Here is a 57,225-nt window from a genome sequence, read left to right as displayed (position 1 = left end):
CAAGCGCCAGAAGCTGCCCTACCACACCAACGGCATGCGCTTCACCGCGTACAACGCCGACGACGAAGTGCTCGCCACCCGCGATTACTACTCGGTCGGTGGCGGCTTCGTGGTCAACCAGGACGACGCGGCCGATGACCGCATCGTGCCCGACGAGACCCCGCTGCCCTACCCGTTCAAGAGCGGCGACGAGCTGCTGGCGCAGACCGCGCGCAGTGGCCTGAGCATCGCCCAGCTGATGTTCGAGAACGAGAAGTGCTGGCGCAGCGAAGACGAGATCCGCGCCAACCTGCGCGAGATCTGGAGCGCGATGCAGTCGTGCGTGAGCCGCGGGATCCGTGAAGAAGGCGTGCTGCCGGGCGGCTTGAAGGTGGGCCGTCGTGCACCGGCGCTGTACCGCGAGCTGTCGTCGAAGCCTGAAGCGGCGATGCGCGATCCGCTGACCACGCTGGACTGGGTCAATCTGTACGCGCTGGCGGTGAACGAGGAAAACGCGGCCGGTGGCCGAGTGGTGACCGCGCCGACCAACGGTGCGGCCGGCGTGCTGCCCGCCGTGCTGCATTACTTCGACCGTTTCTGCCCGGGTGCGAACGAGCAGCGCGTGTTCGACTTCCTGCTGACCTCGGCGGCGATCGGCATCCTGTACAAGGAAAACGCCTCGATCTCCGGCGCCGAAGTGGGCTGCCAGGGCGAAGTGGGCGTGGCCTGTTCGATGGCGGCGGGCGGTCTGGTTGCCGCACTGGGTGGCAACCCCAGCCAGATCGAGAACGCCGCGGAAATCGGCATGGAGCACAACCTCGGCCTGACCTGCGACCCGATCGGCGGCCTAGTGCAGATTCCGTGCATCGAGCGCAACGCGATGGGTGCGGTGAAGGCGATCAATGCCTCGCGCATGGCAATGCGTGGCGATGGCAAGCACAAGGTGTCGCTGGACAAGGTGATCAAGACCATGCGCGATACCGGCCGCGACATGCAGGACAAGTACAAGGAAACCAGCCGCGGTGGTCTGGCGGTGAACGTCATCGAGTGCTGAACGCCCGGGGTAGAGTCGACCGTTGGTCGACTATCGCGCGCAGCGCGGGCTTTTCGCTGGTTGTCGGGAAGGCAGTCGACTAACAGTCGACTCTACCCGGTCGCCTATAACCGGTCGAATCTGCCCTGCCGGACGACACCGTCACCGCGTTCCGGTTAGGCTCGGGGCTCCCTCGCCCCGGATTGCCCCATGCGCGTAACCGCCGCCGCACTGCTTGCCTGCCTGCCGCTATCCGTCGCTGCCGCACCGACCTATGGTCCGCGGCTGGAGGGTTTCGACTACGGCTATCCAGTCAAGACGTTCGCGCTGGAATCACAGCGGCAGCCCGTGGAGATGGCCTATCTGGATGTCCTTCCCAAGCGCCGCGCCATCGGTGTGGTGGTACTGCTGCACGGCAAGAATTTCTGCGCAGCCACCTGGCAGCAGACCATCGCGCCGCTGCTGAACGCCGGTTACCGGGTCATCGCGCCCGACCAGGTGGGCTTCTGCAAGTCCAGCAAGCCCGAGCGCTACCAGTACTCGTTCGCGCAGCTGGCGGCCAACACCCATGCGCTGCTGCAGCAGTTGCAACTGGAGGACATGCCGGTGCATCTGGTCGGCCATTCGATGGGCGGCATGCTGGCGGTGCGCTATGCGCTGATGTACCCGCAGGACCTGCGCAGTCTGTCACTGGTCAACCCGATCGGACTGGAAGACTGGAAGGCGCTGGGCGTGCCATGGCGCAGCGTGGATACGTGGTACGCCGGCGAAATGAAAACCAGCTACGACAGTATCCGCCGCTACCAGCTGGACGTGTACTACGACGGCCAATGGAAGCCGGCCTATGAAACCTGGGCGAGGATGCAGTCGGGCATGTACGAAGGCCCGGGCAGGCAGGCCGTCGCGTGGAGCCAGGCCCTGGCCTCGGACATGGTGTTCAACCAGCCGGTGGTCTACGAGCTGAAGAACCTGCAGGTGCCGACCACTCTGTTCATCGGCCAGAAGGACCGCACGGCGATCGGCCGTGACCTGGCGCCGCCGGAACTGAAGACGACGCTGGGCAACTATCCGGTGCTGGGCAAGACGGCGGCCGAGGCGATTCCGGGCGCGACGCTGGTCGAGTTCTCCGAGCTTGGGCATTCACCGCAGGTGCAGGACCCGAAGCAGTTCAATGCGGCGTTGCTGAAGGCGTTGGAGTCGCGTTGAGATTGCGGGTCCGCCGGGCATGGCCCGGCGCTACCTGCGAGCGGAGTTGGTAACGCCGGGCCATGCCCGACGAGCGCAGCAACAGGGACGTCAACCCACGATCCGCAGCACGTCATCCAGCAGCGCGGCCGCAGTGACTTCCGCGCCCGCGCCCGGCCCCTGGATCAACAACGGCTGGCGCTGATAGCGATCGCTGTGGATCGCTACCCGGTTGTCGGTGCCCGCACCCTGTGCCAGCGGATGATCGGCCGGCAGCTCGCGCAGGCCCACCTGGGCACCATTGCCGTCAACCCGGCCGACAAACCGCAGCACGCGTCCGTTGTCGCGTGCCTGCTGCCAGCGCGCCTGCAGCGGCGCATCCAGCTGTTCCAGCGCAGCCACCGCATCATCCAGCGGCAACGCTGCCAGTGTTTCCGGCACCAGCGAATCCACCTGCACCTGCGAAGCATCCAGCGCCAGCCCGCTGCTGCGGGCCAGGATCAGCAGCTTGCGGCGCACATCCTCGCCGGACAGGTCCAGGCGTGGGTCGGGTTCGGTGTAGCCCGCCGCCAGCGCTTCGCGCACCGCCGCCGAGAACGGCGCTTGGCCGTCATAGCGATGGAACAGCCAAGCCAGCGAACCGGACAGCACGCCCTCGATGGCATGAATGTGGTCACCACCGGCCACCAGCGCGCGCAGGCTGCTGAGCAACGGCAGGCCCGCGCCCACCGTGGCGCTGTCGCCGTAGCGCGCACCGCTGTCGGCACAGCTATCGGCAATGGCCTGTGCGCGTGCCAGCTGCGCGCCACGGCCCAGCTTGTTGGCAGTCACCACGTGCACACCGCGCGCCAACCACTGCACGTGGCGCGCGGCGACGTCTTCACTGGCGGTGGCATCGACCACCACGTCGCCACGCTCCAGCCCTTCGGCACTGGCCCATGGCGGCGAGCTCTGGCCATCACGCGGCGCACGCCGCGCCAGTTCCAGCGGCAGCGCCAGATCACGGTCGATCGCCAGCGCGGTGCGCGAATTGGCCAGCCACTGCACGCTGGGCAGCTCAAGCCCGCGCGCCTGCAATGCCTGGTAGCGCTGCACGAAGGCCGAACCAACCGTGCCAGTGCCGAGCAGTGCCAGGCGTCCCGCGCCCAGCGCAGGAATGTCAGCGGCGAGTGCGCTCATGCATCCACCACCTGTTTGCGGCGTGCAGCCGCGTCGATCACCGCCTCGGCACGCTGCAGAGCAGCGCTCAGATCGGCCAGCAGGTCGCGTTCTGCTTCGATACCGACTGACAGCCGCAGCAGGCCTTCGCTGATGCCGGCCGCCGCACGCGCTTCGGCGGTCATCGCCGCATGGGTCATGGTCGCCGGGTGCGCGATCAGGCTTTCGACACCGCCCAGCGATTCGGCCAGGGTGAAGCAACGCAGGCCGTCAACGAAGGCGCGCACAGCGGCATGCGGATCGTCACCGGCACAGTCTGCCAGTTCGAACGAAAGCATCGCGCCGAAACCAGTCTGCTGGCGCGCGGCAATGGCATGGCCCGGATGATCTGCCAGGCCCGGGTAGTAGACCGCGCCGACCGCAGGATGCTGATCCAGCAGGGCCACGATCGAGGCGGTGTTCTCCTGGTGCACGCGCAGGCGCGCATCCAGCGTGCGCAGGCCACGCAGGGTCAGGAAAGCATCGAACGGCGAACCGGTCAGGCCCAGCGCATTGCCCCACCACACCAGCTGCTCATGCAGTGCCGGATCACGCGCGATCACCGCACCGCCGACCACGTCACTGTGGCCGTTGATGTACTTGGTGGTCGAATGCAGCACCAGGTCCGCGCCGAACGACAGCGGTTGTTGCAGCGCCGGCGACAGGAAGGTGTTGTCGACCACTACCAGCGCACCAGCCTTGTGTGCCGCCTCGATGACGAAGCGCAGGTCGGTGATGCGCAGCAGCGGGTTGGACGGCGTTTCCACCAGCACCAGCTTCGGCTGGGTGGCCAACGCCTGCGCCAGCGCGCGCGGATCGGTCAGGTCAGCGGTGACCAGTTCGAAGTGGCCCTTCTTCGCCAGCGCATTGAACAGGCGCCAGCTGCCACCGTACGCATCGTGCGGCACCACCAGGGTATCGCCCGGCTGCAGCAGCGCGTTCAACACCAGGTTGATCGCGCCCATGCCGGTGGCAGTGATGACGCCACCGGCGCCGCCCTCCAGTTCCGCAAGCGCCTCACCCAGCAGGTCGCGGGTCGGGTTGCCACTGCGCGTGTAGTCGTACTGGCGCTTGTTGCCGAAACCTTCAAAGCTGAAATTCGATGACAGCACGATCGGCGGCGTGACCGCGCCATGCGCAGTATCCCGATCGATGCCCGCACGGACGGCGGCAGTGGTGCGACTACAGGACGGCTCGTTTGCGTACAGGCTCATGCGGACTCTCCAGAAGTGCGGAAGGCGGTGGCGAGGATCGCGTCGATGCGATCGGTTTCTTTGAGGAAGGCGTCGTGGCCATAGGGCGAGCGCAATACGCGCAGGCTGCCGCGTGGGCCCAGTCCTTCGACCAGGCCGACCAGGTCGGCAAGCGGCACCAGGCGGTCGCCCTCCACGGCCACCACCACGGTCGGCGGCAGAATCGCGGTGGGGTCGACGCGATGCAGGTCGATCGATTCGGACAGGCGCAGGTAGGCGGTCACCGGCGTGCGCGCGACGTACTGCGCACCAGCGGCATCGAGATAGTCCTCGGCGGCAACACGCACGCGGCCATTGATCACTTCCGGTGCTGCGTCGAAGCGCTCGCCGAATTCTTCCGGCGTGCGGTAGCTGAGCATGGCGAACTGCCGCGCCAAGGCCAGGCCGTGGTCTTCACCGCACTGCAGCTGGCCAAGGGCAACCGCACGACGCTGCAGTGCGCGCCAGGCGGCGGCATAGGGATGCGGGCGATGTGCGCCGCTGGCCAGCACCAGTTGGCGCACACGGGCACGATGGCGGATCGCGAACTGCTGGCCGACCAGCGCGCCATAGGAATAGCCGACGAACGCCTTCAGCGCACGGATGCCGAGATGGTCCAGCAGCAGCGCCAGTGCATCAGCCTGGTCGGCGGTATCGATCGGCACGTCCAGCGCGCCGTCGGCACCGATGAAATCGAAGGCCAGTACACGCAGCTGCTGCGGATCCAGCGCGCGCCCGCTGCCGACCAGATCTTCGGCCCAGCCCTTCTCGCTGAACTGTGCATTGGACGCCACGTGGCGATGGGCGGAAATGCCGCCTGCCAGCACCACCACCGGTGCGTTGGCCGGGCCGACCCACTCGTAGCGCAGGCGCACCGGGCTGGGGCCGGCGTGACGCATCGACAGCACCGCGGCGAACTCACCGCGCTCGGCATGCACACGGTCTTCGACCGGCACGCTGACGGGGACAAAGGGTTCGGGGCGAATGGCGGTACTGGCGGCGAAGCTCATGGCGGGATCCGGTTGGGGAATCGGCCATCGAGCCTTCGCGGGGCCCGCGTTCGAGATGCACGTGCGGTGCATGGTTCGAACCATCTTCCGGTGGACACCACGGTCCCCGCAGGATTTGGCACCTACGCAGTCGCTTGCGCGCCTGCGGGCTGCCCCGGCTTCAAAGGGCCTGTCCCTCTGCCGGTCTCGATGGTGGAGCTACGATGCCAGCCTCTTTCGGGACTGTCAATCCCTTCATGCGGATAGAGCGATAAATGTTTTCAGCCCAGCTGTGCGAAGGCGGTCGCGGTCGTCCCGTTCAGGATCGGCTACAGTCCCGGCGGTCCCTACCCGCTGGAACCGCTGATGCCGCGCCTGCCCCTGACTTGCCTGTTGTTGTCCCTGCTGGCGAGCGCGACGGTAAGCGCCGGCGACTGGCGCCAGGGTTGGGGACTGGTGCCCAAGCCCGCCCCGGTCGCTCCGCCCCCCCGTGGCGAGACCGCCCAGAGCGCCGCGCCGATGGCCCAGCTGCGCCTGCAGCCGATCGGCCAGCAGTGGCAAGCCCGGATCGACAACGCCCTGGCCGGGCCACTACAGATCGAGCTGCGCGCCGCGCCCGGACACCCTGTCGAGGGCCTGCCGGTACAGTCGCTTATCCAGGGCGACAGCAGCCTGGTGGTCGGCCACCTGCCCGCGCCGGTCAACGGCCGCACACTGGACCTGCGCCTGCAGTCGGTGCCGGGCAACCCGGCCGCACAGGCCGAGGACGTGGCCTATCGCCTGCCCTTCGATGACGCCCGCCCGCGCGTGGACCAGGCACCACAGGGCCGTTTCAGCCACGATGACGAGGAAAACCGTGACGCGGTCGACTTCGCACTGCCCGAGGCAACATTGGTGCTGGCCGCGCGCGAGGGCACGGTGATGCAGATCCAGGATGGCTTCCAGGGCAACGGCCAGGACCGCGAACGCGATGGTGCACGCGCCAACTTCATCCGCGTGCTGCACAGCGACGGCAGCATGGCGCTGTACGGCCACCTGCAGGCCGGTGGCATGCGTGTGCGTCGCGGCCAGGCAGTGCAGGCCGGGCAACCGATCGGCCTGTCCGGCAACAGCGGCTACAGCAGCGCCCCGCACCTGCACTTCGTGGTGCAGGTCAACCGCGGCATGGGCCTGCGCTCGGTGCCGGCGCGGATCTTCGCCGAGCAGGGCCAGCTGCAGTTCGCCCGCGAGGGCGAGGCCGACGGCGGCACCGGGCGCTGACCGGCCCCGGCCGGTATAATCGGGCGCTTATCTCTTTGAAAAGCGCCCCGGGCGGGCGCCACTGCCATGTCCGAAGTCGCCAACGAAGCGTCGCGTCGCCGCACCTTCGCCATCATTTCCCATCCTGACGCCGGCAAGACCACGCTGACCGAAAAGCTGCTGCTGTTCGGAGGCGCGATCCAGATGGCCGGTTCGGTCAAGGGCCGCAAGGCCGCCCGCCATGCCACCTCCGACTGGATGGCACTGGAGAAAGAGCGCGGCATCTCCGTCACCTCCTCGGTGATGCAGTTCCCGTATGAAGGCAAGATCGTCAACCTGCTCGACACCCCCGGCCACGCCGACTTCGGCGAGGACACCTACCGCGTGCTGACCGCGGTGGACTCGGCGCTGATGGTGATCGACGTGGCCAAGGGCGTGGAAGAGCGCACCATCAAGCTGATGGAAGTGTGCCGCCTGCGCGACACCCCGATCATGACCTTCATCAACAAGCTCGACCGCGAGGGCAAGGACCCGATCGAGCTGCTGGATGAAGTAGAGACCGTACTCGGCATCCAGTGCGCACCGGTGACCTGGCCGATCGGCATGGGCCAGCGCCTGAAGGGCGTGGTGCACCTGCTGACCGGCGAGGTGCATCTGTACGAACCGGGCCGCAACTTCACCCGCCAGGACTCCACCATCTTCCCGTCCATCGATGCGCCCGGCCTGGCCGAGAAGATCGGTACACAGATGCTGGCCGAGCTGCGCGACGAGCTTGACCTGGTGCAGGGCGCCAGCCATCCGTTCGACCTCGACGCTTACCGTGCCGGCAAGCAGACCCCGGTGTTTTTCGGCTCGGGCGTGAACAACTTCGGCGTGCAGCCGCTGCTGGACTTCTTCGTCGAGCATGCACCACCGCCGCAGGCGCGCACCACCACCGGCCGGGTGATCGCCCCGGAAGAGAACAAGCTGACCGGCTTCGTGTTCAAGATCCAGGCCAACATGGACCCGCAGCACCGTGACCGCGTGGCGTTCATGCGCATCTGCTCGGGCCGTTTCAGCGCCGGCATGAAGACCTTCCACGTGCGCACCGGCAAGGACATGAAGCTGGCCAACGCGCTGACCTTCATGGCCAGCGACCGCGAGATCGCCGCCGAGGCGTGGCCGGGCGATGTGATCGGCATCCACAACCACGGCACCATCTCGATCGGCGACACCTTCACCGAAGGCGAAGCGGTCACCTTCACCGGCATCCCCAACTTCGCCCCGGAACTGTTCCGCCGCGCCCGCCTGCGTGATCCGCTCAAGCTCAAGCAGCTGCAGAAGGGCCTGGCCCAGCTGTCCGAGGAAGGCGCGACCCAGTTCTTCCGCCCGTTGACCAGCAACGACCTGATCCTGGGTGCGGTGGGTGTGCTGCAGTTCGACGTGGCCGCCTACCGCCTGAAGGACGAATATGGCGTGGAAGCCACCTTCGAGCAGGTCAGCGTCAGCACCGCACGCTGGGTCCACTGCAGCAACGAAAAGAAGCTGGAAGAGTTCCGCGAGAAGAACGCGTTGAACCTGGCACTGGATGCAGCCGGCCATCTGGTCTACCTGGCACCAACCCGGGTCAATCTGCAGCTGGCCCAGGAGCGCTCGTCCGACGTGCGCTTCTCGGCCACCCGTGAAGCGGCGCATACCGTTTCGGTAGGCTGAGCCGTGGGGTCGGATCCCTTTCCGCCAGGAAAGGGCTCTGACCCCGGCAGTCGCGGGCGGTTCATCCACGCAACACAGGGATTCCAACACAGGGATTCACCGACCATACGGTGACGGGCGTGCACGCGCCGGCCATCGCGGCGATGATAGGGGGACGCGGGTCCCCCTCCCCGCGACCGATGCCCATGCCCATGTCCACGACGTCCATTGCTTCGATCCGTGAAGAAATCGCCAGCGCCTTGACCCACGGGTTGGGTGCGGTATTCGCCCTGGCCGCCAGTGCGGTGTTGATCACCCTGGCCGCGATCTACGGTGACGGCTGGCAGCTGGCCAGTGCGATCGTGTTCGGTATCGCCCTGTTGCTGCTGTATACCGCCTCCACGCTGTACCACGCCATCCAGCATCCGGTTGCCAAGGGTCGCCTGAAGGTCTTCGACCATTGCGCGATCTACGTGCTGATCGCCGGCACCTATACGCCATTCACCCTGATCGGCCTGCGCGGCCCCTGGGGCTGGGGCCTGTTCACCGCGATCTGGGCGCTGGCGCTGGGCGGCGTGGTTTTCAAACTGTTCTACACCGGCCGTTTCAAGGTGCTCTCAACCGTGATCTATATCGCCATGGGCTGGTTGGTGGTGGTGGCGATCAAGCCGATGTGGGCCTCCATCGATGGCGGCACCCTGGCCTGGCTGTTCGGTGGCGGCCTGTCGTACACGCTGGGCACGTATTTCTACCACCGCGAGTCGATCCCCTATTCGCACGCGATCTGGCACCTGTTCGTGATCGGCGGCAGCGTCTGCCACTTCGTCGCAGTCACCATGCAGGTGCTGTAAGCGCACACGCGCGCGGCTTGTGCACACCACGCACATGGACGCTTCGCGCCCCCTCCACGATCAGGGGGCAACCATGGCAGCGTGAATGCTGCCCCCTCCCCTGCCGCGCCACGCGCATCCCGCTGGCGTTTCCGCCGCCCAGGCCCGCGCGGCCAGCGCTGGTTGGCCGTGCTGGTCTTCGTGCTGGCCGCGATCCTGCTGCTGATCGCGCTGTGGGACTGGAACTGGTTCAAGGGCCCGGTCGAGCGCGCCGTGCAGGCGCGCACCGGCCGTGTGCTGCACATCGGCCACCTGGATGTCGACCTCGGCCGCACCAGCACGATCCGCGCCGATGCGATCACCTTCGCCAATGCAAGCTGGTCGAAGCAGCCGGAGATGGCCACGGCCGACCGCATCGAGATCGATGTGCGGGTGTGGCCCCTGCTGCGCGGCAGCGTGCAACTGCCCGAGGTGCGCCTGACCCGGCCGGATGTACTGCTGGAAACCGCCCCGCGCAAGGATGAGCCAGGCAACTGGGATTTCCTCGGGGACCGCTCCGGCGGGACCAGCCCGCAGCTCAAGCGCCTGCGCATCGATGACGGGCGCCTGCAGTTCCTCGACGCTCTGGGCCGCACCGACATCCGTGTGGATGTGCGCAGCGGCCAGCCGAAGCAGGCCGACGCCGCACCACCGCTGCTGGTGCAGGGTAAGGGTCGCTGGCGGGGCAATCCATTCACCCTGCGTGGCGGTACCGAGTCGCCACTGCAGCTGACCGACAGCGATCATCCGTTCCGCATCCACCTCGATGGCCGCGCCGGCGCCACCCATGCGGTGGCCACCGGTACGCTGACCAATCCCTTCCAGCTGCGCGTATTCGACCTGCAGTTTGCGCTCAGCGGCGAGGATCTGGCTGATCTCTACCCACTGCTGGGTATCGCCATTCCACCGTCGCCACCGTATGCACTGGACGGTCGCCTCAAGCGCGATCACAACGTCTGGCGCTATGAGCAGTTCACCGGCAAGGTCGGCGACAGCGACCTCGGCGGCAACCTGCAGTTCGAGGTGGGCGGCGCACGGCCGCGGCTGACTGCCACACTGGAATCCAAGCGCCTGGACTTCGACGACCTGGCCGGTTTCGTCGGTGCGCCACCGAAGACCGGCGGCGGTGAAACCGCGAACGCGCAGCAGAAGGCCGAGGCCGCACGCGTTGCGGCCAGCGCGCGGGTGCTGCCGGATACTCCGTACAACCTGGGCAAGCTGCGCGCGATGGATGCCGACGTCCGCTGGAAGGCCCACCGCATCAATGCACCGTCACTGCCGCTGGATGACATGGATGCGCACCTGTTGCTGGATGATGGCGTGCTGCGGCTGGACCCGCTGAACTTCGGCGTGGCCGGCGGCGATATCCGCAGCACCATCCGCATGGACGCACGCCAGCCACAGATCGCCACCGCACTCAAGGCCAGCGTGCGCGGCGTACAGCTGGGCCAGCTGTTCCCTGATGCCAAGCTGACCGAGCAGGCCAAGGGCGGCATCGGAGGTAACGTGGACCTGAGCGGCCACGGCAATTCGATCGCTGCAATGCTGGGTAGCAGCAGCGGCAAGGTCGGGCTGGCGATGGGGCGCGGCCATGTCGGCAACCTGGTGATGGAACTGGCCGGCCTGGACATCACCGAGTCGCTGAAATTCCTGGTGACCGGCGACAAGCAGATCCCGCTGCGCTGCGCCTTCGCCGACTTCGGCGTACGCAACGGACTGATGACCAGCCAGGCGCTGGCGGTGGACACCACCGACACCATTCTCATCGGCGAAGGCACAGTCAGCCTGCGCGACGAGAGCCTGGATCTGCTGTTGAAGCCGCGTCCGAAAGACAAGAGCATCCTGGTACTGCGCTCGCCGCTGCACATCAGTGGCACGTTCAAGGACCCGTCATTCCGCCCGGACTTCAAGGCGTTGGGGATTCGTGGTGCGGTGGCCCTGGCGCTGGGCAGCATCGCCCCGCCAGCGGCGTTGCTGGCGACCATTGAACTGGGGCCGGGGAAGGATGCCGACTGCGGTGGGCAGTATGCGAAGTAGAAGCGTTGTTCGCGGCGCCTCGTTTTTCCGCGCGTAGAGCCGGAGCAAGGCGACAGGCAGGACACGCCGTAAATACGTCCCTGTAGGCTCGGTCGGCGCATCCATGCGCCTCACGGTCCTGCCTGCCGCCTTGCTCCGACTCCGGACAGTTTCCAGCGCGCGGAACGAGAGCGGAAATTCAAAGTCAAAAGAAAAAAGCAAATTCAAAAGCTGTTGCCAACCAAGGTTGGCAGCTACCAAAAGCAGATCGCCTGCGACAAAGCTCACCGCGCTCGCGGCAATGTATCCAGAGGCTGAGGGCATGGGCGTGTAGGACCGTTGGCGCCATGGATGGCGCCATCGAGCCTACAGGGACGTACTTGCGGCGTGTCCTGCACGCCCATGCCCTCAGCCTCCCCCGCATCAGGAAAGCGCTGCTTTGGATTTGAGCTTCGAGAAGCGGGCCGGCGGGCCGCAGGCCCGCCAGCGAACACCTCACCCCGCCACGATGTACTGCTGCAGCTGATCCAGCTCCCTGCGCTGCGCATCGATCACCGACTTCACCAGGTCGCCGATGGAGATCACCCCCAGTACCTGCGCGCCCTCCACCACCGGCAGGTGGCGGATGCGGTAATCGGTCACCAGTTGCAGGCAGTGCTCCACCTGCTCGCCCGGTGACACCGTCACCACCTTGGCCGTCATGATCTCAGCCACCGCTGTATCGCGCGACGAACGATCGCGCAGCACGATCTTGCGCGCGTAATCGCGCTCGGACAGGATGCCGACCAGCCGCGGCCCGTCCATCACCAGCACCGCACCGATGCCCTTCTCCGCCATCAACCGGATCGCATCGATCACCGCCGCATCGGGCGTGACCGCATGTACTTCAGGAGACTTGCCGTCCAACAGTTGCCGTACCGTCGTCATCCGCCTGCCCTCCGAGGGTGGGTTGCAGGGCCGAGTCTGCCACGGCGGATGCTAGCCAGGCGTCAACCAGGTACAACGGCCGCTGCTTGGACTCCTCGTACAGCCGCCCCAGGTACTCCCCGATCAGTCCGAGTGCGATCAGCTGCACGCCGCCCAGGAACAGGATCACCGCCATCATCGTCGGCCAGCCGGCAACCCGGTCGCCGTACAGGGCCGCCTTGGCAATCACCCAGACGCCGAACACGAAGGCCACCGCCGCCGTCACCAGGCCCATATAGGTTGCCGCCCGCAGCGGAACGGTCGAGAACCCGGTGATGCCCTCCAGGGCGAAATTCCACAGCCGCCACAGGCTGAACTTGCTGGATCCGGCCACGCGCGCATGGCGGTGATAGGGCACGGCGATCCGCTTGAATCCGACCCAGCTGAAAAGGCCTTTCATGAAGCGATGGCGCTCACGCATTTCGCGTAGTGCACTCAGCGCGCGCGCCGAGAGCAGGCGAAAATCACCGGTATCGGCGGGGATCGGTGTGCGCGAGAGGCGGCCGATCACCCGGTAGAACATCGCAGCTGTGGCGCGTTTGATCCAGTTCTCGCCATCACGCACCAAGCGTGTGCCATAGATGTTGTCGTAGCCTTCGCGCCAGCGCTCAACAAACTGCGGCACCAGTTCCGGCGGATCCTGTCCATCAGCATCGAGAATCATCGCCGCACCTTCGCGCACCAGGTCCAGGCCCGCAGTCAGTGCCGCTTCCTTGCCGAAGTTGCGCGACAGCTTCAACGCCGACACGCGCCCATCGGCCTGTGCCAAGCCCGCGATCACCTCCCAGGTGCCATCATGGCTGCCATCGTCCACGTACAGGATGTGGCCGTCGATGTCGGGCATTGCGTCCAGCACCGCACACAAGCGCGGATGCAGGCAAGGCAGGGCCTGGGCTTCGTTGTAGGCGGCGATGACGAAAGTAAGGCGTTCACGTGTCATGCCTGGATTGTACGTTGGCAGCAGGCGCCCGGCCTGCCAATCCGCCCGCGGGCGCCTCAATCCTCCGAAAGGTATGACGCTCCACCCAACTGACGCGCCTGGCGCTGGATCCACGCCGCGCGCCGCTGCACATACGGCCCCGGCGCCGCTGCGTTGTAGCGTCGCGGCGCCGGCAGTACCGCCGCCAACCGCGCACTCTCGGCGGGGCTCAGCCGCGCTGCATCCTTGCCCCAGAATTTCTGCGCTGCCGCCTGCGCGCCGTACACGCCATCACCGAACTCGGCGATGTTGGCGTACATCTCCAGGATCCGCTCCTTCGGCCAGAGCGCCTCAATCAGCACCGTGTACCAGACCTCCAGGCCCTTGCGGATCCAGCTGCGGCCCTGCCACAGGAACAGGTTCTTGGCCACCTGCTGGCTGATCGTACTGGCACCGCGCAGGCGCCCGCCCTTGGCATTGTGGTCACGGGCCTTCTCGATGGCCTGCAGATCGAAGCCACTGTGCTCGGGAAAGCGCTGGTCCTCGGCCGCCACCAGCGAAATCGGCAGGCTCGGCGCCATCTGCTCCATATCCCGCCATTGGTAGTGCAGGCGATAGGACCAGTCACCCTCGCCCAGCGCCTCGCCATAGCGCCACAGCATGACCGTGGACAGTGGCGGGTCGATGAAGCGCAGCACCAGCACCTGCAGGCAGCTGAAGGCGGCCAGCAGCACCGGCAGCCACAGCAGGCGCTTCCAGTGCCAGCGACGACGGCGTGGCGGAGCCGCAACCGCCTCTACCTTGTGCTGCTCTCCCGCTGCCCCCATTACTGGTGCATCCTTCTTCTGTCTGGTTGTCGGCACATTATCCGGCAACCGCCCCTGTTTACGCGCGATGTGAGCCGATGACCGCCAACCCCGATTCCCTGATCCGCTTCCTGCTGCCCGACGCCGGCGTCCGCGGCGTCCATGTGCGCCTGCAGGCGACCTGGCAGGAGATCCTGTCCCACGCCCAGTACCCGGATACCGCCGCCGAGTTGCTCGGCGAGGCCTGCGTGGCCTCGGCACTGTTCACCGGCCACACCAAGATCGATGGCCGCCTGTCGATCCAGCTGCGTAGCAGCACTGCGCTGCGCACCCTGTTCGCCGAATGCACGGCGGCCGGCACCCTGCGTGGCATCGCCCAGCTCAGCGAGGGCGCCGACGCGCCGCGCGACCTGTCCAGCCTCGGCGATGACGCCCTGCTCGCCATCACCATTGAAAACCCGGGACTGGACCCGCGCGAGCCGCAGCGCTACCAGAGCCTGGTCGGGCTGACCGCGCCGGAACTGGACGAGGCCTTCGAGGACTACTTCCGCCAGTCCGAACAGCTGCCGACCCGCCTGCTGCTGGTCGCCGACCGCGACGGCGCCGCCGGCCTGCTGCTGCAGAAGCTGCCCGGTGACGAGGGCGACGAGGATGGCTGGGCACGCGCCAGCGCCCTGTTCGAGACCCTGGGCAAGGCCGAACTGCTGGCCACCCCGGCCGAGCAGCTGCTGCACCGGCTGTTCCACGAGGAGCAGCCGGCGCTGCTGGGCGAAAAGCCGCTGTCCTTCGCCTGTTCCTGCTCCCGTGACCGGGTGGCCTCGATGCTGCAGTCGCTGGGCGAGGACGAGGCCCGTGCTGCCGCCGAAGCCAGTGGCGCGGTCGAGGTCCGTTGCGAATTCTGCGGGCGGGAGTATCACTTTCCGTTGACGGAGTTCGGCATACTGTTCCACGGTGCCGAGGGGACTGTACCGGCGCCTGAACGGCTTCAGTAAACGGCTTGTCTTGCATCTGGGGGGATCAAGGCTTGTTAAGAATTCATAAACACCCTAGGATCAAGTTCCCGTATTCGCGGGAACTTCCGTTGTCCGTCCCTGTCTGAACTGGTCCGATGCGTACCTTCCTGCGTCTACCGCTGGCCCTGCTGATCGCCCTTGGCGCGATCACGGGCGTGCATGCGCAGAGCAAGGACACCCGCACCGTTCTACCGGTGTGGAACAAGGGCAGCGGCAAGGTCGAGGCCCTGCTGTACCTTGAACCGACCGGCGAACAGGCCGCCGGCGCGCGCTGGCACTTCGGCCGCAACTCGCTGGATGCCGCCTTCGGGCTGTCGTCCGGCGACTCGCTGGGCCTGCTCTGCAGCAACAGCAGCGGAACCAGCATGAGCGGCCTCGCCAGCCACTGCATGCTGGCCAGCCTCGGCGATGACGATGACCTCAACAGCCGTCGCTTCACCGGCACCGCAGCGCTGAACCGTGGCAACAGCCGACTGGGCATCACCGCCGGCACCAGCCGTGAAACCCTGCCCGCCTGGCTGTCAGGACCGAACAAGACGCCTTCGCTGCGCGCCGAGCAGAACGACCTGACTGTATTCGCGCAGAAGAACATCGGCCGCGAGGGGTTCGTCTCCATCGCCGGTACCTACGCCAAGGCGCGTCTGGTGCCATTGGCCGATGCCTCACCGGCCCTCGTCGACCGCTGGGACAGCAAAAGCCTGAGCATCGGCGCCGGCTATGGCAACTTCACCGGCAGCATCATCGGCCGCGTCATCGACGTACCGGGCAAGCCCGGCAAGTGGGAAGGCCTGGGTATCGGCCTGACCTGGCGCACCCCATGGTCCGGCCAGCTCACCGTCGGCGCCGAGAATGTGATCAGCCGCGGCAAGAACCCGTTCTCGCCCCGCAACGAGAGCAACGACGACGGCACCGTGCCGTACGTGCGTTACGAACAGGATCTCTGATCCCGCTACGCGGATACCGCAGTGACTTTCCCCCGGGCGCCGAAAGGCGCCCGTTGTGCGTGTGCGTCTGGAATCTTCTGCAGAAACCCCGCAGCGGCAGAGATACTGCGGAAAACATATTGATACGTATCGACACATATAAAAAGAAACTTTTTTCGTCATTCTGCGTTAACAAACGAGGCATCTCGTCACTTCATACAGTGCAAGCGTTTGATTTTTATGAAAACAGTGCGTTTTTACCAAAATCACAGGTTTGATTAACACAGCTTTAATTCTTGGCGAACGCCCGCTACTATCGGCTCAGCCTCGCGATTTGGGAGCGCTTTTCGCTCCCCCGCCGGGCATTAACCCAGCCAAGATTTCTTGGAGAGAGAGAGCCAATGAAACTCAAGTCCAGCCAGCTGCGTGACGCAGTTGTGATCGCGCTTGTCGCCGGTGCCACCACCGCGACGGCACATGCCCAGGAAGCCACCAACCTCGACCGTATCGAGGTCACCGGTTCGCGCATCCGTCAGGTCGATACCGAAACCGCCCAGCCTGTTCTGAGCATCAGCCGCGCTTCGATCGAGAAGAGCGGTTTCAAGACCGTTGCCGACGTCCTGCAGAACATCTCTGCCGCCGGCAGCCCGGCCATCAGCCGTTCCGAACCGCTGTCCTCCGGTGAAGCCGTTGGCGGTTTCTACATCGACCTGCGCAACCTTGGTGCCGAGCGCACCCTGGTTCTGGTCGACGGCAAGCGCCTCGGCGCCAGCGTCAGCGGCCTGCAGGACGTCTCGCAGATCCCGTCGGCCATCGTCGAGCGCATCGACGTACTGAAGGATGGTGCTTCGTCGATCTACGGCTCCGACGCGATCGCCGGCGTGATCAACATCATCACCCGCAAGAACTTCGAAGGTCTGGAAGCCAATGCCTACGTCGGCCAGTACGGCGAAGGTGACGGCCAGAAGACCAGCTACGATTTCGTAGCCGGCTTCACCGGCGACCGCGGCTCGGTCACCATCGGTGCCGAGTACGCCGAAGAAAAGGAAGTCTGGGCCAAGGATCGCTGGTTCAGTCAGTCCCAGCGCACCAACCGCCACCCCGACCGCGGCTGGACCCCGGTCAGTCAGTGGGGCGCGGTCTATGACCTGAATGATCCGAAGGCACCGCTGCTGTCGCTGGACCGTGGCGGCAACGCGCGCGATCCGAACGCGTTCCACGAGACCGACCTCACCCCGATCACCGGTGACGTCAGCAACTCGAACGAGCAGATGCACCTGCTGACGCCGACCAAGCGCCGCTCGGTGTTCGCCAACGTCCAGTACGACCTGACCGACAACGTCCGCTTCGTCTCCGACCTGCTGTACACCCGTCGCGAGTCGCAGGCCCAGGTTGCCGGTTACCCGCTGCAGTCGGCCGACTATGAGCGCCAGTTCGGTACCAAGTTGTCCTCGGACAGCTACTACAACCCGTTCGGCACCGACATGGGCTTCATCCGCCGCGGCTGGGAAGTGCCGCGCCTGTCCACCAACAAGCTGACCACCTTCCGCTTCACCGGCGCCCTGCAGGGCAGCTTCCAGTTCAATGACAAGTACTTCGACTGGGAAGCCGGCTACATCTACCAGAACTCCGAGAACCTGCAGACCCAGACCGGCAACTACAACGTTCTGGCGGTCACCCAGGCCACCGGCGCGTCGTTCCTCAACCCGGCCACCGGCCGCGTCGAGTGCGGTACCGCTGCCGGCTTGGCCGCAGGTACCAACCCGATCTATGGCCCGGGCCCGGGCGGCTGCATCCCGTGGAATCCGTCCATTCCGGCCGGTCGCTCCGGTGATGGTGGCCTGACCGGCAACCCGGACCTGCAGCAGTTCCTGTTCCCGACCACCAAGAACACCGGTGAAGTCACCACCAAGACCTACTACGCGAACATCGCCGGCAGCCTGTTTACCCTGCCTGCCGGCGACCTCGGTTTCGCGCTCGGTTACGAGTACCGTGAAGACAAGGGTTCGTTCAATCCCGACGCCCTGTCGCAGTCTGGCTACTCGACCGATCTGGCTGCTGGCCCGACCGGTGGCGGCTATGACGTCAACGAAGTGTATCTGGAGCTGAATATTCCGGTGCTGGCCGACCTGCCGGGCGCCAAGGAACTGAGCTTCAACGCCGCGACGCGTTATTCGAAGTACAGCACCTTCGGCAACACCACCAACAGCAAGTTCGGCCTGAAGTGGAAGCCGATCGACCAGCTGCTGGTGCGTGCGACCTACGCCGAAGGCTTCCGCGCGCCGACCATCGACAACCTGTACGGTGGCAGCTCGCAGACCTTCGCTTACTTCACCGATCCGTGCGACACCGACTTCGGTTTGGCCGCAAGCGATCCGGCGACTGCCCAGCGCTGTGCCGCCGCCCTGGGTGCGCTGGCCCCCAACTTCCTTCAGCTGAAGCAGGGCTACGTCCCGGCCGAAGGCCCGGATGAGCAGAGCCCGGTGCCGTTCAATGCTGTCTCCAATCCGAACCTGACCCCGGAAAAGTCGAAGTCCAAGACCGTCGGCCTGGTGTGGAGCCCCACCTTCGCCCAGGGCCTGAACCTGAGCCTGGACTGGTGGAACATCAAGATCACCAACACCATCGTCACCGACGATCCGACCACCCAGCTCAACGACTGCTACGTGCTCGGCATCGCCGACCGCTGCAACTCGTTCACCCGCGACTCGACCCGCGGCATCGTCACCAACCTGACCTACGCGCCGCGTAATGCCGGCTTCCAGGAGACCGAAGGCTTCGACTTCGACGTGGCCTATCGCTTCGAAACCAGCGCCTGGGGCACGTTCAACGCCAACCTGCAGAACAGCTACGTCAGCAAGAACGTGCTGAAGACCACCAACGCCGCATCGGTTCCGGTGTCGATCCTGAATGGCTTCAGCAGCAACTTCCGCCTGCGTTCGAACCTGGTGCTGGGCTGGGAGTATGGCGACTGGGGCGTTACCTGGGGAACCCGTTACTTCTCCAGCGTGAAGGAACAGTGCTACTTCTCCACCGAGTGCAGCATCCCGGACTTCGGCTCGCCGGATCCGGCTCGCGATCAGGCGATGAACAAGCGCGGCGCGACCACCTTCCACGACCTCCAGGTCTCCTGGAACGCACCGTGGAATGCAACCATCGCCGTCGGTGCACGCAACGTGTTTGACCATTACGGCCCGCAGATGTACTCGGCGCCGAACTCGCAGTACTCGTACTACGGCGGCTACGACATCGGTCGCTTCATGTACATGCAGTACAAGCAGAAGTTCTGATCGATCGATTGATCAGCTGATGCAACAACGGCCCCGCAAGGGGCCGTTGTTCTTTGTGCGTTCAAGATGCGCGGCGATTCAGCATGGCGCACAAAAAAAGCCGCGGCCCTGCCGCGGCTTTCCTCTTACAGGACCGGAACGCTCAGCCGTTCGGAATCAACGTGTCGATCAGGTGTTCAACATACGCCTCGAAATCCTCACGGGCCTGCTTGGGCTGCTGCAGCTGCAGCGACAGCTGCAGGAAGCCGACGTAGGCGGCATAGGCCAGGCGCGCACGATGGCGTGCATCGGTCGAGCTGAGCCCTGCCTGACGGAAGGAAGCGATCAGGTAATCCAGGCGACGCTGCGAGACGCGGTCGATCACCGGGCGCACCATCGGGTGGTCCAGCGCCTTAAGCAGTTCGCTGTAGATGATGTGCGGCTGCACTTCATGGGCGACCATCTGGAAGAGCTGGCGCAGGCGCACGCGGGGATCGGGCACGTCTTCGAGGCTGCCGAACACCTGTTCCTGTTCGAACAGTTCCCAGCGCTCCAACGCCGCCTGCAGCAACGCATCGCGCGATGGGAAATGCCAGTAGAAACTGCCCTTGGTCACGCCCAGGCGCCGCGCCAACGGTTCCACCGCGACGGCACCCACGCCTTGTTCAGCAATCAGATCGAGGGCCGCCTGGGCCCAGTCTTCGGCACTCAGGCGGCTGTTGCGGCCGGCGCGCGGTTCGCCGGCAGAAGCGTCAGGTTGATTCATGGGCTGATTTAACCATACGCCGGGGTTCGTTGCAGTACGCGATTGCAGCCGGAACCGTCACAGCGGCGTCCAGATCGCCTCCCGCACCGCACCATACGATGCAGTATTGACTTCCTTCCGAAGCAATCCATACTAGCAAGTATGGTTATGTCCCCGACTCCCGCTGCGTTCCATGACCTGCGCCTGGAAGCGGCCCATGGTACCCGTCTGGCCGCCACCGCCAGTGACCACGGCCGTCGTGGCCGCGTGCTGTTCGCGCATGGCTTCGGCCAGACCCGGCACGCCTGGAATGCAACTGCCAGCGCCCTGTCCGCAGCGGGCCTGCAGACCCTGGCCTACGATGCCCGCGGCCATGGCGATTCGGACTGGAATGCCGCCGACCTGCCCTATCACGGCGAACAGTTCGCCGATGACCTGATCGTGCTGGCCGGCGAGCAACCGCGCCCTCCGGTGCTGGTCGCGGCATCGATGGGCGGCCTGTTCGGCCTGTTGGCCGAGTCGCGCTGGCCGGGCCTGTTCTCGGCGATGGTGCTTGTCGACATCACCCCGCGCTGGGATACCGCCGGGGTTGAACGCATCCTGGCCTTCATGACCGCCCATCCTGATGGCTTCGCCTCGCTGGCCCAGGCCGCCGACGTGATCTCGGCCTACATGCCGCACCGCCCGCGCAAATCCGAACAGTCGCTGCGCGCGCTGCTGCGCGAGGACGACCACGGCCGCTGGCGCTGGCACTGGGACCCGCGGCTGGTGGCCGAACTGGCCCGCGACAGCGAACAGCACCAGGACGCGCTGGCTGAAGCCGCACGCCAGGTGAAGTGCCCGCTGCTGCTGGTCAGCGGTGGCCGCAGCGACCTGGTCACGCCACAGACCGTGGCCGAATTCCTGGCGTTGGCGCCGCACGCGCGCCATGTACAGCTGCCGCAGGCCACACATATGGTTGCCGGCGACGACAACAACGCCTTTACCGCTACTGTGTTGGACTATCTGGACGTGTTGCCCGCAGCGGATGCTGCAGCTTCGTCCGCCACAAACGAGCACGTCACCGGAGCACGCTCATGAGCATCGTTCTTCCCTTCCTCGCCCTGCTGCTGGCAGGCGCGTTCGTCGCCTACCACCGCATGCGGCTGGTTACCTGGACGCTGATCAGCGTGGCCCTGCTGGCCGCCTGCTGGTTCATTCCCTACGTCAACCAGACCGCCACGATCGTCGCGGCCGCTGTGTTGGCCGTCATCGCCGTGCCGCTGCTGCTGCCGTTCATCCGCAAGCCGCTGCTGACCGGCCCGATGATGAAGGTGTTCCGCAAGGTGCTGCCGCCGCTGTCGCAGACCGAGCGCATTGCGCTGGAAACCGGCTCGGTCGGTTTCGAAGGCGAGCTGTTCACCGGTGACCCGGACTGGAACATCCTGCTCAACTACCCGAAGCCGCAGCTGACCGCCGAAGAACAGGCCTTCCTCGATGGTCCGGTGGAAGAGCTGTGCAAGATGGTCAACGACTGGGAAATCACCCACGTCCACGCGGACCTGCCGCCGGAACTGTGGGCCTTCATCAAGAAGAACAAGTTCTTCGGCATGATCATCCCGAAGGAATATGGCGGCTTGGGCTTCTCCGCTCTGGCTCACCACAAGGTGATCCAGAAGCTCGCCTCGGTGTCTTCGGTGGTCAGCTCCACGGTCGGTGTGCCCAACTCGCTGGGCCCGGGTGAACTGCTGGTGCATTACGGCACCCAGGAACAGAAGGACCAGTACCTGCCGCGCCTGGCCGATGGCCGCGAAGTGCCCTGCTTCGGCCTGACCGGTCCGTTCGCCGGCTCCGACGCCACCTCGATTCCCGACTACGGCATCGTCTGCAAGGGCGAGTGGAACGGCGAGCAGGTGCTCGGCGTCAAGCTGACCTTCGACAAGCGCTACATCACCCTGGCCCCGGTTGCTTCGCTGATCGGCCTGGCCTTCCGCATGTACGATCCGGACGGCCTGATTGGTGAAACCCGCGACATCGGCATCACCCTGGGCCTGCTGCCGCGCGAGACCGCCGGCGTTGAAATCGGCCGTCGCCACTTCCCGCTGAACTCGACGTTCCAGAACGGCCCGATCCGCGGCAAGGACGTGTTCATTCCGCTGACCCAGCTGATCGGTGGCGCTGCGATGGCCGGCAAGGGCTGGAACATGCTCAACGAGTGCCTGGCCGTGGGTCGTTCGATCACCCTGCCTTCCACCGCCAGCGGCGGTGCCAAGGCGGGTGCCGCGGTCACCGGCGCCTATGCGCGCATCCGCAAGCAGTTCGGCCTGTCGGTCGGCCGCTTCGAAGGCGTGGAAGAAGCGCTGGCCCGCATCGGTGGCAAGGCGTACAAGATCAGCGCGCTGTCGCAGGCCACCGCCGCTGCTGTGGACCGCGGCGACGTGCCGTCGGTGCCGTCGGCGATCGCCAAGTACCACTGCACCAACATGAGCCGCGAAGTGATCTCGGACATGATGGACGTGATCGGCGGCAAGGGCATCATCCTGGGGCCGCGCAACTTCGCCGGCCGCAGCTGGCAGGCCGCGCCGATCGCCATCACGGTGGAAGGCGCCAACATCATGACCCGCAGCCTGCTGATCTTCGGCCAGGGTGCGATCCTCTGCCACCCGTGGGTGCTGAAGGAAATGAAGGCGGCGCAGGATCCGGACACCCGTGCCGGCCTGCAGGACTTCGACCGCAGCCTGTTCGGCCACATCCGCTACGGCATCTCCAATGCTGTTCGTTCGTTCTGGTTCGGCCTGACCGGCGCACGCTTCGGCGCTGCCCCGGGCGACGCCTACACCCGCCGCTACTTCCGCAAGCTGGACCGTTACTCGGCCAACCTGGCGCTGATGGCCGACATCTCGATGATGACGCTCGGCGGCAAGCTGAAGTTCAAGGAATCGCTGTCCGGCCGTCTGGGCGACGTGCTGAGCCATGTCTACATGACCAGCGCCATGCTCAAGCGCTACCACGACGAAGGCGCGCCGCAGGCCGACCAGCCGCTGCTGGCCTGGGCCTTCCATGACAGCGTGCACAAGATCGAGGAATCGCTGTCGGCAGCCCTGCGCAACTTCCCGATCCGTCCGATCGGTTGGCTGATGTGGGCGCTGATCTTCCCGCTGGGCCGTCGTGCCGAGGCCCCGGGTGACCGCCTGAGCCGCCGCGTCGCCGCCCTGCTGATGGCCCCGAACGAAGCGCGTGATCGTCTGGCCAGCGGCGTGTTCCTGACCCCGTGCGAGAACAACCCGGGTGGCCGCATCAACAGCTACCTGAGCAAGGCGATCATGGCCGAGCCGGTGGAGCGCAAGTTCCTGAAGGCACTGAAGAGCAAGGGCATCGAAGCGCTGGACTTCAACAGCCAGCTGGACGAAGCCGTGGCCGAAGGCGTGATCACCCAGGACGAGCGCAGCCTGCTGGAAGAGCTGCGTACGCTGACCCTGGACACCATCACCGTGGACGACTTCGACACCCACGAACTGCGCGCGGCCAGCTACTACGACCGCCAGCACAAGGACCCGCACTCGCAGGCGGCCTGATCGCCCGCGACATGTGTTGCCTTCGACGGCGGGCTTCGGCCCGCCGTTGTTTCATCTGCCGACCGGAATTCCAACCATGTCCACGCCCCTGCTGTCCCTCTACCAGCGTCTGCAGCGATGGCCTGCCGGCAACTGGCTGTTCGCGCGCGCGGTGTGCTTCAAGGCGCCCTACTTCGCCAGCATCGCGCCGCGCATCACCCGCCTTGAGCACGGCCGCTGCGAAGGCACGCTGGCCGACCGGCGCAAGGTGCGCAACCACATCGGCACGGTGCACGCGATCGCGATGTGCAACCTGGCCGAGCTGACTGCCGGGTTGATGGTCGATGCCTCGCTGCCGAAGGGCATGCGCTGGATCCCCAAGGGCATGCAGGTGCAGTACCTGGCCAAGGCGCGCGGCATGTTGCAGGCAGTTGCGCTGCCGGCGCAGCCGATCGTGGCCGCTGCCGAGGGCTATGCGCTGCCGGTGACGGTGAGCGTGCGTGACCGCGCGGGGACGGAGGTGTTCAGCGCGGTGATCGACATGTGGCTGTCGCCGGCGAAGTAAGGTTCCCGCGAACGGCGCAGCCCCTCGTGGGTGGACGGCGAAAGCGGTTTATCGGTTGGGCCGGAGGGGTGGGGCCATGCGGGGACGCCGCAAGTACGTCCCTGTAGGCTTAGCCGCGCCATCCATGGCGCGGATACCCCGCCCGGCCCCCCCCCCTCCGGCCTCGGACGGATCTCTGCGGCGTCCCCCACGGAAGAGAAAAAGAAGAGCAAAAGCAAAAGCGACCCATCGGCCGCTTTTTTTCATGCACGCAGAACCCACAAGCGCAGCGACCCGCTGTTGCTCTTGATCTTCTTTTCTTCTCCGTGGGCTGGCCGCGCACGGAACCTGTCAGGGGTCGGGCGGGTGGGCCGTGCAGGGGCGTTGGCGCCATGGATGGCGCCATCGAGCTTACAGGGGTGAAGGCGCTTTGCTTGCGAAGCACTGCTTCGCAAGCGCCTGAACGCACAGCCGCCAGCGGCTGGGCCGGGCCCCGGAGGGGGACTTGCGGCGTCCCCCGCGAACCCAACCCGCCCGGCCAACCCCATGACAAGCTCTACGCGACCACCCCACGAGGGGCTGCGCCGTTGGCTGGAAACTACGCCAGCGCGCGAAACACCAACGCCAGGATCGCCGGCAGCGCCTGGATCATGAAAATGCGACGGCTGACGCTGTAGGCGCCATAGCACCCCGCTACCACCACACAGGCCAGCGAGAACGTCACCAGCACCGGCTGGTCGATCAACAGCCCCACCACGATGCCTGCAGCCAGGAAGCCGTTGTAGAGGCCCTGGTTGGCCGCCAGCACGCGCGTGGTCTCTGCCTTCTCCGGCGTGTTGCGGAACGTCTTCAGGCCCAGTGGGCGCGTCCACAGGAACATCTCCAGCACCAGGAAATAGACGTGCAGCAGTGCGACCAGCAGGGTCAAGGCAAGTGCGATCCAGTACATGGGCGTTTCCTTGGATAAATGGATGGGGTGATGGGGTCAGAGCCCTCTCCGTGGGAGAGGGATCCGACCCCGCGCGGCTCAGCGGTCGCGCGGCAGCTTCTTTTCTTCGCGCAGCACGCCGAACGCGGCAGCGGTCATGCATGCGGCAACCACCACGCCACCGATGAACACCACATGTGAACCAAACAAGGACAAGCCCTTGTGCACCCACGCAAAGCTCAGGTCCGCGCCGCGGTAGACCACGGTGTCGATGGCCGCACCGGCCTTGTAACGCCACTGGCGGTCTACGCGGGTATAGATGGTCTCGCGTGCCGGCTTGGCCAGTGCAAACTCGCTGGCACGGGTCATCACCTGCACCACCGCCACCATCAGCGGCATCGGCGAGGCAGCCAGCACCGAGAAACCGATCAGGATCGCGAAGCCCGGGATCAGCAGCGCCGGGGCGATGCCGTGGCGAGACAGCAGCCAGCGGGTCAGGCCGAGCTGCATCAACAGGGCCAGCGCGTTCACCGCCAGGTCGATGCGCGAGAAGAAGGCAGTGGCAGCGCCTGCATCGTTGAACGAGGCACGCACGATGGTGGCCTGCTGGTTGTACAGCAGGGTGCCCACGCCCACACCAAACAACACCATGATCGCCAGCCAGCGCAGCAGGGGCTCGCGCACGATCAGCTTCAGGCCATCCAGCACACTGCCGCCCATCGGCTTTTCACCGTCGACCAGTTGCTGTTCGCGCTCGCGCAGCACCGCCCAGTGCCGCAGCCGCCAGATGCTCAACAGGCAGATGGCGAGAAATCCGGCCGAGACCAGCATCAGGTTGGCGATGCCCACGCGCTGCACCAGCACGCTGGTGATGAACGGGCCGAGGAAGGCACCGATGGTGCCGGCCGCGCCGATGTAGCCGTAGTAGGCACGTGCCTGCGCGTTGGAAAACACATCGGCCATGAAGCTCCAGAACACCGCCACCGCGAACAGGTTGAAGACGCTGATCCAGAAGAAGAAGGCCATGCCTCGCCCGGGCACGTCGCTGTCGAACAGCGCGTAGAACCCCAGCAGAGTGACGATGAAGAACCCATACACCGCCGGCAGGAACACCCGTCGCGGGAAGCGGCTGACCAGCCAGCCGTAGACCGGCTGCAGCACCAGCATGATCACGAACACGCAGGAGAACAGGAACTGCAGGACGAAGTCCTTCAGCGCGATGCCGTGGCTGTTGAACCAGGCGATCAGCATCGGCGGGAACACGGTCTCCAGGTCGGCCGAAGCGGCCATCGCCTCACGCACCGGGCGCAGCACGTAGTAGCCGCTCAGCAGGCAGAAGAAGTACAGGAACGACCACCACAGCGCCGGCGACTCACGCAGTGCCGCGCTCAGGCCCCTCAGCGGCCCCCTGACCTGCACCGCACTCACGCGGCGTCCCTCGCCAGAAGACGGCGGTTGGACAGCGGCATGGCAGGCTCCGGGGGCAGTGAAGCGCGTACGTTAGCCAATGCACTGCAACATCGCCAGCAGCAGCCCCGCAGAAGGCTGAAACGCAGTGTCACGATCCCACCCGGACGATACGTTCCGACACACGCTTTCGGGGCGTCAAAATTCCAACTTTTTCAACGAGATGCGCATTCATCTTCGCTTTGTTTGTGCACAAGGGAAAAGCGGCGCTAGAATCGCCATCAGCAGTCGCGCACGGGTCTCCACGATGAAAAAGAACAGCCTGCGTCGTCCGATCCGTTCGGCGGCCACCGGTTTGCTGGGCATGTTGATGCCCGTTGCCTTGTCCACCACCGCGCAGACCCCGCCGCCGTTGCCGCCGATGCCGGCCAACATCGAATCCGCCGCCACCGCCGTCGCCCACACCCAGCCCGCCGCATACCGCACCGGCCTGGTGCCGCAGGTGCAGCTGCCGGCGGCCGGCTTCAACGTCGCAAACATCGAATCGATGGCGCAGCAGCTGACCTATGGTGAGCGCGTGCCGGGCATGGCCGTGGCCATCGTGCAGGGTGGCCGTGTGCTCAGCGCGCGCGGCTATGGCGTCACCGACGTCAACAACCCGCTGCCGGTCGATGCGCATACCGTGTTCCGCCTGGCGTCGCTGTCCAAGGCCTTCGCCGGCACCATGGCCGGCCTGCTGGTCAACGACGGCACCCTGCGCTGGGACAGCAAGGTCACCGACTACGTGCCGGGCTTCCGCCTCAACTCGCCGGAAGCGACTGATCGCCTGACCGTGGCCGACGTACTCAGCCACCGCGTCGGCCTGCCGTACAACGCCTACGACCGCGACATCGAAGGCAATGCCGAGTACTACTCGCTGACCCAGAAACTGGCCAACACCAGCCTGAAGTGCCTGCCGGGCGACTGCTACGCCTACCAGAACGTGGCCTTCAGCCTGATCGGTGACGTGGTCTATGCCGCCTCGGGCAGCTTCTACGAGCAGTCGGTCGAGCGCCGCATCTTCAAGCCGCTGGGCATGAACGATGCCAGCCTCGGACTGGCCGGCATCCAGGCCAGCTCACGCTGGGCGCGCCCGCACGTGCGCAGCCGTAATGGCTGGGTGTCGCTGACGCCGAAGCCGACCTATTACCGCGTCGCCCCGGCCGCCGGCGTCAACGCCAGCGCCAGCGACATGGCGCAATGGCTGCTGGCCCACACCGGCCACCGTCCGGACGTGCTGCCGGCACCGCTGCTGGCCACCCTGCATTCCAGCCTGATCAACACCCCGGGCGAGATGCGTTCGGGCTGGCGCCGCGAGCGCCTGCACTCGGCCGGCTACGCACTGGGCTGGCGCACCTTCGACTATGCCGGTCACGACGTGGTGTTCCATGCCGGCGCCGTGCAGGGCTACCGCGGCCTGGTCGCGCTGGTGCCGGAACGCGACCTTGGCATCGCCATCATGTGGAACGGCGAAAGCGGCCTGCCCAGCGGCCTGCTGCCGACCGTGCTCGACGCCGCCCTCGGCCTGCCGACGCAGCGCTGGCTGGACGTGGACACCGACTTCGGCAGCGACAACCTGATGGCCGAAGGCGCGAGCCCTGCGCAGCAGGACAAGCGCAAGGGCAAGGGTGCTTCCAGCAACCGTGCCGTCGCCTCGCCGCGCTGATCTGGCGGGCTCGACGGTGAGTACGAAGGGCGGCCCGCGGGTCGCCCTTTTTGTTGGCTGTTGTGGAGTCGAGCCTTGCTCGACTGTCCGTGCAAAGCAGTCGAGCACGGCTCGACTCTACAAATGCGTGAAGCAGCCGAGCAGGGCTCGGCTCTACAGTTCCAGCGGGCTAATGCGCGAAGTAGTGCATGCCGCCGTCCACCGGAATCACGGCACCGGTGATGTAGCCGGCCAGCGGCGAGGCCAGGAACGCCACCAGCGGCGCCACTTCCTCCGGTTCGCCGAAGCGCCCGATCGGGATGTTGCGGGCGATGAATTCGCGCCGGCTTTCCTCGGTGGGATGCAGGCGGTCCCGGATCTGCGCGCTATTGATCCGTCCCGGCGCGATTGCATTGACCGTGATGCCCTGTGTGGCCAGCGCCGACGACAGCCCCTTGCTCCACAGATGCAGCGCTGCCTTCGCTGCCGTGGCGGCGTTCACGGCACGCGGCTCCATCGAACCACTGAAGTTGATCACTCGTCCCCATCCCTGCGCCTGCATCGCCGGCAGCAATGCCTGGGTCAGCCGTCGCGCCGCAGAGAAATTCAGTGCGATCGCCTCCTCCCATACATCGTCGCCCGCATCCACCGTGGCCGGCCGCCCTCCTCCAGCCGCGTTGACCAGGATGTCCACCCGCTGCAGCGCTGCCAGCGAGGCATCGGCGATGCGGCGCACATCATCGGCATCGGTGACATCACCGAGCACGATGACCGGCGCGGGCGCGCCACCGCTTTCGATTTCCGCCGCCAGGGCCTGCAGCGGCTCCGCGCGCCGTGCACTGATCACAACACGCACACCCTGCGCCGCCAGCAACCTGGCAACACCGGCACCGATGCCGCTGCCCGCACCGGTGACCAGCGCGGTGCGTCCCTCGAGGTTCAAATCCATGGTGTTCTCCTGTGAGCATGGCCGGCACATCCGGCCCGTGCAGCGCATGCTCTTTGATCACCACTGATTGATAAACTCCGCGCAGGTTTCAGCATTCAACACCCGGGGTGTCAGATGAACCTGCTGGAGAGCATGCGGGTCTACGTGCTGATCGTGGACAAGGGCAGCCTCAGCGCTGCGGCGGCGGCGATGGATATTTCCGCGACGATGGCCGGCAAGCACCTGCGCTCGCTCGAGGCCCGGCTCGGCATGCAGCTGCTCAGCCGCACCACCCGGCGCCAGCACCTGACCCCCTTCGGCGAGGACTACTACGCGCGATGCAAGGAGATCCTGCGCCTGGTGGACGAGACCGATGCGCAGGCCCAGCACCAGCAGCTGGCACCCGCAGGAACGCTGCGCATCAGCGCTCCGGTAATCTTCGGCACCCATGCACTGGTGCCGGCGCTGGCCGAGTACATGGCCCGCTACCCGGACGTCCGTGTCGAGGCGACGCTGACCGACCGCGTGGTCGACCTGGCCGAGGAAGGCTTCGAAGCAGCGCTGCGCATCGGCACCCTGGCCGGCAGCAGCGAACTGATAGCACGGCCGCTCGCCCCGTATCGCTTGATGATGTGCGCCTCGCCGGCCTACCTCGCGCGCCACGGCACCCCGGACACGTTGCCAGCGCTCGCCTCGCATCAATGCCTGTCCTTCGAACCCAGCGCGCTCGCGCAGTGGCTGCAGGCCGGCGCTGGCGAGCTCGACCACACGCCCGATGGCCGGCTGCAGATCAACAACGGCGAAGCACTGCGTTCGGCCGCACTGCATGGGCTGGGCATCGTGCTGCAATCGACCCTGCTGCTGGCCGCGGATGTCGACGCCGGGCGCCTGGTGCAGCTGTTCCCCGAGCACGGTCAGGCCGGTCGGCCGATGCACGTGGTCTACGCCCACGACCGCTACCGCTCAACCCGCCTGCGCAGCTTCCTCGACTTCCTGGTCGAGCGTTTCCCGCCCTTGCCGACCACGTTCGCAACCGACATCCGAGCATAAAAAAACCCCCTCCCTGCTGGGCAACAGGGAAGGGGTTTCAGGATGCGGCTATCGGGAAGTACTTAGATCAGCGGCGCCGGGGTTGCCGGCAGAGCGACCGGAGCAGCCTTCTTCTTGCGGGCGGCCGGCTTGCGCTTGGCAACCTTCTTCGCTGCCTTCTTCGGGGCAGCCTTCTTGGTGGCCTTCTTCGCGGTCTTCTTCACTGCCTTCTTGGCGGTCTTCTTTACCGCCTTCTTTGCAGTCTTCTTTACTGCCTTCTTGGCGACCTTCTTGGCGACCTTCTTGGCCGGCTTGCGGGCAGTAGCCTTCTTGGCAGTCTTCTTGGCAGTCTTCTTGGTGGCCTTCTTGGCTACCTTCTTGACGGCCTTCTTCGCGGTCTTCTTGACGGCCTTCTTGGCAGTGGACTTCTTGGCTACCTTCTTTGCCGCCTTCTTCACTGCCTTCTTCGCAGTGGTCTTCTTGGCGACCTTCTTCGCAGCCTTCTTCACTGCCTTCTTGGCGGTCGCCTTCTTCGCGACCTTCTTCACTGCCTTCTTGGCAGCGGCCTTCTTAGCGACCTTCTTCACCGCTTTCTTGGCGGCGGGCTTTTTCTTCGCAGCTTTCTTGGTTGCCATGGGATGGCTCCTCGTCAGTGATAGGGAGTTGAAACGCCCAGGTGGATCAAACCCGCGGATGCTGCGTGCGGGGACCGCCGGCGCGTCAGGCGCGCCGTTACGGATGCGGCAATGCCCGCCTCGATCGGCGGAGCGGGCATCGGAACGGGAGGTACCTTGCATTTCTCCGGGGGAAGCGGGGCCATGTCCACCGTCATCAGGGTCGCGGTGGTCTTGAAGGGGCTGCTTCGCATCGGACGATTGATTCTGCGCACTCGGTTGGGCAGGCAAGGTCTGCTGAGGCGAAACCTAATCACGGTTTTTTTTACTGTCAACAACCCCCGCGAAAAATTTTCACATCCGCGCCGTCCGCGGCGGCGTCTGCACGGTCGCCACGTCGCGCCTGCAGCGACCGCCGAAGCGCCGCGCACGCACGTTGCCTGCAACAACGCAGACGCAATCGTTGAACAAAAAGCACTTGAAATAAGCACTCTACGCAGAAGCGTGCATGTCCGTCGCCACAGCATGCATGCATTGCAAACAACCATCACCGCTGCCGCCAACGCCAGCACAACGGCGCCGCAACGGGGCATCAAAAGTTTTCACATCCGGACACGCCAACGCGGGGTGGAAACGCGGATTTGCGCAAAACTGCGCATGCCCTTCCGTGCCGTTCGTCTGCCCGCTGATGCCATGCCGAGGGTCGGCAGCGAACCCGTTGTCATGAGTCGGGCACCATCGCCAAAACAAAAACGGCCACCCGAAGGTGGCCGTGTCCGAACCCGGAAGTGACGACTCAGTGGTCTTCGTCTTCCAGGGCTTCGGCGTACGCGTCCGGATCCAGCAGCTCGTTGAGCTCATCGGCGTTGGACAGTTCGACCACGTACATCCAGCCGTCGCCGTAGGCATCTTCGTTGATGGTTTCCGGCTTGTCCGACAGCGCCGAGTTGACCTCGACGATGGTGCCGCTGACCGGGCTGTAGACGTCGGAGGCGGCCTTCACCGACTCGACGACCGCGATCTGCTCGTTGGCCTTGGCGGTCGCGCCGACTTCGGGCAGCTCGACGTAGACCAGGTCACCCAGCAGGCCCTGGGCGTGGTCGGAAATACCGACGGTCACGCGGCCATTGCCTTCGACACGGGCCCACTCATGGGACTTGAGGAACTTGAGGTCGCCGGGGATCTCGCTCATGGGACTGCTCCAGAGATATGCAGGGGTGGAAAAAACGGGGCTAGTGTAACCAACCGGCCGCCACTGCTGTCAGTGACGACCGGCATGTTTGGATCAGGCGTCGCCAAGCACGCCGGGCTGGGCCTGGCCTTCGCGCACGAACGGGAACTTGACCACGCGCACCGGCACCTGCCGGCCGCGGATGTCGACGGTGACCTCGCCCAGTTCACCGGCCGGCACGCGCGCGAAGGCGATGCCCTTGGCCAGGGTCGGCGAGAAGGTGCCGGACAGGATCTCGCCCTGGCCACCGGCGGTGGTCACCGCCTGACCATGACGCAGCACACCCTTCTCGTCCATCACCAGGCCGATCATCTGGCGTGCGGTGCCAGCGGCCTTCTGCGCTTCCAGCACGTCGCGGCCGATGAAGTCGCGACCTTCGTCCAGAGACACGGTCCAGGCCAGCGCCGCTTCGTACGGGCTGATCGCTTCATCCATGTCCTGGCCATACAGGTTCATGCCGGCTTCCAGGCGCAGGGTGTCGCGCGCACCGAGTCCGGCCGGCTTCACGCCAGCCGCCAGCAGGCGGTTCCAGAACGCGACCACGGCATCCTGCGGCAGCAGGATCTCGAAACCATCTTCACCGGTGTAGCCGGTGCGGGCGACGAACAGCTCGACGCCATCGTCGGACTGCGCCTGCAGCGCAGCAAAGCGGCCAAGCTTGGTCAGCGCTGCACGGTCGGCTTCGCGGGCCAGGCCGATGACGATGTCGCGCGCCTGCGGGCCCTGCACGGCAAGGATGGCCAGGTCCGGACGCTGCTCGACGCTGACGCCGAACGGCGCGGCCTGCTCGCGCAGCCAGGCCAGGTCCTTCTCACGGGTGGATGCGTTGACGACCATGCGGAAGAAGTCATCGCCCAGGTAGTAGACGATCAGATCATCGATGACGCCGCCGCGCGGATTCAGCATGCACGAGTACAGGGCCTTGCCGGTCACCTTCAACTTGTCCACGGAATTGGCCAGCAGGCGGCGCAGGAACGGCTTGACCTGGTCACCGCGCAGGTCGACCACGGTCATGTGGCTGACGTCGAACACACCGGACTCGCGACGCACCAGGTGGTGTTCGTCCAGCTGCGAGCCGTAGTGGATGGGCATGTCCCAACCCCCGAAATCGACCATCTTGGCGCCAAGGGCGCGGTGGGTATCGTTGAGCAGCGTCTTCTGGGTCATGACCGGGTCCGGCAGCAGAGGAAACAAGAATCCCCATTATCCCAGATCGGTCGCCCGCAGGTGTGCCGCAGCGCAGCGCCGGAGCTGTAGAGCCGAGCCCATGCTCGGCTGCTCTTCGTGTGGAAGCCGAGCGTGAGCTCGGCGCTACAGGGGGCGGCCTGCGTCCTCGACCACCAGCACCGTGCCCTGCACGCTGAGCACCTTCACCCATGCGCCTGCAGGCAGCTCCGGACCGCTCACCTGCCAGGACGCATCGTCAATGCTGACCCGTCCCTGGCCACCGACGATGCCCTGCTGCAGTACCACCTCCCGACCGACCAGCTGCTCGGCGCGGCGGTTGAGCAGCGGCGCATCGCTGGGCCGGGCGCGGGGCCGCCCCCAGCGCCGGTAGCATTGGATCGAGACAACGCTCAACAGCACGAAGGCAACCACCTGCCACAGCAGCGGGATATCGCCGAACACCGCCACCAGCACGAACACCGCCGCCGCGCCGATGCCGATCCACAGCATGAACGCCCCCGGTGCCAGCGCTTCGGCCGCGAACAGCAGCAGTGCCAACGCGCCCCAGCCTACGACTTCCCAGCGCATGTCAGCCTCCGATCGGTGGTGGCCGCTTGCTGGCGGCCTTGCTGTCCTGGTCGGCCAGCGCCTGCTTGGCCAGCTCAGCCACGCCGGCAATCGAACCAATCACCCCGCTGGCCTCCATCGGCATCAGCACCAGCTTCTGGTTCGGCGAACTGGCCAGTTCCTTGAAGGCTTCCACGTACTTCTGGGCGACGAAGTAGTTGATCGCCTGCACGTCACCCTCGGCAATCGCCACCGACACCACCCTGGTCGCCATGGCCTCGGCCTCGGCCAGGCGCTCGCGGGCCTCGGCATCGCGGAACGCCGCCTCACGGCGGCCTTCGGCCTCCAGCACCGTGGCTTGCTTCTCGCCTTCGGCGCGCAGGATCTCCGACTGCCTTGAACCCTCTGCCTCAAGGATCTGCGCGCGCTTCTCGCGCTCGGCCTTCATCTGCCGCGCCATCGCATCCAGCAGGTCGCGCGGCGGCTGGATGTCGCGGATCTCGATGCGGTTGACCTTCACGCCCCACGGGTTGGTGGCATGGTCGACCACGCTCAGCAGCTGCGCATTGATCACTTCGCGCTGGCTCAGTGATTCATCCAGGTCCATCGAACCGATCACGGTACGAATATTGGTCTGCACCAGGGCGATCATCGCCACTTCCAGATTAGCCACTTCATAGGCGGCCTTGGCCGCATCGAGTACCTGGAAGAACACCACGCCGTCCACGCGCACGGCGGCGTTGTCCTTGGTGATCACTTCCTGGCTGGGCACATCCAGCACCTGCTCCATCATGTTCACCTTGCGCCCCACCCCGTACACGATCGGAATCAGGAAATGCAGGCCTGGGGTCATGGTGTGCGTGTAGCGCCCGAAGCGCTCGACGGTCCACTCGTAGCCCTGGGGCACCATCCGTACCGCCTTGAACAGGATCACCACGGCCACGAAGGCCAGTACCACGGTAAAGAACATGGTCGGGAACATCTTGCTTTCCTTATCTATGACGTCCAGGCCCCAGCATAGCGCGTGAAGGCGACATTCACAGCCGGGGCTACCAGCGCACGCGCCCGCGCAGGATGTCGGCGAACATCACCCAGTCGCCCATGAACGAGTACAGCGGATGCTGGAAGGTGGCAGGGCGGTTCTTCTCGAAGAAGAAATGGCCGACCCAGGCGAATCCATAACCGCAGAACAGGGCGCCGAGAAGGAGCAGCGGCTGGCCGCGCAGGATCGCGGCTGCGACCAGCAGCAGGACTCCGCAACTACCGATGAAATGCAGCCGGCGCGACACCGGGTGGCGGTGCTCGCTGAGGTAGAACGGATAGAACTCACGGAAGCTGGCGAAGCGGGACATGCGCATGCTCCGGGCTGTACTGCCTGCATCATGCACCTTCCGGGGAGGCAGCGCTGCGCGAGCATCCTTGCCCTTGTAGAGCCGAGCCATGCTCGGCTGCCTCGGCTCGACGGATCCTGGCAGAAGCAGTCGAGCATGCCTCGACTCTACACCGAAGGCGCGCGCGGTCCGAACATGATCACCGCCATGCCGGCCAGGCACAGGGCTGCACCGAGCAGGTCCCAGCGGCTGGGACGGATGCCATCGACCAGCCACAGCCAGAACAGCGCAGTGCCGATATAGACGCCACCGTAAGCGGCATAGACGCGGCCACTGGCGGTTGGATGCAGGGTCAACAGCCACGCGAACAGGGCCAGACTGGCTGCCGCCGGCAGCAGCAACCAGATGCTGCCGCCCTTGCGCAGCCACAACCACGGCAGGTAGCAGCCAACGATTTCGGCCAGCGCGGTCAGCAGGAACAGCGCGAGCGTCTTCACGCCTTCTCCGCCGCCTTGGCGTGCTGCCACAGTGCTTCCTGCGCATCCAGGTCCAGCGCGGACAGCGCTTCCCCCTGCACTTCGGCCTGTGCCTCCATCGCACGGAAGCGACGTTCGAACTTGTGGTTGGCCCCGCGCAGTGCCGCGCCCAGATCGATATCGGCATGGCGTGCCAGGTTGGCGCAGACGAACAGCAGGTCGCCCAGCTCTTCCTGCAGGCGCGCCTTGTTGCCGGCGATATCGCCGCGCTCGAACTCCTCGCGCAGTTCCTGCAGTTCCTCGGCTGCCTTGTCCAGCACCGGCAGCGGGCCCGGCCAATCGAAACCGACCTTGGCCGCACGCGACTGCAGCTTCACCGCCCGCTGCCATTCGGGCAGGCCACGTGAGATGCCGGCCAATGCGGAGGTGTCCTGCTCGCCCTTGGCGACTCGCTCGGCACGCTTGATCGCATCCCAGTTGCGCGTCACCCCGTCGGCGTCATCGACGCTGACATCGGCGAACACGTGCGGGTGGCGGCGCTGCATCTTGTCGCTGATCGCGCGTGCGACCTCAGCGAAGGCGAAGGCACCCTGCTCCTCGGCCATGCGCGCATGGAACACCACCTGCAGCAGAAGGTCGCCCAGCTCATCGCAGAGATCATCGAGGTCGCCCCGATCGATGGCATCGGCCACCTCGTAGGCTTCCTCGATGGTGTACGGGGCGATGGTCGCGAAGTTCTGCTCCAGGTCCCAGGGGCAGCCATCCTGCGGATCGCGCAGGCGCGCCATGATCGACAGCAGGCGTTCCAATTCGTTGCTGGCGGCACTGTCGGTGGTGGGGGTGTCGTGCGCGCTCATGCGGTCTCCAGGGTCAATCGGACAACCAGTCGCGCCAGGGCAGGCTGGTGTCACCAAGGGCAATGAAATCGCCGTTCAACAGGGTCTCGCGGCGGTTGTAGCGGAACGGCTTGCCGGTCGCCGCCGACAGCACCGCGCCACCCGCAGCGTGCAGCACGCACTGGCCGGCGGCGGTGTCCCATTCGGAGGTCGGGCCCAGCCGAGGGTAGACATCCAGGCCGCCTTCGGCGATCCGGCAGAACTTCAGCGATGAGCCCTGAGCGATGGTTTCGATGCGCCCCATCCGCGCCAGCAGCGCTTCGGTTTCCGGCGACCGGTGGGAGCGGCTGGCGGCCACCCGCAGCGGTGCGGTGGCCGGCGTGCGGGTACGCAGCACAGTGTCATGCAGGCCCTGGCGACGGTACGCCAGCTCACCACGCATGGCATGCCAGACGATGCCGGTGACCGGCGCCAGCACCACACCGAAGGCCGGCGCGCCCTGGTAGATCAATGCGATGTTGACGCTGAACTCGCCATTGCGCTTGACGAACTCGCGGGTGCCGTCGAGCGGGTCGACCAGCCAGTAGGCACCCCAGTGGCGGCGCTGCTCCCAGCCCACCTGCGCCGACTCCTCGGACAGGATCGGCAGATCCGGGGTCAGCTGCTGCAGGCCCTGCTCGATGACCTGGTTGGCCGCCAGGTCGGCACTGGTGACCGGGCTGTCGTCGTCCTTGAGCTGCACGTCGAAGCCATCGGCATACACCTGCATGATGGCCTGTCCGGCTTCCTGGGCGATGGCGATGGCGGTCTCGCGCAGGTCCGTGGTCAGTTTGATCATCGCGTTCCCTGCAGCCACTGCCGGGCGATGAACAGCGCCGCCAGCGAGCGACCCTCGGAGAAGTCCTCGCGCAGCATCAGCTGGTCCAGCTCGGCCAGCTTCCACGGCACCACTTCCAGCTCTTCCGGCTCATCGCCGGCCAGCTTTTCCGGGTACAGGTCGCGCGCCACCACCAGCCACGACTGATGGCTCATGTAGGTCGGGGCCAGGGTCATCGCGCGCAGCACGTCTACCCGGCGCGCACCATAACCGGCCTCTTCCTTCAGTTCACGGTCCGCGGCCTGCTCGGGGGTCTCGCCGGCATCGATCCGGCCCTTGACCAGCCCCAGTTCGTAGCGGTGCATGCCGGCAGCGTATTCACGTACCAGCAGCACGGTCTCGTCATCAAGCATCGGCACCACCACCACCGCGCCGTGGCCCCGGCTGACCAGGCGCTCGAAGCGGCGGCGTTCACCGTTGGAGAACTCCAGGTCCAGGTGCTGGCGCTGGAAGGGACCGTTCTCTTCATCGGTGATCCGATGGATGATCGGCAAGCGACGGCCGCCACGGTCATCGTTCATGCGGAATCTCCGCGGCGGCCGGCGTCTGCGCCGGGGCCGATAGAATGTGCAGGCAGCAACATGTTCATGAGCCCGAAATGCTAGCAGACCCAACCCCCTCCCCGCTGGTCGAGCACTGGCGGCAACGCGACCTGAAGGTGCTGTGGCACCCGTGCACGCAGATGCGCGAGCATCCGCACACCCTGCCACTGGTCCCGATCGCACGCGGCCAGGGCGCCTGGTTGTTCGACCACGACGGCAACCGCTACCTGGACGCGGTCAGCAGCTGGTGGACCAACCTGTTCGGCCATGCCGAGCCGCGCATCGGCGGCGCCATCGCCGCCCAGGCCGGGCAGCTGGAACAGGTGATGCTGGCCGGCTTCGGCCACGAGCCGGCGATCACCTTGGCTGAACGCCTGCTGGCGCTGGCACCACGGCAGCCCGGCCGCGAACCGCTGGCCAAGGTGTTCTATGCCGACAACGGTTCAGCTGGCGTGGAAGTGGCGCTGAAGATGGCGTTCCAGTATTTCCAGAACCGCGGAGAGCCGCGCCGCACGCGCTTCATCGCGCTGGAGAACGGCTACCACGGCGAGACCCTGGGCGCGCTGGCGCTGGGCGACATCCCGCTGTACCGCCGTGTCTATGCGCCGCTGCTGGCCGAAGGCCTGTTCGCGCCCTCGCCCGACGCCTACCTGGCCGAGCCTGGCCAGAGTGCGGCAGATCGCGCGCGGCAGGCGGCGGATGGACTGGCCACGCTGTTCGACCAGCACCCGGGTGAGATCTGCGCGGTGATCCTGGAACCGCGCCTGCAGTGCGCAGGAGGCATGCGGATGCACGACCCGGTGTACCTGCAGCGCGTACGCGAACTGTGCGATGCGCACGGTGCGTTCATGATCGCCGACGAAATCGCCGCAGGCTTTGGCCGCACCGGCACGATGTTCGCCTGCGAACAGGCCGGGGTGATGCCGGACCTGATGTGCCTGTCCAAGGGACTGACCGGCGGCTTCCTGCCACTGGCCGCCGTGCTCGCCACGCAGGCACTGTACGACGCGTTCCTCGATGACTCCCGCGAGCGCGCGTTCCTGCATTCGCACAGCTACACCGGCAATCCGCTGGCCTGCGCGGCGGCGTTGGCGACGCTGGACATCTTCCGCGACGACGATGTGGTCGCACGCAACCGCGGCATCGCTTCGGTGATGGGGACCCTCGCCGCGCCGTTCGCCGACCATCCGCACGTGGCCGATGTACGCCAGGCCGGCATGGTGGTGGCCTTCGAGCTGTCGCGTGACGGCAACAGGCGCACACCGTTCGACCCATCACTGCGGCTGGGCCTGCACGCCTACAAGGCCGCGCTCAAACGCGGCGTGGTACTGCGCCCGCTGGGCGATGTGCTGTATTGGATGCCACCGTACTGCGTGGACGATGAACAACTGGAACTGCTGGCACATACCACGCTGGCAGCCATCGACGAGGCAATTGCATGCGCGTGACCCGCTGCCCCATCGATCTGGCGCTGCACAGCGGCCAGACCGTGACCCTGCCGGAAGAGACGGCCAACCACCTGGTACGGGTGATGCGCCTGCGCGAAGGTGATACCTGCGTGCTGTTCAACGGCGATGGCCACGACTACAGCGCGACGCTGACCGTGGCCGGCAAGCGCGAGGTGCAGGTCCGCATCGACGCCGTGCAGGCCATCAACAATGAGTCGCCGCTGGCGATCACCCTGCTGCAGGGCATTGCCCGTGGCGAGAAGATGGACCTGATCCTGCAGAAGGCCACTGAGCTGGGCGTGGCGGCGATCATTCCGGTCAATGCCGAACGTACCGAGGTGAAGCTCGACGCCGCACGCGCCGAGAAGCGCGTGGCGCACTGGAACAACGTGGTGGCCTCGGCCTGCGGCCAGTCCGGGCGCGCGCGCATTCCACAGGTGGGTTCACCGTTGTCGCTTGCGCGGGCGGCAGCGGCACTGCCGGTGGATACGCTTCGGTTGACCCTGGATCCGCAGGGTGCGCACCGGCTGTCGACGATGGACGCCGCACCTGCCGGGGGCATCGTGATTGCAATCGGTCCGGAAGGAGGGTGGTCGCCACGCGACCGGGACCAACTGGCGGCCGCTGGCTTCCAGGGCCTGCAGCTGGGTCCGCGCATCCTGCGCACCGAGACCGCCGGGCTGGCCGCGATCGCGGCGCTGCAGGCGCGGTTGGGCGATCTGGGGTAAGGCTGATTCGTGGTAGTGCCGGCCGCTGGCCGGCATCCACCGGATCATGAGGTTGCCGGCCAGCGGCCGGCACTACCAGGAATTCGAAATGCCCGGCGGATTCCCGATCAAACGGCCAGCGAATCCAGCGCGGCTTCCAGCGCGTCCAGGTTCGGCAGCAGCGCGCTCTGCTCGCCCAGCAGCACGCGCATGTGCACGATGTCCGGCAGGGTTTCCTCCGAGGCATCGGCCAGCAGGCCGTCGCGCGGCACCGAGATCAGCTGCGGGAAGTTCTGCGTCAGCAGCGCGTAGTACGGACGCTGCGCGTTGCCGCTGAGGGCCTTCAGCACCACCACTTTGTTGTGGCCGCCCACGGCTTCTTCGCCCAGTCCCGAAAGACGTGCGAACGACACCAGCGGCACCTGCCAGCCATGCCAGCCGATCTCGCCGACCAGCCAGCGGGGCGCATCGGAGACCGGCTGCACCGGCACGCGCGACATCATTTCAGCCACGGTGGCATTGGGCAGCAATACGCGCGCGTTGCCTGCCTGGATCAGGACGCCGCGGATCTCGTCATTGCTGGCGTAGCTCATGGTGCCTCTCCGTTGTCGTCATCCACGCCCCAGCGTGCGGCAATCGCCTGTGCCAGTTCCTGCGGCTCCCCCGCCACCATGCCGGCGGCAACCACAGCGGTGGCTGCGGCCGGGTCATAGCAGCCCTCGCCCACCTGCCCGGCCACCCAGGCGCCGGCGGCAGCCAGGTCCAGCGCCGGTCCGACGTGGCCCAGGTCGGCCCCGCTGAGCAGCACCAGTGCCGTGTGTTCCGCCGGTAGCGCGGCAATCGAAATGCCCTGTGCGTCGCTGATGAAATGCAGGCCATCTGCAGCCACCTGCACGCCGATGTCATCGGCCAGCACATGCACTTCGCCCGCTGCCGCACGTTGGCCGGCTTCGGCCAGCTGCACCGGCAACGGCGACACCCGTGCCATCTGCTTGACCAGGTTGCCGTAACGGCCACCATCCAGGCGCATGTGCACCAGCACCGGCACGGCCAGCGACGCCGGCAGCGCACCGAGCAGGCGTCGCAGCGCATCCGGGCCGCCAATGCCGGCCAGCACCAGCAGGGATCCGGCCTGCGCGCCAACCGGCGCTGCAGCGTCCAGATCGACCAGGCTCAGGTGATCGGTATCGAACGAGGGAGGTGCCGCCTCGACCGCAGCGATGCCGACTGCAGCCGGTGCATCCACCACGTCATCGACCAGCGACCACGCGGTGTGGTCGAAGGACACCGGCGGTGCGGCTGCGGCAGGCTCTGCCATCGCTGGCGGCAACGGCGGTGCCTCCAGTGGCTCCGGCACGACCGGCTGCAGCGCGGCCAGTGCCTGCTCCAGCGCGATCGGTTCATGCAGGTGAGCCGGGGGCGAATACAGGCCGTCGGCCGGGACGTCGTCGGCCCAGCTCAACGCCTGGTCCAGGTGCGGCTGCAGTGCTTCTTCACGTGGCGCGGGCGGCGGTGCCGGATGGCCCGGCTCCAGCTGCAGGCTGGGTTCATCCTCGGCACCCGGCGGCAACACCTGCTGGTGGCCGTGCAGCTTCGCAGCCAGATGTCGGCCCCAGCGCTGGGCTTCCCAGCCATCGCGGCGCGCGGCCAGTTCGGCCTCGTCGAACACCAGGGTCAGGCCCGGTGCGGACAGCACGGCGTCCAGCCGTTCCAGCGCGTCCTCGATGGCCGCCTCCAGAGCAATCACCACGAACTGCGGCCGCGCCTGCTGCAGGACCTGCGGCTCCAGGCTGTTCGGGTCGTCTTCCAGCACCAGCTGCACATCGGCGTGCGACAACGCCTCACGCAGGCGCTCACGCGCCGCGCCGGGGCGGGCCAGCAGGGCCACGGCCGGAGCCGCTTGGGTTTCACTCACGGACACGGGCGATCCCCAGCAGGTCGTACACGTTACGCATCAGGTCCAGTTCCTGGTACGGCTTGCCCAGGTAACGCTGGACACCGATCTCGAAGGCGCGCTGGCGGTGCTTGTCACCACTGCGCGAAGTGATCATCACGATCGGCACGTCCTTGTAGCGCGGGTCGGCACGCATCGCGGTGGCCAGCTCGTAGCCATCCATGCGCGGCATCTCGATATCCAACAGCATCAGGTCCGGCACGCGCTCTTCCAGGCGCTCCAGCGCTTCCACGCCATCGCGGGCGACGCTGACCTCGAAGTTGTGGCGCTCGAGGATGCGGCCGGTGACCTTGCGCATGGTCAGCGAGTCGTCGACCACCATCACCAGCGGCACCTGGCGCTCCTGCCGTGGCGCATTGGCCAGTACCGGCAGCGTCGGATTGGCGAGGAAGCGGCGCACCAGCGGCGCCACGTCCAGGATCACCACCACGCGGCCATCGCCGGTGATGGTGGCACCGTAGATACCCGGCACCGAGGCGATCTGCAGGCCGACCGGCTTGACCACGATTTCGCGGTTGCCCAGTACCTGGTCGATCGCCACGGCGGCGCGCAGGTCGCCGGCGCGGACCAGCAGCAACGGCACCTGGTGCTGGCCATCGGCACGCGCCGGGGCCTGTCCGACCAGGCTGCCGAGATCGTACAGCGGGTAGTCTTCGCCGCTGTAGCGGTAGCTGCTGTCGGCGGCTTCGAAACGCTCACGCGACAGGCGGCCGATACCACTGACCGAGGCCACCGGTACCGCGAAAGTGGTTTCGCCGATCTGCACGAACACTGCCTGGGTGACCGCCAGTGTCTGCGGCAGGCGAAGGGTGAAGCGCACGCCCTGGCCACGCACCGACTGGATGTCGACCGAGCCGCCCAGCTGGCGCACTTCGTTGCGCACCACGTCCATGCCCACGCCGCGGCCAGCCAACTGGCTGACCTGGTCGGCAGTGGTGAAACCGGAAGCGAAGATCAGGTTGTCCAGCTCCTGCTCGCTCGGCTGCGCATCGGCAGCCAGCAGGCCACGGTCGAGGGCACGGCGGCGGATCGCTTCGCGGTCCAGGCCAGCGCCGTCATCGGCCACGTCCAGCACGATTTCCGAGCCTTCGCGGTGCAGGCGGATGGCGATCTCGCCCTCCTCCGGCTTGCCGGCGGCACGACGTTGTTCCGGCGCTTCCAGGCCATGGGCAACCGAGTTGCGCAGCATGTGTTCCAGCGGCGCGACCATGCGGTCGAGCACGTTGCGATCGAGTTCGCCGTGGGTACCTTCCAGGGTCAGATGGACCTGCTTGCCGGTATCCATGCCGGCCTGGCGGACCACACGGCGCAGGCGCGGCACCAGGCCATCGAACGGCACCATGCGCGCGCGCATCAGACCGTCCTGAAGTTCCGAACTAACGCGCGACTGCTGCTGCAACAGCGAATCGTACTGGCGTGACAGATCGTCGAGCACGCCCTGCAGGCCGCCAAGGTCGGCCGCCGATTCGTTCAGCGCGCGGCTGAGCTGCTGCAGAGTGGAGAAGCGGTCCAGCTCCAGCGGGTCGAACTTCTGGTCGGCCTGGTCCTGCTCGCGCTGGTAGCGGGCGACGATCTGCGCCTCGGTTTCCAGATCGAGGCGGCGCAGCTGATCGCGAAGACGCGCATTGGTGCGCTCCAGTTCGCCCATCGCGCCTCGGAAAGCACCCAGCTGCTGCTCCAGCCGCGAGCGGTAGATCGCCACTTCACCGGCGTGGTTGACCAGGCGGTCGAGCAGGTCGGCGCGCACGCGCACCTGTTCCTGCTGCGGACGCGCCAGCGGATCTTCGTCGACCACGCCTTCGGCCGGCAACGGTGCCGACAACGGCGCATCGAGCAGTGCCGGAGCCGGACTGGCGACCGGTGCCGAAGCGGTTTCTGCGACGCTCGCCACGTTGGTTGCCGCTGCCGCAGCAATATCGGTGGTGGTACGCACTTCGAACGCATCTACCAGGTCCTGCGCCGGTTCCACCACGCGATGATCACCGGTGCGGGTCAGCAGCTGGTGCAGGCGGTCGAAGCCACGCTCCAGCAGCTGCACATCGCGGCGCTCGATCTCGGTGCGGCCTGCGGCGACAGCTTCCAGCAGCGATTCGATGCTGTGACCAAGGTCGCCGATGGCATTGATGCCGGCCATGCGTGCGCCACCCTTGAGGGTGTGCAGGTCGCGCTGCAGGCCGGACAGCGCCTCGCGGTCCTGTGGCGCATCGCGCAGTTCGCTGATCAGGCCATCGCAGTGATCGAGCAGGTCCTTGCCTTCCTCGACGAAGATGTCGACCAGCTCGCGGTCGTACACGCTGAAGTCGAGTGTGTCTGCACTGTCTTCGGCTTCTTCTTCGGCTGCAGCGGCCGGTATTGCGTCGATGGCCGGGGAGCTGGCTTCGGCGGCTTCGGCATGCAACGTCCCTTGACCCGGTGCATCTTCGAGTTCGAAGAAGCGCACCGGCTCATCGGTGGCCTGCGGTGCTTCTGCAGCGGTCTCCTCATTCACCGTCGCCGGGGACGGCTGATCGGCGCTCTCTCCTTCACCGACCGCCGCCTCCCCGCCGACGTCCGCATCCTCGGCAAAGGCTTCCGCCTCGCCCGGCGCGAGTTCGCTGGCCTGGAGGCCGAGCACGGGCCATTGCCCGTCGTCGTCCAAGGTCTGCTCTTCGTCGATCACGTGCAGGCCGGCCTCGAGCGCGGCTGCCAGCGTGACCGGTTCTGCAAAACCCGGCGCAGCCATTTCATCCTGCAGGCTCGACAGCTCGCTGTCGAGTGGCAGTGCAGCAGCATCATCGAAGCCGTTGCCGTCGGCGGCGTCCAGATCGGAGGACTGCAGCGTATTCAGGTCGATTACGTCATCTTCTGCAGCCGCAGGCAGTTCATCCGCGTCGCGGTCATCGACCGGCAGCGCGCTGGCATCGAGGTACGGCGACAGATCATCTGGCACGGTCAGATCAGCGCCGTCGGCCAGGGACGATGCCGGTTCCGCGTCCGCTTCCTCCGCGGCAGGGAGTGGCGCGGTCGCGTCCACCTGGACCGATTCAAGTCCTTCCTGTGCGACCACGGCGGGCTCACCTTCGCCCGGCACCGACGGCCATCCCGCATCGAAGTAGCGCGAAAGATCGTCGCTGGCGGTCAGCTCAGCAACGTCCAGCCCGCTGTCGGCGGTGTCGAGGGCCGCCGCCGTTTCTACATCGTCCGGAACCGGTTCCAGCACCTGCGCGGGTGGCGCTTCGAGAGCTGCCGGCACTTCGGCGTCATCTTCTGCGTCCAGCGCCAGCTGCGGTGCCTCGGCCCGGGGCTCCAATTCGGTGTCCAGCGCGAGGTCATCGTCGTCGTCCTCCAGCCCGGCCATCGGCCAGCGTGCTTCCGGCAGCTCGCCGGCGAGCGCCTGCAAACGCTGCACCAGCGCGTCCTGCGATGCGATGCGCGGCTGTTCGGCCTGCAGCGCGTCCATGGTCGCAGTGATCGCCTGCGCGGTCGCATCCAGTGCGGCCAGGCCTTCTTCACCTGGCACCACGTCCGCGGCCAGTGCACGCTTGATGTAGGACTCAGCGCCGCCGGTGACGGCGGTGATCTCCGGCACCTCGGTCATCGCGAAGGCACCGTTCATGGTGTGCACCGCGCGCAGCAGTGCATCGCTGACCGGCTGCGGTGCCTGCTGCGCCGAGCGCAGCCAGTCCTGCAGGGTCGCCTGGTGGACTTCCACCTCGGCCTCGAGGATCTCGCGCAGCACGCTGTCGATGTTGGCCGGCGTGCCGTCCGCTTCAACCACCGTGCCAGCGTCGGCCTGCGTCGATGCGACCGCTTCAGCCTCAAGGATGCGGCTGATCTCGTCTTCGCCTTCGGCCGCAGGCTGCGGCACTGCCGGTGCAGCGGCGACCGGCAGAGGTACGTAGAAGGTTTCCTCGCCGGCGCCAACGCGGTCGGCGATGGCCTGCATCGCCTGCAGGTCGACACTGATCCGCTGGCCGTTGCGCAGCGCCGCGTTCAGCTGTGGCAGCGCGGCGTGGGCGTTGTCGACCATCGCCAGCACCGCCGGCGAGGCCGCGCGGCTACCGTCCAGCACGCGATTGAGCATGCCCTCGATCTTCCACGCGAATTCCCCCAGCGTGCGCGCACCGACCAGGCGACCACTGCCCTTCAGGGTGTGGAAGATGCGCCGGATCGGCCGCAACCGGTCCATGTTGTCCAGCTGCATACGCCATGCCGGCAGCAACGTACCGAGGTTGGCCAGTTCGTCGTCGAACTCTTCCAGGAACACCTCGCGGATGTCCTCGTCGATGTTCTCCGCGTCGTCATCGAAGCCGGCCTCGAAGCCGGCGTCGGCAGCGACCACGACCGGCGTTTCCGCAGCGGCGGGAGTGGCTGCCGCCTGCGGATTGAAATCGGCGGCGGCTGCGCTCAGTTCAGCGAAGAACTGCGCATCGGCCTCGCTGAAATCGATCGGCGCGATGGTATCGATGTCGATCACCGACACCGCCGGAGCCGGTGTTTCAACCGCAGCGACCACGTCGTCGGCACGCAAGGCCGGCACGTCATCGGCAACGGCATCACCATCGGTGGCATCCAGGCTGTCGGCAGCCGGGATCGGCAGGCCGGCATCGACAATCTCCAGCGACGGCAGCGGGTCGGCATCGTCGTCCAGCGACAATGTCTCCATCGCGTGCAGCGAAAGCACGTCGTCGGCATTGTCCAGCGCATCGGCATCGAAGCGGAACACCACATCATCGGCCGGCAAGGCCCCGGGCTCGTGCTCGGCTGCGACCGGGTCGAACACCGGCGCAGCATCGAAACCGGTGTCGATCGATACCGCGACATCGCCACCGTCATCAGCGGTCCGCGTCGTGGCATCAGCCAGGTCATGCGACGGCGCCCCGGAGAACGCCCACTGCGGCGCAGCGAACTGCCCGGCATCGGCCTGTTCGAAGCCGACCGGATCGAAGCTGGCGAAGGTCGGGCTGCGTTCGTCATCGGCGGCCGCCAGCGGATCGGCATCCGGATGGAACGGCGCCAGGTCCCACTGCGGAACCTCGGGTGCCGGTGCACTGGAGGCCGCGAACACCAGCGGTGCATCCTCCCCGTCATGAAGCGACAAGGGCGTCGCGCCGGCGCTGCCGGCGTTGACCGCAGCCGTGACTGCTGCGGAGCCCAGCTCGCCAAACATCAGGCTGTTGTCGGCAACTTCTTGCGGCGCCATCGGCGTCGGATCGAAGGTGAAGTCCGGCAGCGGCACCGGCACGTTGCCAGCGGCGGGCGCGGCCGGCTGCACCGGGATCTCGATCGGTTCCGGCTGCAGCGAGCCGGGCTCCACCGCGACCGGCTCGCGCTCGACCAGCAGCGATGCGAACACCACCGGCTCGCCTGCGGCAGGCGCCGCTGCATTGCGGTCCGGCAGCGGCCAGTAGCGCAGCGCTTCCAGGCTGCTGCGGGTGATCTCGAGAATGTCCTCGCGGCCGGGGCGACGGTCGCGCAGCGCCTCCAGGTAATACTCGAGGCTGGCCATGGCATCGGCCAGGGTATCCAGCTGGCGACCACTGGGCACGCGCTGGCGACCGATCAGCTCGGCTTCGATGTACTGCTGTACGCCGCGCAGGTAGTCGGCGGCGGTGCCCAGGTCGAGCATGCGCAGCGCACCGGAGACATCACCCAGCAGGCGCGGAACGTCCTGCAGCTCGGCGTGGTTCCAGCTGGTTTCGATGAAGGCGACGAAATGCTCACGGGCCGCCGCGAAGTTGGCGATGGCCTCATGCGCCAGCACCTCCACCGTGCGCCGGTTCTCGACCGCGCTCGGGTCATCTTCGCCACTGCCGCCGGCGCCCAGATGGGCGACCTGGTCGTCCAGCGACGCGTCCACGTACAGCAGTGCGCCAGCGATATCCAACAGCAGGTTCTCGTCGATCTGCTGGCGACCCTCGACCACCCCACGCAGCGCATCGCGCTGCTGCACGACCACGCCACGGGCCACGCCCAGGCCCATCATGCCCAGCGTATCGGCCACCGCGCCGAGCTCGTTGGCCTGGGTCTGCAGCTGTTCCGGCGCACCACCGGTACGCATGTGCAGGTCGAGCGCATCCTTGATACGCAGCAGTTCTTCCTTCACCGCACTGCCCACCGTATCCAGCAGCTCGCGATTGCGCCCGCTCACGCTGCCACGGGCATGGTCCAGCTCGGCCTCTGTGGCGCTGACGCTGTCCGGCGCGAATGCCAGCAGCACGCTGTCATGCACGCCTTCTTCGCCACGCGCGGAACGGATTTCGTTGAGCAGCGGCATCAGCACGATCGGAATATCGCGATGACCGTTCTGCAGGCGCTCCAGGTAATCGGGCAGCAGCACGCTGCCGCGCATCAGGGTTGCACAGGACTCATCACGATCGGCCACACGGCCCATACCGATGGCATTGGCCAGCTGTTCCAGCTCCTCGGCCACCATCGCCGGGGCATACAGCTCGACCATGCGCAGGGTGCCCTGCACCTGGTGCAGGTAGCCCGCGCAGATCCGCATGCGGCTGGCATCGCTGGGATCTTCCGCGTAGTACTCGACCTCGTTGCGCACCTGGCGCAGGGTCTCGTCCAGCTCCGGCTTGACCCAGCCCAGCGCTGCGTGGCTCATCGCATCGCGCAGACTGCTCATGGACGCGCTCCGTTCGCCGCCGCGCGTTGGCCGCGCGAGTTCTGGCTTGGGGAATGGAAATGCTTCATCGACTGGTTCCTTGCTCGCCGCCCTGCCCGCGTCACGCCGGCAGCTTGAAGTCGGCGACCGAACGACGCAGGTCGGCCGCCAGCTGCGCGAGGTGGCCGATCGATTCGGCGGTCTGTCCGGCACCCTGCGAGGTCTGGCCGGTGATCTGCCGGATCACGCCCATGGTGCGGGTGATGTCCGAGGCCGCAGCCGACTGCTGCTGGGCAGCGATGGAGATGTTCTTGATGAGGTTGTTCAAGGCGTTGGACACGCGCTCGATCTCGGTCAATGCGGTGCCGGCGTCTTCGGCCAGGCGTGCACCGGACACCACTTCGGCGGTGGTCTGTTCCATCGAGGTGACCGCTTCGTTGGTATCGGCCTGAATCGCCTGCACCAGGTTTTCGATGCGTCGGGTCGCACCCGAAGTGCGTTCTGCCAGGCGCTGCACTTCGTCGGCCACCACGGCAAAACCGCGGCCGGCTTCACCTGCAGAGGCCGCCTGCACGGCGGCATTCAGCGCCAGGATGTTGGTCTGCTCGGAGATGTCGTTGATCAGTTCCACGATCGAACCGATCTCCTGCGAGGATTCACCCAGGCGCTTGATGCGCTTGGAGGTTTCCTGGATCTGGTCACGGATCTGGTCCATGCCCTGGATGGTCTCGCGGACCACGCCGGCACCCTCGGCAGCGATCACCACCGAGCGCTGTGCCACGTCGGCCGATTCGGCCGAGTTGCGCGACACCTGCTCGATGCTCGCCGCGATTTCGCCGATGCGGTCCGACGCCGAGGTGATCTGGTTGGCCTGATGGCCGGCCGCTTCTGCCAGCTGCATGGCGGTAGCCTGGGTTTCCTGGGTGGACAGCGCGACCTTGGCCGAGGTGTCGTTGATGGTGGTCACCAGGTGGCGCAGCTCGTCGACCGCGTAATTGATTGCGTCGGCGATGGCGCCGGTCATGTCCTCGGTCACCGAGGCCTTCACCGTCAGGTCGCCCTCACCGAGCGAGGAGATTTCGTCCAGCAGCCGCATGATCGCCTGCTGGTTGCGGCTGTTGAACTCCACCTGGGTCTGGTAGCGCAGTTCCTGCTCGCGCGAGCGGCTGCGCACGTTGGTGGAGACGAAGCCGATGATTGCGATCAGCGACAGCGCACCGGACACCACGCCGATCCAGAAATTGGGGAACAGGCGGGTATCGGACACCGAGCCGAATGAGGAGAACGCTTCGAACAGCTTGCGGCTGTCGTCCAGCATGTGTGCCGAGCCCTGGCCCAGCGCAGTGGCGGCGGACTGTGCGGCGAACAGCTGGCGCGAGCTGGCCAGGATCGCATCGGCGTCCTGCTTCATCGCTTCCCACTTCTGCTGCGACTGCTCCAGCGCAGCGACGGCGGCAGCGCCACGCACGGCGGTGATGCCCAGTTCCTCGTTGCCATTGCGCAGGCCATCGAGCACCTGCGAGAACACGGTGATGTCACGTGCCAGCGCATCGCCCGCAGTGGCCGCACCACTGCCACCGGCCCGCATTTCGGTCACGCGACGGGCCATCGAACCGGCCACCACCACCTGCTGCAGCGCGCTGTACACCTGCGCCGACGGCGCGCCGGAGGCGGACATCGCACGCACCAGTTCATTCAGCTGGGCCTGCAGGCCCGGTACCGCGCCGCTGAAGTTGTTGGCGTTGCCAGCCAGGGCCAGCACCGCCGGCTCACTGGCGACCAGCTGCCCGGCCTGCTTGCCCAGCGGCGCCCAGGTTTCACCCAGCGTGGAGATCGCGCCGGACACGCCCGGCTCCTTGCCGTAGCGCCCCTGCAGGGTCGATACGTTCTGTTCGATCGCGTTGCGGGTAGCCTTGAAGGCGGTGAACGCCTGCGCGTTGCCGCCCACCGCATCACGGCCCTGGTTGGCCAGCTGCTGCGACAGTACCTGCAGGTCGGCGGCCTTGGAGCCTGCATCGGCCAAGCGGCTGCCCTGCCAGGTGGCGACGCCGGTGTTGACACCGAACAGGATCATCGATGCCAGCAACAGGAACAGCCAGAGGTTGCTGCCGCCCAGCCGCAGCTTGCCGGTCTTGGTGGCGTCCGAAGCAGTACTCATCGTTCAACCTCGTTCTTCAATGCAGGGGGCAACGCCCGGCCTCAGGCCGCGGCTTGCCGGAATTCAGGGGTGCGCGACAGCAGCGAGAGCGAGAACACGCCCCAGTCCTGGCCGTCGGCATGGAAGGCGCGGTCGACAAAATGGCCATAACGCCCATCAGCCAGTGCACCGGCCTCGATCTGCTGGGCCAGTTCAAAGCTGCGCTGGCCGAACAATTCATCGATGGTCAGCGCGACGTCGCCGCCGGCCTGGCGCATGATCAGCACGCGTTGGCCTTCCTGCTGCACGGTGCGCGTGCCTTCCAGGAAATACTTCAGGTCGACCACCGGGAACAGGTTGCCGCGCAGATTGCCTACGCCCAGCAACCACGGTTGCGCGCACGGCACCGGGGTCACCGGCGGCATCGGCACGATTTCCACCACTTCGCGGAAATCGGACACCAGCCGGCGCTGGCCGACGCGATAGCCCACGCCGCGCCACAGGTCCTGGGCGAACTGCCGTTCGGGCAGCTGCACCGCATGGGCCAGGCTGCGCCGTTCGTAGGCTTCAAGAATGTCGAAGGGCGAGCGCATCAGGCCACCAGTTCATTGATCCGCGCGATCAGTTCATCCTCGCGCGGCGGCTTGACGATGTAGTCGGCCGCGCCCTGGCGCAGGCCCCAGGCCTTGTCGGTTTCCATCGCCTTGGTGCTGACGATGATCACCGGGATGTGCTTGATCGCGGCGTCGCGGGCCATCGCACGGGTCGCCTGGAAACCGCTCATGCCGGGCAGCACCACGTCCATCAGCACCAGTTGCGGCGATTGGTCGCGGACCAGCTGCAGTCCATCCTCGGCGTTGTCCGCTTCCAGCACTTCGTGGCCGGCACGGCGCAGCCACTGGGTGAACACCGCGCGGTCGGTCGGTGAATCCTCGATCAGGACGATACGAGCCATTGTGCCTTTCCCCCCTGGTCAGGCGTTGACGTATGTGCGGATGGCACCCAGCAGTTCTTCACGTGTAAAGGGCTTGGTCAGGTATTGCTCCGAGCCGACAATGCGCCCCCGCGCCTTGTCGAACAGCCCATCCTTGGACGACAGCATGATGACCGGGGTCGCCTTGAACAGCTGGTTTCCCTTGATCAGCGCACAGGTCTGGTAGCCATCCAGGCGCGGCATCATGATGTCGACGAAGATGATCTGCGGTTGCTGGTCTGCGATCTTGGCAAGCGCTTCGAAACCGTCGGTGGCCGTGACCACCTCGCAGCCTTCGCGCTTGAGCAGCGTTTCCGCAGTCCTGCGGATGGTCTTCGAATCATCGATGACCATCACCCGGAGTCCTGCGAGTTCCCCGCCCGCAGTCGTGTTTTCAGTCATTGCCTATCCCCAAGCGCACGGCCCGATCTCTGGCGGGGGCCGCTACGAAAGCGTATCTATATCGCACTTCCCGCGCCCGCTTCAAGGCCAGCCCACCACGCGGGGCGCGACGCCCTGCTGAACGTGACCGGTTTCGCAATGACTGCGCCGCCGGACGGACGCTGCGTTGCAGTACGGTGGGGAGGCGCGCGGCCGGTGTTGCCGCTACCATCAACGCCTTGCCTGACAGGTGCGACCATGCCGTTGAACGTCATCGTGGTGATGGACCCCATCGCCCACATCAAGATCGCCAAGGACACCACCTTCGCCATGCTGCTGGAAGCCCAGCGACGCGGCCATGCCCTGCACTACGTGCGCCCGGGCGGCCTGGCGCTGGAAGGCGGCGTGGCGGTTGCCCAGACCGCGCCGCTGCAGGTGCGCGACGACCCGGCCGGCTGGTACGAGCTGGGCGCGTTCAGCCGTACCGAATTCGGCCCGGGCCAGATCGTACTGATGCGCAAGGACCCGCCGGTCGACGCCGAGTACATCTACGACACCCAGGTGCTGGACGTGGCTGCGGCTGCTGGCGCCTGCGTCGTCAACAACCCGCAGGGCCTGCGCGACTACAACGAGAAGCTGGCCGCCCTGCTGTTCCCGCAGTGCTGCCCGCCGACCCTGGTCAGCCGCGACGCCAAGGCGCTGAAGGCGTTTGCCCTGGAACACGGCCAAGCCGTGCTGAAGCCGCTGGACGGCATGGGCGGCCGCTCGATCTTCCGCAGCGGCCAGGGCGATCCGAACCTGAACGTGATCCTGGAAACGCTGACCGACGGTGGCCACAGGATGGCGCTGGCGCAGAAGTTCATCCCTGACATCACCGCCGGCGACAAGCGCATCCTGCTGGTCGATGGCGAGCCGGTGGACTACTGCCTGGCGCGCATTCCGCAGGGGGATGAGTTCCGCGGCAACCTGGCCGCTGGCGGCCGCGGCGAAGGCCGCCCGCTGAGCGAGCGCGACCGTTGGATCGCCGCGCAGGTCGGCCCGGAGATGAAGCGTCGTGGCATGCGTTTCGTCGGCCTGGACGTGATCGGCGATTACCTGACCGAGGTCAATGTGACCAGCCCGACCTGCGTACGCGAACTCGACGCGCAGTACGGCCTGAACATCACCGGCACCCTGTTCGACGCGATTGAGGCCGGCCTGCGCTGATGCCCCCCGCACCTGCCGTTCTGCCCCCGCCCCCGCGCGAAGCGCAACGGCTGGGGGCGACCATCGCGCTGTCGGTGCTGGTCCACGCCCTGCTGATCCTGGGCGTGGGCTTTGCCGTGAAGGGCGATGCGCCGCTGGTGCCGACGCTGGAAGTGATCTTCAGCCAGACCCGCACCGCACTGACGCCCAAGCAGGCCGATTTCCTTGCCGCGGCCAGCCAGGAGGGCGGCGGCGAACACGACCGCGCACAGCGCCCGCGCGACAACCAGGCCGGCATCGTGCCGCAGGCCCAATCCGGGTTGAGCCCTGTGCCGCAACAGCAGCAATCGGCCGCGCCCGTGCCACCGCCGCAGGCGCGGGTGGTCAGCAGCCGCAATGGCGAGGACACAGTGATGCAGGCGCAATCGCGCCCCACCCCGCTGGAGCCGACGCCGGATGCACCGATGACCGCGCGCGAACAGCGTGATGCGGAAATGGCGCGCCTGGCAGCGGAAGTGCACCTGCGTTCTGCGCAGTACGCCAAGCGCCCGAACCGCAAATTCGTCTCCGCCAGTACGCACGAATATGCCTATGCCAATTACCTTCGCGCGTGGGTCGACCGCGCCGAGCAGGTGGGCAACCTGAACTATCCGGACGAGGCGCGGCAGCGCCGTCTCGGCGGCCAGGTGGTGATCAGCGTGGGCGTGCGCCGCGATGGCAGCGTGGAAAGCAGCCGCATCCTGCGTTCGAGCGGGACGCCATTGCTGGATGAGGCAGCGCTGCGAGTGGTGCAGCTGGCACAGCCGTTCCCGCCGCTGCCGAAGACCGAGGACGAGATCGATATCCTGCAGGTCACGCGTACGTGGGTGTTCCTGCCGGGCGGCGCCCTGCGCGACGACCGGTAGGGGTTTGTTGCCCGGGCCTGCGGCCCGGGACCCGCTGGAAGCAACGTCAACATCAACGGCAACAGCAGCGGTCAGGATGCTGGGCTTGGCGGGGCATCATCGCTGTTGGTAGGTGTCGACCTTGGTCGACACGGTAGATCCACGCCATGTGTGGATGCGAGCGAAGCGATCCGCTTTTGATTTTGATTTTCTTTTTTTATTTTCCGTGGCGGCCGCACACGGGAACTATCCGTGGCCGGGCGGGTGGGCTGCGCAGGGGCGTGAGCCGCATGGATGCGGCGACCAAGCTTACATGGACGTACTTGCAGCGCCCCCTGCGCAGCCCACCCGCCCGGCCGAACCACGGCTTTTGATTTACGCGGCCAACCCCGCCACGAGGGGCTCAGCCGTTGGCCTTCGCCTTCGCTTCGCGCGCGGCCTGCTGCTCGACCAGGGTCAATGCCACGTTGTCGCGAAGGTATGCCGGCTCCACCTTCTCCGGCGCAATGGCTTCGCCACGTGCGAAGGCCGGCACCGCCAGCGTCAGCAGATCCGACGCGCGCGGCAGTGCAGTGGCATCGAATCCGCGCAGGCCAGCACCGAGCTGCGCCACCAGTGCGCCCTCGGCCGCACCGAAACCGGTGCCGACACCGTAGGCAGCCAGCCCTTCCGGCAATGCCACCGCATCGGGTGCGCACACGCGTTCGGCATCGCGTGCCACCGGCAGGCCGTCCACGCGCTCGAAGCGCCCGACATACAGCTCGCCCATGCGCGCATCAATTGCCGACAGGATCTGGATCTCTTCGGCCGGCGCACGCAGCGCCAGCACCTGCAGCGTCGAGACCGGCAGCAGCGGCCGGTCCAGCGCCAGCGCGATGCCCTGCGCAATGGCAATCGCCAGACGCACGCCGGTGAACGCACCGGGGCCACGGCTGAGCGCGATGCCATCAAGCTGGCGGCGGCTGATGCCGGCTTCGGCCAGCAGCGCCTCGGCCCATGGAAGGCTCAGTTCGGCATGCCGGCGCGGGGCGATCTCGAAACGTTCCAGCACCTGCCCATCCACATGCAGGGCTACGGAACAGGCTTCGGTGGCGGTTTCAAAGGCGAGCAGTTTCATCGGATCAGGTCAGAACAGGGGGAACGTGGCGCCGGGTGCCGGGTGCGGGCCTGCCGCAACAGCGGACGGAGCAGCAGCATCATCGGCCACGGGTGCCCATTGTGGCGTAAAGAAGGCCTGCACATCGGCCAGGCTGCGGGTACGCCGGAACGGCGGCAGCGAATCGAGGAAAACCCGGCCATAGCCCCGGTTGAGCAGGCGCGGGTCGCACAGCACCAGCACGCCACGGTCGCTCTCGCTGCGGATCAGGCGGCCGACGCCCTGCTTCAGTGCGATCACGGCCTGTGGCAACTGCTCGTCGCGGAACGGGTTGCCACCCTGGCTGCGGATCGCCTCCAGCCGCGCCTCGTACACTGGGTCGTCGGGCGCAGCGAAGGGCAACTTGTCGATCATCACCACGCTCAGCGCTTCGCCGACCACGTCCACGCCCTCGCGGAAGCTGGCCGAGCCGAGCAGCACGCCGTTGCCGGATTCGCGGAAGCGCTGCAGCAGCGTCGCGCGTGGTGCCTCGCCCTGCACGAACAACGGCCATGGCCCGTCGCGCAACGCCTCGGCCGCCTCACGCAGGGCGCGATGCGAAGCGAATAGCAGGAAGGCCCGGCCCTGCGACGCCTGCAACACCGGCCGCAGGGTATGGATCAGCGCGGTACCAAAACCGCGCGCGGCCGGATCGGGCAGGCCCTCGGGCAGATAACACAGTGCCTGCTCGGGCCAGTTGAACGGACTCGGCTGCACCAGCGTGTGCGGATCGTCCAGACCCAGGCGGGTGGCGATGTGATCGAAACCACCGCCAACGGTCAGCGTCGCCGAAGTGAAGATCCACGCAGCTCGGCTGCGCTCGCGATGCTCACGTAACGGGCCGGACACATCCATCGGCGTGCGCTGGCAGCGGAAACCACGCGGCGTAAGCTCGTACCAGAGCACGTCGGCCGCACTGCTCGCTTCAGACGGATCGGTGTCGAAATCGAGAGTGGGTTCGTCATCGCCCAACCAGCGGCTGAGCCGCGAGACCGCCTCGCGCGCCCGTGCATGGCAGGCATCCAGGCCGGCCGCCGCTTCGCGCAATGGCTGCAGCGACTGCTCCAGCATCATCAGGCCGGACATCACCGTATCGAAGCCGTCACGCACCTGCGGCATTGCCAATGCGCGCCACTGCGTGCCACGTGATGGCAGCCCTTCCATCGCCGAACGCAACGCCAGCAGCGCCTGCTGCAGCTGATCGACCGGCTCCTGCAGCGCCGACTGCGCGCCACCCACACCACGAGCCTCCGCCAGGCAATCGCGGCCCAGTTCCTGCCATGGGCGCATGCCGAAACCTTCGCCGAAGAACTGCGCAGCCAACTCCGGCAACTGGTGCGCCTCGTCGATGACAAAGGCCTGCGCCCCCGGCAGCAGTTCACCGAATCCCTCCTGCTTCAGTGCCAGGTCGGCCAGCAGCAGGTGATGGTTGACCACCACCACGTCGGCGGCCTGCGCGCGTTGCCGCGCGCGCACCACGAAGCAGTCATCCCAGAACGGGCAATCGGTGCCCAGGCAGTTGTCGACGGTAGATGTAACGATCGGCAGCAATGGGGAGTCGTCGGCCAACCCGTCGAGCTCGGCGATGTCGCCGAACTCCGAGCGACCGGACCAGGCCAGGATGCGCTGGAACTGCGCCGCCTGTTCGGGGCTGGAAAAACGCGGCTCGCCGCGCGCCTGCTGCAGGCGATAGCGGCACAGGTAATTCGCACGCCCCTTCAGCAGCGCACTGCGCAGGCCGACGCCCAGCGCCTGGCGCACGCGCGGCAGATCGCGGTGGTAGAGCTGGTCCTGCAGCGCACGGGTGCCGGTGGAGATGATGGTACGCAGCCCGGACAGCAGCACCGGCACCAGATAGGCGAAGGTCTTGCCGGTGCCGGTACCGGCCTCGGCCAGCAACAGATCACGCTGCTGCAGCGCGTCGGCGATGGCTTCGGTCAGGCGCAGCTGTGCGGGACGCGGGACGAAGGCATCCAGGTGCGAGGCGAGCGCGCCGCCGTCGCTGAGGGCTTCGCGGCTGGCATGGACAAGGTCGGACATCAGAGGGAAAGGATACCCGGCCGGGCGCTGCCCGGCACCCG

General features: G+C 66.5%; 48 protein-coding genes and 1 riboswitch (1 of these 49 running past the window's edge). Of the genes, 19 read left to right on the top strand and 29 right to left on the bottom strand.

Annotated features, from left to right (window positions below):
* Positions 1-1,033, top strand: partial view of an L-serine ammonia-lyase gene (locus AC07M7_RS04305; RefSeq protein WP_006384709.1) — the 3' portion only. Its footprint begins 350 nt before the window's first position; 1,033 of the gene's 1,383 nt are visible here — the last part of the coding sequence; the start codon falls outside the window, past its left edge; the stop codon is at positions 1,031-1,033.
* Between the two features lie 189 nt (positions 1,034-1,222).
* On the top strand, positions 1,223-2,218 hold the full coding sequence (locus AC07M7_RS04300; protein WP_495206813.1) for an alpha/beta fold hydrolase: 996 nt from the start codon (positions 1,223-1,225) through the stop codon (positions 2,216-2,218).
* A 90-nt stretch (positions 2,219-2,308) separates the two neighbouring features.
* On the opposite strand, the gene AC07M7_RS04295 is transcribed toward AC07M7_RS04300, so the two are convergent.
* From AC07M7_RS04295 to metX, 3 genes are read right to left on the bottom strand one after another with little or no spacing between them, the layout of a single operon-like run.
* On the bottom strand, positions 2,309-3,376 hold the full coding sequence (locus AC07M7_RS04295) for a homoserine dehydrogenase family protein (protein ID WP_495206812.1): 1,068 nt from the start codon (positions 3,374-3,376) through the stop codon (positions 2,309-2,311).
* Positions 3,373-4,608, bottom strand: coding sequence for an O-succinylhomoserine (thiol)-lyase (locus AC07M7_RS04290; RefSeq protein ID WP_495206811.1), 1,236 nt, complete (start codon positions 4,606-4,608; stop codon positions 3,373-3,375). Before AC07M7_RS04290 ends, AC07M7_RS04295 begins: the two co-directional genes overlap by 4 nt.
* Complete coding sequence (gene metX, locus AC07M7_RS04285; RefSeq protein ID WP_100473625.1) at positions 4,605-5,636, bottom strand: homoserine O-succinyltransferase MetX; 1,032 nt, start codon at positions 5,634-5,636, stop codon at positions 4,605-4,607. The genes AC07M7_RS04290 and metX overlap by 4 nt, the downstream gene beginning before the upstream one ends.
* 77 nt (positions 5,637-5,713) lie before the next feature.
* Positions 5,714-5,832, bottom strand: a riboswitch (SAM riboswitch).
* A 149-nt stretch (positions 5,833-5,981) separates the two neighbouring features.
* On the opposite strand from metX, the gene AC07M7_RS04280 reads away from it, so the two are divergent.
* The 4 genes from AC07M7_RS04280 (at position 5,982) to AC07M7_RS04265 (ending at position 11,431) form a co-directional block, all read left to right on the top strand.
* A complete protein-coding gene (locus AC07M7_RS04280) occupies positions 5,982-6,875 on the top strand; it encodes a M23 family metallopeptidase (RefSeq protein ID WP_495206810.1) in 894 nt (297 codons plus the stop codon).
* 66 nt (positions 6,876-6,941) lie between these two features.
* Positions 6,942-8,546: a peptide chain release factor 3 gene (locus tag AC07M7_RS04275; protein ID WP_495206809.1), complete on the top strand. Its 1,605-nt coding sequence runs from the start codon at positions 6,942-6,944 to the stop codon at positions 8,544-8,546.
* Positions 8,547-8,737: 191 nt separating this feature from the next.
* Positions 8,738-9,376 (top strand): PAQR family membrane homeostasis protein TrhA, encoded by a 639-nt coding sequence (trhA, locus tag AC07M7_RS04270; RefSeq protein WP_032972214.1) that lies wholly within the window; start codon positions 8,738-8,740, stop codon positions 9,374-9,376.
* Positions 9,377-9,457: 81 nt separating this feature from the next.
* Entirely contained in the window at positions 9,458-11,431 is a 1,974-nt protein-coding gene (locus AC07M7_RS04265) for an AsmA family protein (protein WP_495206808.1), read from the top strand.
* Between the two features lie 474 nt (positions 11,432-11,905).
* On the opposite strand, the gene AC07M7_RS04260 is transcribed toward AC07M7_RS04265, so the two are convergent.
* Genes AC07M7_RS04260 through mtgA form a run of 3 tightly spaced genes read right to left on the bottom strand, consistent with a single transcriptional unit; the run spans position 11,906 to position 14,122 of the window.
* Entirely contained in the window at positions 11,906-12,337 is a 432-nt protein-coding gene (locus AC07M7_RS04260) for a CBS domain-containing protein (protein ID WP_046985058.1), read from the bottom strand.
* Positions 12,297-13,316, bottom strand: coding sequence for a glycosyltransferase family 2 protein (locus AC07M7_RS04255; protein WP_046985057.1), 1,020 nt, complete (start codon positions 13,314-13,316; stop codon positions 12,297-12,299). Before AC07M7_RS04255 ends, AC07M7_RS04260 begins: the two co-directional genes overlap by 41 nt.
* 56 nt (positions 13,317-13,372) lie before the next feature.
* Entirely contained in the window at positions 13,373-14,122 is a 750-nt protein-coding gene (mtgA, locus tag AC07M7_RS04250; RefSeq protein WP_253078147.1) for a monofunctional biosynthetic peptidoglycan transglycosylase, read from the bottom strand.
* A 77-nt stretch (positions 14,123-14,199) separates the two neighbouring features.
* Between mtgA and hslO the strand changes: the two genes are divergently transcribed.
* The 3 genes from hslO (at position 14,200) to AC07M7_RS04235 (ending at position 19,327) form a co-directional block, all read left to right on the top strand.
* On the top strand, positions 14,200-15,093 hold the full coding sequence (hslO, locus tag AC07M7_RS04245; RefSeq protein ID WP_046987069.1) for an Hsp33 family molecular chaperone HslO: 894 nt from the start codon (positions 14,200-14,202) through the stop codon (positions 15,091-15,093).
* A gap of 116 nt (positions 15,094-15,209) precedes the next feature.
* Positions 15,210-16,058, top strand: coding sequence for an XOO1806 family protein (locus tag AC07M7_RS04240; RefSeq protein ID WP_495206807.1), 849 nt, complete (start codon positions 15,210-15,212; stop codon positions 16,056-16,058).
* Positions 16,059-16,438: 380 nt separating this feature from the next.
* A complete protein-coding gene (locus AC07M7_RS04235) occupies positions 16,439-19,327 on the top strand; it encodes a TonB-dependent receptor (RefSeq protein ID WP_495206806.1) in 2,889 nt (962 codons plus the stop codon).
* A gap of 142 nt (positions 19,328-19,469) precedes the next feature.
* On the opposite strand, the gene AC07M7_RS04230 is transcribed toward AC07M7_RS04235, so the two are convergent.
* Positions 19,470-20,072 carry a TetR/AcrR family transcriptional regulator gene (locus AC07M7_RS04230; RefSeq protein WP_046987072.1) on the bottom strand — a complete coding sequence of 201 codons (603 nt, stop codon included), beginning with the start codon at positions 20,070-20,072 and terminating at the stop codon, positions 19,470-19,472.
* Between the two features lie 141 nt (positions 20,073-20,213).
* Between AC07M7_RS04230 and AC07M7_RS04225 the strand changes: the two genes are divergently transcribed.
* The 3 genes from AC07M7_RS04225 to AC07M7_RS04215 all read left to right on the top strand — a co-directional run bounded on the left by AC07M7_RS04225 (position 20,214) and on the right by AC07M7_RS04215 (position 24,149).
* On the top strand, positions 20,214-21,131 hold the full coding sequence (locus tag AC07M7_RS04225; protein WP_046987073.1) for an alpha/beta fold hydrolase: 918 nt from the start codon (positions 20,214-20,216) through the stop codon (positions 21,129-21,131).
* Complete coding sequence (locus AC07M7_RS04220; RefSeq protein WP_136639092.1) at positions 21,128-23,605, top strand: acyl-CoA dehydrogenase; 2,478 nt, start codon at positions 21,128-21,130, stop codon at positions 23,603-23,605. The genes AC07M7_RS04225 and AC07M7_RS04220 overlap by 4 nt, the downstream gene beginning before the upstream one ends.
* Positions 23,606-23,681: 76 nt before the next feature.
* Complete coding sequence (locus AC07M7_RS04215) at positions 23,682-24,149, top strand: hotdog fold domain-containing protein (RefSeq protein ID WP_253078149.1); 468 nt, start codon at positions 23,682-23,684, stop codon at positions 24,147-24,149.
* A 577-nt stretch (positions 24,150-24,726) separates the two neighbouring features.
* Here the strand turns inward: AC07M7_RS04215 and AC07M7_RS04210 are convergent.
* Both AC07M7_RS04210 and AC07M7_RS04205 read right to left on the bottom strand, forming a co-directional pair.
* On the bottom strand, positions 24,727-25,077 hold the full coding sequence (locus AC07M7_RS04210) for a DUF1304 domain-containing protein (protein WP_447782306.1): 351 nt from the start codon (positions 25,075-25,077) through the stop codon (positions 24,727-24,729).
* Between the two features lie 78 nt (positions 25,078-25,155).
* The gene (locus AC07M7_RS04205) at positions 25,156-26,484 is read right to left on the bottom strand and encodes an NTP/NDP exchange transporter (RefSeq protein WP_482998705.1); all 1,329 of its coding nucleotides are present in this window, start codon (positions 26,482-26,484) and stop codon (positions 25,156-25,158) included.
* A 286-nt stretch (positions 26,485-26,770) separates the two neighbouring features.
* Between AC07M7_RS04205 and AC07M7_RS04200 the strand changes: the two genes are divergently transcribed.
* A complete protein-coding gene (locus AC07M7_RS04200; protein ID WP_046987797.1) occupies positions 26,771-28,168 on the top strand; it encodes a serine hydrolase domain-containing protein in 1,398 nt (465 codons plus the stop codon).
* 169 nt (positions 28,169-28,337) lie between these two features.
* On the opposite strand, the gene AC07M7_RS04195 is transcribed toward AC07M7_RS04200, so the two are convergent.
* Positions 28,338-29,096: an SDR family NAD(P)-dependent oxidoreductase gene (locus AC07M7_RS04195; protein WP_046987798.1), complete on the bottom strand. Its 759-nt coding sequence runs from the start codon at positions 29,094-29,096 to the stop codon at positions 28,338-28,340.
* Positions 29,097-29,210: 114 nt separating this feature from the next.
* On the opposite strand from AC07M7_RS04195, the gene AC07M7_RS04190 reads away from it, so the two are divergent.
* Positions 29,211-30,125 (top strand): LysR family transcriptional regulator, encoded by a 915-nt coding sequence (locus tag AC07M7_RS04190; RefSeq protein WP_430765961.1) that lies wholly within the window; start codon positions 29,211-29,213, stop codon positions 30,123-30,125.
* 62 nt (positions 30,126-30,187) lie between these two features.
* Here AC07M7_RS04190 and AC07M7_RS04185 read toward each other — a convergent pair whose 3' ends face one another.
* On the bottom strand, positions 30,188-30,739 hold the full coding sequence (locus AC07M7_RS04185) for a hypothetical protein (protein WP_495206805.1): 552 nt from the start codon (positions 30,737-30,739) through the stop codon (positions 30,188-30,190).
* Between the two features lie 183 nt (positions 30,740-30,922).
* Here AC07M7_RS04185 and AC07M7_RS04180 point away from each other — a divergent pair, with 183 nt between their 5' ends.
* Entirely contained in the window at positions 30,923-31,510 is a 588-nt protein-coding gene (locus AC07M7_RS04180; RefSeq protein ID WP_426355410.1) for a hypothetical protein, read from the top strand.
* A 4-nt stretch (positions 31,511-31,514) separates the two neighbouring features.
* On the opposite strand, the gene gcvH is transcribed toward AC07M7_RS04180, so the two are convergent.
* The 9 genes from gcvH to nudE all read right to left on the bottom strand — a co-directional run bounded on the left by gcvH (position 31,515) and on the right by nudE (position 37,724).
* On the bottom strand, positions 31,515-31,910 hold the full coding sequence (gcvH, locus tag AC07M7_RS04175; RefSeq protein WP_046987801.1) for a glycine cleavage system protein GcvH: 396 nt from the start codon (positions 31,908-31,910) through the stop codon (positions 31,515-31,517).
* Between the two features lie 93 nt (positions 31,911-32,003).
* The gene (gene gcvT / locus AC07M7_RS04170) at positions 32,004-33,116 is read right to left on the bottom strand and encodes a glycine cleavage system aminomethyltransferase GcvT (protein ID WP_428709714.1); all 1,113 of its coding nucleotides are present in this window, start codon (positions 33,114-33,116) and stop codon (positions 32,004-32,006) included.
* A gap of 144 nt (positions 33,117-33,260) precedes the next feature.
* A complete protein-coding gene (locus tag AC07M7_RS04165) occupies positions 33,261-33,704 on the bottom strand; it encodes an NfeD family protein (RefSeq protein ID WP_136639832.1) in 444 nt (147 codons plus the stop codon).
* Position 33,705: 1 nt separating this feature from the next.
* A complete protein-coding gene (locus AC07M7_RS04160; RefSeq protein ID WP_012511869.1) occupies positions 33,706-34,665 on the bottom strand; it encodes an SPFH domain-containing protein in 960 nt (319 codons plus the stop codon).
* 67 nt (positions 34,666-34,732) lie between these two features.
* On the bottom strand, positions 34,733-35,035 hold the full coding sequence (locus tag AC07M7_RS04155; protein WP_046983712.1) for an Mpo1-like protein: 303 nt from the start codon (positions 35,033-35,035) through the stop codon (positions 34,733-34,735).
* A gap of 146 nt (positions 35,036-35,181) precedes the next feature.
* Complete coding sequence (locus tag AC07M7_RS04150) at positions 35,182-35,511, bottom strand: YnfA family protein (RefSeq protein WP_006385121.1); 330 nt, start codon at positions 35,509-35,511, stop codon at positions 35,182-35,184.
* Positions 35,508-36,347 (bottom strand): nucleoside triphosphate pyrophosphohydrolase, encoded by an 840-nt coding sequence (gene mazG, locus AC07M7_RS04145; RefSeq protein ID WP_136639833.1) that lies wholly within the window; start codon positions 36,345-36,347, stop codon positions 35,508-35,510. The genes AC07M7_RS04150 and mazG overlap by 4 nt, the downstream gene beginning before the upstream one ends.
* 13 nt (positions 36,348-36,360) lie before the next feature.
* On the bottom strand, positions 36,361-37,164 hold the full coding sequence (gene cysQ, locus AC07M7_RS04140) for a 3'(2'),5'-bisphosphate nucleotidase CysQ (RefSeq protein ID WP_046983703.1): 804 nt from the start codon (positions 37,162-37,164) through the stop codon (positions 36,361-36,363).
* Positions 37,161-37,724 carry an ADP compounds hydrolase NudE gene (nudE, locus tag AC07M7_RS04135; RefSeq protein ID WP_012511871.1) on the bottom strand — a complete coding sequence of 188 codons (564 nt, stop codon included), beginning with the start codon at positions 37,722-37,724 and terminating at the stop codon, positions 37,161-37,163. The genes cysQ and nudE overlap by 4 nt, the downstream gene beginning before the upstream one ends.
* A gap of 77 nt (positions 37,725-37,801) precedes the next feature.
* Between nudE and bioA the strand changes: the two genes are divergently transcribed.
* Positions 37,802-39,193, top strand: a complete 1,392-nt coding sequence (gene bioA / locus AC07M7_RS04130) for an adenosylmethionine--8-amino-7-oxononanoate transaminase (RefSeq protein ID WP_046983704.1) — start codon at positions 37,802-37,804, stop codon at positions 39,191-39,193.
* Positions 39,184-39,921, top strand: a complete 738-nt coding sequence (locus AC07M7_RS04125; protein WP_046983705.1) for a 16S rRNA (uracil(1498)-N(3))-methyltransferase — start codon at positions 39,184-39,186, stop codon at positions 39,919-39,921. Before bioA ends, AC07M7_RS04125 begins: the two co-directional genes overlap by 10 nt.
* Positions 39,922-40,028: 107 nt before the next feature.
* Here the strand turns inward: AC07M7_RS04125 and AC07M7_RS04120 are convergent, their stop codons facing one another.
* The 7 genes from AC07M7_RS04120 to pilG all read right to left on the bottom strand — a co-directional run bounded on the left by AC07M7_RS04120 (position 40,029) and on the right by pilG (position 51,961).
* Complete coding sequence (locus tag AC07M7_RS04120; protein WP_046983706.1) at positions 40,029-40,493, bottom strand: chemotaxis protein CheW; 465 nt, start codon at positions 40,491-40,493, stop codon at positions 40,029-40,031.
* Complete coding sequence (locus tag AC07M7_RS04115) at positions 40,490-41,821, bottom strand: chemotaxis protein CheB (protein WP_136639835.1); 1,332 nt, start codon at positions 41,819-41,821, stop codon at positions 40,490-40,492. The genes AC07M7_RS04120 and AC07M7_RS04115 overlap by 4 nt, the downstream gene beginning before the upstream one ends.
* On the bottom strand, positions 41,808-48,470 hold the full coding sequence (locus tag AC07M7_RS04110; RefSeq protein WP_495206804.1) for an Hpt domain-containing protein: 6,663 nt from the start codon (positions 48,468-48,470) through the stop codon (positions 41,808-41,810). The genes AC07M7_RS04115 and AC07M7_RS04110 overlap by 14 nt, the downstream gene beginning before the upstream one ends.
* A gap of 100 nt (positions 48,471-48,570) precedes the next feature.
* On the bottom strand, positions 48,571-50,607 hold the full coding sequence (locus AC07M7_RS04105; RefSeq protein ID WP_253079656.1) for a methyl-accepting chemotaxis protein: 2,037 nt from the start codon (positions 50,605-50,607) through the stop codon (positions 48,571-48,573).
* Positions 50,608-50,648: 41 nt separating this feature from the next.
* Positions 50,649-51,179 carry a chemotaxis protein CheW gene (locus AC07M7_RS04100; protein ID WP_006385330.1) on the bottom strand — a complete coding sequence of 177 codons (531 nt, stop codon included), beginning with the start codon at positions 51,177-51,179 and terminating at the stop codon, positions 50,649-50,651.
* A complete protein-coding gene (locus AC07M7_RS04095; protein WP_006385332.1) occupies positions 51,179-51,541 on the bottom strand; it encodes a response regulator transcription factor in 363 nt (120 codons plus the stop codon). Before AC07M7_RS04095 ends, AC07M7_RS04100 begins: the two co-directional genes overlap by 1 nt.
* Before the next feature lie 18 nt (positions 51,542-51,559).
* On the bottom strand, positions 51,560-51,961 hold the full coding sequence (gene pilG / locus AC07M7_RS04090; RefSeq protein ID WP_005418455.1) for a twitching motility response regulator PilG: 402 nt from the start codon (positions 51,959-51,961) through the stop codon (positions 51,560-51,562).
* 237 nt (positions 51,962-52,198) lie between these two features.
* Here pilG and gshB point away from each other — a divergent pair, with 237 nt between their 5' ends.
* Positions 52,199-53,146 (top strand): glutathione synthase, encoded by a 948-nt coding sequence (gene gshB / locus AC07M7_RS04085; protein ID WP_495206803.1) that lies wholly within the window; start codon positions 52,199-52,201, stop codon positions 53,144-53,146.
* On the top strand, positions 53,146-54,030 hold the full coding sequence (locus AC07M7_RS04080) for an energy transducer TonB family protein (RefSeq protein WP_495206802.1): 885 nt from the start codon (positions 53,146-53,148) through the stop codon (positions 54,028-54,030). The genes gshB and AC07M7_RS04080 overlap by 1 nt, the downstream gene beginning before the upstream one ends.
* 382 nt (positions 54,031-54,412) lie before the next feature.
* On the opposite strand, the gene tsaB is transcribed toward AC07M7_RS04080, so the two are convergent.
* Complete coding sequence (tsaB, locus tag AC07M7_RS04075; protein WP_046986996.1) at positions 54,413-55,126, bottom strand: tRNA (adenosine(37)-N6)-threonylcarbamoyltransferase complex dimerization subunit type 1 TsaB; 714 nt, start codon at positions 55,124-55,126, stop codon at positions 54,413-54,415.
* Positions 55,127-55,135: 9 nt separating this feature from the next.
* Complete coding sequence (gene yoaA, locus AC07M7_RS04070; RefSeq protein WP_495206801.1) at positions 55,136-57,184, bottom strand: DNA repair helicase YoaA; 2,049 nt, start codon at positions 57,182-57,184, stop codon at positions 55,136-55,138.
* Positions 57,185-57,225: the final 41 nt, after the last annotated feature.

The sequence above is a fragment of the Stenotrophomonas sp. GW821-FHT09E08 genome, from assembly GCF_059416125.1.
Note: the sequence above shows the minus strand (reverse complement) of the source record. Positions and strands in the feature narration are given on the sequence as shown.

Excerpts from the sequence above, each read along its gene's own strand:
- AC07M7_RS04260 (WP_046985058.1), bottom strand. The coding sequence starts at position 12,337 with ATGACGACGGTACGGCAACTGTTGGACGGCAAGTCTCCTGAAGTACAT.
- nudE (WP_012511871.1), bottom strand. The coding sequence starts at position 37,724 with ATGAACGATGACCGTGGCGGCCGTCGCTTGCCGATCATCCATCGGATC.
- AC07M7_RS04105 (WP_253079656.1), bottom strand. The coding sequence starts at position 50,607 with ATGAGTACTGCTTCGGACGCCACCAAGACCGGCAAGCTGCGGCTGGGC.
- AC07M7_RS04165 (WP_136639832.1), bottom strand. The coding sequence starts at position 33,704 with ATGCGCTGGGAAGTCGTAGGCTGGGGCGCGTTGGCACTGCTGCTGTTC.
- AC07M7_RS04290 (WP_495206811.1), bottom strand. The coding sequence starts at position 4,608 with ATGAGCCTGTACGCAAACGAGCCGTCCTGTAGTCGCACCACTGCCGCC.
- AC07M7_RS04155 (WP_046983712.1), bottom strand. The coding sequence starts at position 35,035 with ATGTCCCGCTTCGCCAGCTTCCGTGAGTTCTATCCGTTCTACCTCAGC.
- gcvH (WP_046987801.1), bottom strand. The coding sequence starts at position 31,910 with ATGAGCGAGATCCCCGGCGACCTCAAGTTCCTCAAGTCCCATGAGTGG.
- AC07M7_RS04185 (WP_495206805.1), bottom strand. The coding sequence starts at position 30,739 with ATGGCAACCAAGAAAGCTGCGAAGAAAAAGCCCGCCGCCAAGAAAGCG.
- yoaA (WP_495206801.1), bottom strand. The coding sequence starts at position 57,184 with ATGTCCGACCTTGTCCATGCCAGCCGCGAAGCCCTCAGCGACGGCGGC.
- metX (WP_100473625.1), bottom strand. The coding sequence starts at position 5,636 with ATGAGCTTCGCCGCCAGTACCGCCATTCGCCCCGAACCCTTTGTCCCC.
- gshB (WP_495206803.1), top strand. The coding sequence starts at position 52,199 with ATGCCGTTGAACGTCATCGTGGTGATGGACCCCATCGCCCACATCAAG.
- hslO (WP_046987069.1), top strand. The coding sequence starts at position 14,200 with ATGACCGCCAACCCCGATTCCCTGATCCGCTTCCTGCTGCCCGACGCC.
- trhA (WP_032972214.1), top strand. The coding sequence starts at position 8,738 with ATGTCCACGACGTCCATTGCTTCGATCCGTGAAGAAATCGCCAGCGCC.
- AC07M7_RS04180 (WP_426355410.1), top strand. The coding sequence starts at position 30,923 with ATGTCCACCGTCATCAGGGTCGCGGTGGTCTTGAAGGGGCTGCTTCGC.
- mazG (WP_136639833.1), bottom strand. The coding sequence starts at position 36,347 with ATGAGCGCGCACGACACCCCCACCACCGACAGTGCCGCCAGCAACGAA.
- AC07M7_RS04160 (WP_012511869.1), bottom strand. The coding sequence starts at position 34,665 with ATGTTCCCGACCATGTTCTTTACCGTGGTACTGGCCTTCGTGGCCGTG.
- tsaB (WP_046986996.1), bottom strand. The coding sequence starts at position 55,126 with ATGAAACTGCTCGCCTTTGAAACCGCCACCGAAGCCTGTTCCGTAGCC.
- AC07M7_RS04190 (WP_430765961.1), top strand. The coding sequence starts at position 29,211 with ATGAACCTGCTGGAGAGCATGCGGGTCTACGTGCTGATCGTGGACAAG.
- cysQ (WP_046983703.1), bottom strand. The coding sequence starts at position 37,164 with ATGATCAAACTGACCACGGACCTGCGCGAGACCGCCATCGCCATCGCC.
- AC07M7_RS04200 (WP_046987797.1), top strand. The coding sequence starts at position 26,771 with ATGAAAAAGAACAGCCTGCGTCGTCCGATCCGTTCGGCGGCCACCGGT.
- AC07M7_RS04125 (WP_046983705.1), top strand. The coding sequence starts at position 39,184 with ATGCGCGTGACCCGCTGCCCCATCGATCTGGCGCTGCACAGCGGCCAG.
- AC07M7_RS04110 (WP_495206804.1), bottom strand. The coding sequence starts at position 48,470 with ATGAGCAGTCTGCGCGATGCGATGAGCCACGCAGCGCTGGGCTGGGTC.
- AC07M7_RS04220 (WP_136639092.1), top strand. The coding sequence starts at position 21,128 with ATGAGCATCGTTCTTCCCTTCCTCGCCCTGCTGCTGGCAGGCGCGTTC.
- AC07M7_RS04095 (WP_006385332.1), bottom strand. The coding sequence starts at position 51,541 with ATGGCTCGTATCGTCCTGATCGAGGATTCACCGACCGACCGCGCGGTG.
- AC07M7_RS04295 (WP_495206812.1), bottom strand. The coding sequence starts at position 3,376 with ATGAGCGCACTCGCCGCTGACATTCCTGCGCTGGGCGCGGGACGCCTG.
- bioA (WP_046983704.1), top strand. The coding sequence starts at position 37,802 with ATGCTAGCAGACCCAACCCCCTCCCCGCTGGTCGAGCACTGGCGGCAA.
- AC07M7_RS04225 (WP_046987073.1), top strand. The coding sequence starts at position 20,214 with ATGGTTATGTCCCCGACTCCCGCTGCGTTCCATGACCTGCGCCTGGAA.
- AC07M7_RS04120 (WP_046983706.1), bottom strand. The coding sequence starts at position 40,493 with ATGAGCTACGCCAGCAATGACGAGATCCGCGGCGTCCTGATCCAGGCA.
- AC07M7_RS04235 (WP_495206806.1), top strand. The coding sequence starts at position 16,439 with ATGAAACTCAAGTCCAGCCAGCTGCGTGACGCAGTTGTGATCGCGCTT.
- AC07M7_RS04230 (WP_046987072.1), bottom strand. The coding sequence starts at position 20,072 with ATGAATCAACCTGACGCTTCTGCCGGCGAACCGCGCGCCGGCCGCAAC.
- AC07M7_RS04280 (WP_495206810.1), top strand. The coding sequence starts at position 5,982 with ATGCCGCGCCTGCCCCTGACTTGCCTGTTGTTGTCCCTGCTGGCGAGC.
- AC07M7_RS04300 (WP_495206813.1), top strand. The coding sequence starts at position 1,223 with ATGCGCGTAACCGCCGCCGCACTGCTTGCCTGCCTGCCGCTATCCGTC.
- mtgA (WP_253078147.1), bottom strand. The coding sequence starts at position 14,122 with ATGGGGGCAGCGGGAGAGCAGCACAAGGTAGAGGCGGTTGCGGCTCCG.
- AC07M7_RS04210 (WP_447782306.1), bottom strand. The coding sequence starts at position 25,077 with ATGTACTGGATCGCACTTGCCTTGACCCTGCTGGTCGCACTGCTGCAC.
- gcvT (WP_428709714.1), bottom strand. The coding sequence starts at position 33,116 with ATGACCCAGAAGACGCTGCTCAACGATACCCACCGCGCCCTTGGCGCC.
- AC07M7_RS04100 (WP_006385330.1), bottom strand. The coding sequence starts at position 51,179 with ATGCGCTCGCCCTTCGACATTCTTGAAGCCTACGAACGGCGCAGCCTG.
- AC07M7_RS04215 (WP_253078149.1), top strand. The coding sequence starts at position 23,682 with ATGTCCACGCCCCTGCTGTCCCTCTACCAGCGTCTGCAGCGATGGCCT.
- pilG (WP_005418455.1), bottom strand. The coding sequence starts at position 51,961 with ATGACTGAAAACACGACTGCGGGCGGGGAACTCGCAGGACTCCGGGTG.
- AC07M7_RS04240 (WP_495206807.1), top strand. The coding sequence starts at position 15,210 with ATGCGTACCTTCCTGCGTCTACCGCTGGCCCTGCTGATCGCCCTTGGC.
- AC07M7_RS04275 (WP_495206809.1), top strand. The coding sequence starts at position 6,942 with ATGTCCGAAGTCGCCAACGAAGCGTCGCGTCGCCGCACCTTCGCCATC.
- AC07M7_RS04195 (WP_046987798.1), bottom strand. The coding sequence starts at position 29,096 with ATGGATTTGAACCTCGAGGGACGCACCGCGCTGGTCACCGGTGCGGGC.
- AC07M7_RS04255 (WP_046985057.1), bottom strand. The coding sequence starts at position 13,316 with ATGACACGTGAACGCCTTACTTTCGTCATCGCCGCCTACAACGAAGCC.
- AC07M7_RS04080 (WP_495206802.1), top strand. The coding sequence starts at position 53,146 with ATGCCCCCCGCACCTGCCGTTCTGCCCCCGCCCCCGCGCGAAGCGCAA.